This window comes from Marinifaba aquimaris (genome assembly GCF_013328345.1).
Lineage (GTDB): Bacteria > Pseudomonadota > Gammaproteobacteria > Enterobacterales > Alteromonadaceae > Marinifaba > Marinifaba aquimaris.
The window spans coordinates 1-57671 of sequence record NZ_JABULX010000018.1; the positions used below are offsets into that span (position 1 = coordinate 1).

At 39.9% G+C, this 57671-nt stretch carries 51 protein-coding genes and 5 tRNA genes (1 of these 56 running past the window's edge); 37 read left to right on the forward strand and 19 right to left on the reverse strand.

What is annotated here, in order from left to right; translation table 11 throughout:
• Nucleotides 1–117: 117 nt before the first annotated feature.
• Nucleotides 118–660, reverse strand: coding sequence for a GNAT family N-acetyltransferase (locus tag HR060_RS11905; RefSeq protein ID WP_217434920.1), 543 nt, complete (start codon nucleotides 658–660; stop codon nucleotides 118–120).
• Between the two features lie 97 nt (nucleotides 661–757).
• On the opposite strand from HR060_RS11905, the gene HR060_RS11910 reads away from it, so the two are divergent.
• Nucleotides 758–1576: a hypothetical protein gene (locus tag HR060_RS11910; RefSeq protein ID WP_174200526.1), complete on the forward strand. Its 819-nt coding sequence runs from the start codon at nucleotides 758–760 to the stop codon at nucleotides 1574–1576.
• Nucleotides 1577–1632: 56 nt separating this feature from the next.
• Here the strand turns inward: HR060_RS11910 and HR060_RS11915 are convergent, their stop codons facing one another.
• The 5 genes from HR060_RS11915 to HR060_RS11935 form a co-directional block, all read right to left on the reverse strand.
• Complete coding sequence (locus HR060_RS11915) at nucleotides 1633–1926, reverse strand: hypothetical protein (RefSeq protein ID WP_174200527.1); 294 nt, start codon at nucleotides 1924–1926, stop codon at nucleotides 1633–1635.
• A gap of 77 nt (nucleotides 1927–2003) precedes the next feature.
• The gene (locus HR060_RS11920) at nucleotides 2004–2297 is read right to left on the reverse strand and encodes a hypothetical protein (protein ID WP_174200527.1); all 294 of its coding nucleotides are present in this window, start codon (nucleotides 2295–2297) and stop codon (nucleotides 2004–2006) included.
• A gap of 77 nt (nucleotides 2298–2374) precedes the next feature.
• A complete protein-coding gene (locus HR060_RS11925; RefSeq protein ID WP_174200527.1) occupies nucleotides 2375–2668 on the reverse strand; it encodes a hypothetical protein in 294 nt (97 codons plus the stop codon).
• An 86-nt stretch (nucleotides 2669–2754) separates the two neighbouring features.
• A complete protein-coding gene (locus HR060_RS11930) occupies nucleotides 2755–3069 on the reverse strand; it encodes a hypothetical protein (protein WP_174200528.1) in 315 nt (104 codons plus the stop codon).
• Nucleotides 3070–3111: 42 nt separating this feature from the next.
• Complete coding sequence (locus HR060_RS11935; protein ID WP_174200529.1) at nucleotides 3112–3399, reverse strand: hypothetical protein; 288 nt, start codon at nucleotides 3397–3399, stop codon at nucleotides 3112–3114.
• Between the two features lie 238 nt (nucleotides 3400–3637).
• Between HR060_RS11935 and pdxH the strand changes: the two genes are divergently transcribed.
• The 4 genes from pdxH to HR060_RS19770 all read left to right on the forward strand — a co-directional run bounded on the left by pdxH (nucleotide 3638) and on the right by HR060_RS19770 (nucleotide 8214).
• Nucleotides 3638–4279, forward strand: coding sequence for a pyridoxamine 5'-phosphate oxidase (gene pdxH, locus HR060_RS11940; protein ID WP_174200530.1), 642 nt, complete (start codon nucleotides 3638–3640; stop codon nucleotides 4277–4279).
• 80 nt (nucleotides 4280–4359) lie between these two features.
• Nucleotides 4360–5370, forward strand: coding sequence for an extracellular solute-binding protein (locus HR060_RS11945; RefSeq protein ID WP_174200531.1), 1011 nt, complete (start codon nucleotides 4360–4362; stop codon nucleotides 5368–5370).
• A gap of 184 nt (nucleotides 5371–5554) precedes the next feature.
• Entirely contained in the window at nucleotides 5555–7177 is a 1623-nt protein-coding gene (locus HR060_RS11950; RefSeq protein ID WP_174200596.1) for an ABC transporter permease, read from the forward strand.
• Nucleotides 7174–8214 carry an ATP-binding cassette domain-containing protein gene (locus HR060_RS19770; RefSeq protein ID WP_174200532.1) on the forward strand — a complete coding sequence of 347 codons (1041 nt, stop codon included), beginning with the start codon at nucleotides 7174–7176 and terminating at the stop codon, nucleotides 8212–8214. Before HR060_RS11950 ends, HR060_RS19770 begins: the two co-directional genes overlap by 4 nt.
• Nucleotides 8215–8270: 56 nt before the next feature.
• On the opposite strand, the gene HR060_RS11960 is transcribed toward HR060_RS19770, so the two are convergent.
• The 6 genes from HR060_RS11960 to HR060_RS11985 all read right to left on the reverse strand — a co-directional run bounded on the left by HR060_RS11960 (nucleotide 8271) and on the right by HR060_RS11985 (nucleotide 14604).
• The gene (locus tag HR060_RS11960) at nucleotides 8271–9137 is read right to left on the reverse strand and encodes a polysaccharide deacetylase family protein (RefSeq protein ID WP_174200533.1); all 867 of its coding nucleotides are present in this window, start codon (nucleotides 9135–9137) and stop codon (nucleotides 8271–8273) included.
• Nucleotides 9138–9185: 48 nt separating this feature from the next.
• Nucleotides 9186–11444, reverse strand: coding sequence for a molybdopterin cofactor-binding domain-containing protein (locus HR060_RS11965; RefSeq protein WP_174200534.1), 2259 nt, complete (start codon nucleotides 11442–11444; stop codon nucleotides 9186–9188).
• A 9-nt stretch (nucleotides 11445–11453) separates the two neighbouring features.
• On the reverse strand, nucleotides 11454–11918 hold the full coding sequence (locus HR060_RS11970; protein ID WP_174200535.1) for a (2Fe-2S)-binding protein: 465 nt from the start codon (nucleotides 11916–11918) through the stop codon (nucleotides 11454–11456).
• Nucleotides 11912–12541 (reverse strand): nucleotidyltransferase family protein, encoded by a 630-nt coding sequence (locus HR060_RS11975; protein WP_174200536.1) that lies wholly within the window; start codon nucleotides 12539–12541, stop codon nucleotides 11912–11914. Before HR060_RS11975 ends, HR060_RS11970 begins: the two co-directional genes overlap by 7 nt.
• 3 nt (nucleotides 12542–12544) lie before the next feature.
• Nucleotides 12545–13654 carry an XdhC family protein gene (locus HR060_RS11980; RefSeq protein ID WP_174200537.1) on the reverse strand — a complete coding sequence of 370 codons (1110 nt, stop codon included), beginning with the start codon at nucleotides 13652–13654 and terminating at the stop codon, nucleotides 12545–12547.
• 164 nt (nucleotides 13655–13818) lie between these two features.
• Entirely contained in the window at nucleotides 13819–14604 is a 786-nt protein-coding gene (locus tag HR060_RS11985) for a M48 family metallopeptidase (RefSeq protein WP_174200538.1), read from the reverse strand.
• Between the two features lie 266 nt (nucleotides 14605–14870).
• Between HR060_RS11985 and dnaK the strand changes: the two genes are divergently transcribed.
• From dnaK to HR060_RS12050, 13 genes are all read left to right on the forward strand, one after another.
• A complete protein-coding gene (dnaK, locus tag HR060_RS11990) occupies nucleotides 14871–16799 on the forward strand; it encodes a molecular chaperone DnaK (RefSeq protein WP_174200539.1) in 1929 nt (642 codons plus the stop codon).
• 202 nt (nucleotides 16800–17001) lie between these two features.
• Nucleotides 17002–18141 carry a molecular chaperone DnaJ gene (gene dnaJ, locus HR060_RS11995; protein ID WP_174200540.1) on the forward strand — a complete coding sequence of 380 codons (1140 nt, stop codon included), beginning with the start codon at nucleotides 17002–17004 and terminating at the stop codon, nucleotides 18139–18141.
• A gap of 240 nt (nucleotides 18142–18381) precedes the next feature.
• Entirely contained in the window at nucleotides 18382–18861 is a 480-nt protein-coding gene (locus HR060_RS12000; protein ID WP_174200541.1) for a DUF3015 domain-containing protein, read from the forward strand.
• Nucleotides 18862–18939: 78 nt separating this feature from the next.
• Nucleotides 18940–20769, forward strand: a complete 1830-nt coding sequence (locus HR060_RS12005) for an Lnb N-terminal periplasmic domain-containing protein (protein WP_174200542.1) — start codon at nucleotides 18940–18942, stop codon at nucleotides 20767–20769.
• A gap of 52 nt (nucleotides 20770–20821) precedes the next feature.
• Nucleotides 20822–21625, forward strand: a complete 804-nt coding sequence (locus HR060_RS12010) for an alpha/beta hydrolase (protein ID WP_174200543.1) — start codon at nucleotides 20822–20824, stop codon at nucleotides 21623–21625.
• A 300-nt stretch (nucleotides 21626–21925) separates the two neighbouring features.
• Nucleotides 21926–22018, forward strand: a tRNA-Ser gene (locus HR060_RS12015).
• Nucleotides 22019–22040: 22 nt separating this feature from the next.
• Nucleotides 22041–22117 (forward strand) — tRNA-Arg (locus HR060_RS12020).
• Between the two features lie 29 nt (nucleotides 22118–22146).
• Nucleotides 22147–22223, forward strand: a tRNA-Arg gene (locus HR060_RS12025).
• Between the two features lie 29 nt (nucleotides 22224–22252).
• Nucleotides 22253–22329, forward strand: a tRNA-Arg gene (locus HR060_RS12030).
• Between the two features lie 29 nt (nucleotides 22330–22358).
• Nucleotides 22359–22435: transfer RNA gene (locus HR060_RS12035), tRNA-Arg, on the forward strand.
• Between the two features lie 331 nt (nucleotides 22436–22766).
• Nucleotides 22767–23018, forward strand: a complete 252-nt coding sequence (locus tag HR060_RS12040) for an OadG family protein (RefSeq protein WP_174200544.1) — start codon at nucleotides 22767–22769, stop codon at nucleotides 23016–23018.
• 16 nt (nucleotides 23019–23034) lie between these two features.
• On the forward strand, nucleotides 23035–24816 hold the full coding sequence (gene oadA, locus HR060_RS12045) for a sodium-extruding oxaloacetate decarboxylase subunit alpha (protein WP_174200545.1): 1782 nt from the start codon (nucleotides 23035–23037) through the stop codon (nucleotides 24814–24816).
• Between the two features lie 10 nt (nucleotides 24817–24826).
• Nucleotides 24827–25960, forward strand: coding sequence for a sodium ion-translocating decarboxylase subunit beta (locus HR060_RS12050; RefSeq protein WP_174200546.1), 1134 nt, complete (start codon nucleotides 24827–24829; stop codon nucleotides 25958–25960).
• Nucleotides 25961–26260: 300 nt separating this feature from the next.
• Here HR060_RS12050 and HR060_RS12055 read toward each other — a convergent pair whose 3' ends face one another.
• The 4 genes from HR060_RS12055 to HR060_RS19775 all read right to left on the reverse strand — a co-directional run bounded on the left by HR060_RS12055 (nucleotide 26261) and on the right by HR060_RS19775 (nucleotide 29888).
• Entirely contained in the window at nucleotides 26261–27604 is a 1344-nt protein-coding gene (locus HR060_RS12055; protein WP_174200547.1) for an AmpG family muropeptide MFS transporter, read from the reverse strand.
• Between the two features lie 85 nt (nucleotides 27605–27689).
• Entirely contained in the window at nucleotides 27690–28013 is a 324-nt protein-coding gene (locus HR060_RS12060) for a hypothetical protein (RefSeq protein ID WP_174200548.1), read from the reverse strand.
• 78 nt (nucleotides 28014–28091) lie between these two features.
• Complete coding sequence (locus tag HR060_RS12065; protein WP_174200549.1) at nucleotides 28092–28697, reverse strand: peptidylprolyl isomerase; 606 nt, start codon at nucleotides 28695–28697, stop codon at nucleotides 28092–28094.
• A gap of 9 nt (nucleotides 28698–28706) precedes the next feature.
• A complete protein-coding gene (locus tag HR060_RS19775) occupies nucleotides 28707–29888 on the reverse strand; it encodes a methyltransferase (protein WP_174200550.1) in 1182 nt (393 codons plus the stop codon).
• 97 nt (nucleotides 29889–29985) lie between these two features.
• On the opposite strand from HR060_RS19775, the gene HR060_RS12075 reads away from it, so the two are divergent.
• The 15 genes from HR060_RS12075 (at nucleotide 29986) to HR060_RS12145 (ending at nucleotide 47930) form a co-directional block, all read left to right on the forward strand.
• Nucleotides 29986–30633 carry an alpha-ketoglutarate-dependent dioxygenase AlkB family protein gene (locus HR060_RS12075; protein WP_174200551.1) on the forward strand — a complete coding sequence of 216 codons (648 nt, stop codon included), beginning with the start codon at nucleotides 29986–29988 and terminating at the stop codon, nucleotides 30631–30633.
• Between the two features lie 36 nt (nucleotides 30634–30669).
• Nucleotides 30670–30984: a BolA family protein gene (locus tag HR060_RS12080; protein WP_174200597.1), complete on the forward strand. Its 315-nt coding sequence runs from the start codon at nucleotides 30670–30672 to the stop codon at nucleotides 30982–30984.
• Nucleotides 30985–31194: 210 nt separating this feature from the next.
• Entirely contained in the window at nucleotides 31195–31731 is a 537-nt protein-coding gene (locus HR060_RS12085; RefSeq protein WP_174200552.1) for a TRAP transporter small permease subunit, read from the forward strand.
• 1 nt (nucleotide 31732) lies between these two features.
• Complete coding sequence (locus HR060_RS12090) at nucleotides 31733–33106, forward strand: TRAP transporter large permease (RefSeq protein WP_174200553.1); 1374 nt, start codon at nucleotides 31733–31735, stop codon at nucleotides 33104–33106.
• A gap of 23 nt (nucleotides 33107–33129) precedes the next feature.
• Nucleotides 33130–33834 (forward strand): PilZ domain-containing protein, encoded by a 705-nt coding sequence (locus HR060_RS12095; protein WP_174200554.1) that lies wholly within the window; start codon nucleotides 33130–33132, stop codon nucleotides 33832–33834.
• 12 nt (nucleotides 33835–33846) lie between these two features.
• Nucleotides 33847–34944, forward strand: coding sequence for a TRAP transporter substrate-binding protein DctP (locus tag HR060_RS12100; RefSeq protein ID WP_174200555.1), 1098 nt, complete (start codon nucleotides 33847–33849; stop codon nucleotides 34942–34944).
• Between the two features lie 116 nt (nucleotides 34945–35060).
• Nucleotides 35061–36248, forward strand: coding sequence for an enoyl-ACP reductase FabV (fabV, locus tag HR060_RS12105; RefSeq protein ID WP_174200556.1), 1188 nt, complete (start codon nucleotides 35061–35063; stop codon nucleotides 36246–36248).
• A 344-nt stretch (nucleotides 36249–36592) separates the two neighbouring features.
• Nucleotides 36593–37930: a Na(+)-translocating NADH-quinone reductase subunit A gene (locus HR060_RS12110; RefSeq protein ID WP_174200557.1), complete on the forward strand. Its 1338-nt coding sequence runs from the start codon at nucleotides 36593–36595 to the stop codon at nucleotides 37928–37930.
• Between the two features lie 2 nt (nucleotides 37931–37932).
• Nucleotides 37933–39132, forward strand: coding sequence for an NADH:ubiquinone reductase (Na(+)-transporting) subunit B (locus HR060_RS12115; protein ID WP_174200558.1), 1200 nt, complete (start codon nucleotides 37933–37935; stop codon nucleotides 39130–39132).
• Complete coding sequence (locus tag HR060_RS12120; RefSeq protein ID WP_217434921.1) at nucleotides 39119–39892, forward strand: Na(+)-translocating NADH-quinone reductase subunit C; 774 nt, start codon at nucleotides 39119–39121, stop codon at nucleotides 39890–39892. Before HR060_RS12115 ends, HR060_RS12120 begins: the two co-directional genes overlap by 14 nt.
• Complete coding sequence (locus HR060_RS12125; RefSeq protein ID WP_174200560.1) at nucleotides 39892–40518, forward strand: NADH:ubiquinone reductase (Na(+)-transporting) subunit D; 627 nt, start codon at nucleotides 39892–39894, stop codon at nucleotides 40516–40518. Before HR060_RS12120 ends, HR060_RS12125 begins: the two co-directional genes overlap by 1 nt.
• 4 nt (nucleotides 40519–40522) lie before the next feature.
• A complete protein-coding gene (gene nqrE / locus HR060_RS12130; protein WP_174200561.1) occupies nucleotides 40523–41146 on the forward strand; it encodes an NADH:ubiquinone reductase (Na(+)-transporting) subunit E in 624 nt (207 codons plus the stop codon).
• Between the two features lie 58 nt (nucleotides 41147–41204).
• Nucleotides 41205–42428 carry an NADH:ubiquinone reductase (Na(+)-transporting) subunit F gene (gene nqrF / locus HR060_RS12135; protein ID WP_174200562.1) on the forward strand — a complete coding sequence of 408 codons (1224 nt, stop codon included), beginning with the start codon at nucleotides 41205–41207 and terminating at the stop codon, nucleotides 42426–42428.
• Between the two features lie 130 nt (nucleotides 42429–42558).
• Nucleotides 42559–46608, forward strand: coding sequence for a hybrid sensor histidine kinase/response regulator transcription factor (locus HR060_RS12140; RefSeq protein WP_174200563.1), 4050 nt, complete (start codon nucleotides 42559–42561; stop codon nucleotides 46606–46608).
• Nucleotides 46609–46772: 164 nt separating this feature from the next.
• Entirely contained in the window at nucleotides 46773–47930 is a 1158-nt protein-coding gene (locus HR060_RS12145; protein ID WP_174200564.1) for a CsgG/HfaB family protein, read from the forward strand.
• Nucleotides 47931–47973: 43 nt separating this feature from the next.
• On the opposite strand, the gene HR060_RS12150 is transcribed toward HR060_RS12145, so the two are convergent.
• Nucleotides 47974–48483 carry a DUF3087 family protein gene (locus tag HR060_RS12150; RefSeq protein WP_174200565.1) on the reverse strand — a complete coding sequence of 170 codons (510 nt, stop codon included), beginning with the start codon at nucleotides 48481–48483 and terminating at the stop codon, nucleotides 47974–47976.
• Nucleotides 48484–48785: 302 nt separating this feature from the next.
• Here HR060_RS12150 and HR060_RS12155 point away from each other — a divergent pair, with 302 nt between their 5' ends.
• Genes HR060_RS12155 through HR060_RS12170 form a run of 4 tightly spaced genes read left to right on the forward strand, consistent with a single transcriptional unit; the run spans nucleotide 48786 to nucleotide 53399 of the window.
• Complete coding sequence (locus HR060_RS12155; RefSeq protein ID WP_174200566.1) at nucleotides 48786–49709, forward strand: ABC transporter ATP-binding protein; 924 nt, start codon at nucleotides 48786–48788, stop codon at nucleotides 49707–49709.
• A 4-nt stretch (nucleotides 49710–49713) separates the two neighbouring features.
• Nucleotides 49714–50448 carry an ABC transporter permease subunit gene (locus tag HR060_RS12160; protein WP_174200567.1) on the forward strand — a complete coding sequence of 245 codons (735 nt, stop codon included), beginning with the start codon at nucleotides 49714–49716 and terminating at the stop codon, nucleotides 50446–50448.
• Between the two features lie 15 nt (nucleotides 50449–50463).
• Entirely contained in the window at nucleotides 50464–52305 is a 1842-nt protein-coding gene (locus tag HR060_RS12165) for a Gldg family protein (RefSeq protein WP_174200568.1), read from the forward strand.
• 35 nt (nucleotides 52306–52340) lie between these two features.
• Nucleotides 52341–53399, forward strand: a complete 1059-nt coding sequence (locus tag HR060_RS12170) for a DUF4340 domain-containing protein (protein WP_174200569.1) — start codon at nucleotides 52341–52343, stop codon at nucleotides 53397–53399.
• Nucleotides 53400–53788: 389 nt separating this feature from the next.
• On the opposite strand, the gene HR060_RS12175 is transcribed toward HR060_RS12170, so the two are convergent.
• Together HR060_RS12175 and prsT are read right to left on the reverse strand one after the other, a co-directional pair.
• On the reverse strand, nucleotides 53789–54877 hold the full coding sequence (locus HR060_RS12175; protein WP_174200570.1) for a collagen-binding domain-containing protein: 1089 nt from the start codon (nucleotides 54875–54877) through the stop codon (nucleotides 53789–53791).
• Nucleotides 54878–55021: 144 nt separating this feature from the next.
• A protein-coding gene (gene prsT / locus HR060_RS12180) for an XrtA/PEP-CTERM system TPR-repeat protein PrsT (RefSeq protein WP_174200571.1) crosses the window boundary here: on the reverse strand, nucleotides 55022–57671 show its 3' portion. 104 nt of this gene lie beyond the right edge of the window; the window shows 2650 of its 2754 coding nt (coding positions 105–2754); the start codon falls outside the window, past its right edge; the stop codon is at nucleotides 55022–55024.

The window sequence follows — 57671 nt, forward strand, 5'->3', positions numbered from 1 at the left end:
GAGCCAGAGCCAGAGCCAGAGCCAGAGCCAGAGCCAGAGCCAGAGCCAGAGCCAGAGCCAGAGCCAGAGCCAGAGCCGAAAAAGTAAAGCTATCGAAAACCGCCGAAAGGCGGTTTTTTATTTGCAGCTATCGTTTAATTTGGCCGTTAAAACATGATCTTGCCATTGCCCTGCTATTTGCAAGTAGCGCTTTGCATAACCCTCTTTCTCAAAACCAAGTTTGGTTAATAGCCTTTCACTGGCTAGATTATCTGGCAAATAATTAGCCATAATGCGGTTTAATCCGATAGTTTGAAAAATATATTGGCAACACACTTCAAGTGCTTCTGTCATTAAACCTTGATTTTGTTGGTTTTTAGCAATTGAGTAACCCAAGTAACACGCTTGAAAAGGACCTTTTACTACCCCGGTGAAGCTGCAAATACCTATTACACTTTGTGTTTGTTTACTGAACAGAATAAATTGAAACCCCTGCTCAGATTTAAAATTTTTTTCACTTTCTTTGGCCATTTTATTGAAGTTATCTAGGCTGAAATAATTTGCTGGCCGAGTGGGTTCAAAAGGCGCTAAGTACGTCCAATTATCAAGGTAGTATTGCAATAATGCTTTGGCATTGTCTGATCTAAAAGAGGTAATTAAGAGTCTTGGTGATTCGAGCATCTTGATAAATTGTTTTAAGGCGGTAAAAAAATACTGTTAATCAATCATTAGGCGTTTATGATAAATCAAAACACGTTCTCATCAAATGGATACGATAGTGGCGATGACCCTGATACCTGAGCCCATTAGCACATCTTTGGTTAAAGCAAATAAGCGACTAAAAAAGCTTAATATTCTCGCTACGCTGTTGCTTATCTCAACGTGCTTATTTTGTTATTTGGCCTACTCGGCGCTCTACGCTGTCAATGCCGCTAAAGAGAATCGCTATCAATCTTACCTTTTATCTGAGCAGCTTAGGCTGAGCTCCGATCAACTCACTTTAATGGCGCGTGCTTATACCGTCACTGGGGATGATAAGTATCTCGATTTTTTTAATCAGATATTAGCAATTAGAGATGGCAAGCAGGCAAGGCCTGAACATTATCAGTGGGTTTATTGGGATTTACTGATGCCTAAATCAGGCAAACCTCCCTTTGCTGATGGTCAGGCCGAGTCGTTAAATTCCTTGATGAAAAAAGCAGGCTTTACTGAATTGGAGTTTGAGCAATTAGCCAAAGCAAAGAATGAATCTGACGCGCTTGCCAAAATTGAGCAACACGCATTTAGAGCAATTGAACAGGCATTTAACAGTGTCGATAATGACTTTCATCAGCAGCATATCTCGACGATATCGAGTTTATACAGTGAAGATTATTTGATTGCCAAAGCCAAGATCATGACTCACATTAATGTGTTTTATCAGCTGCAAGCACAACGGGCTGAGCAAACGATTGCTCTTTTAACTTGGCGTCATCATTTGATGACTGCTATGACTGGCATTTGCGCAGTGCTAGTGATGTTGTGTTTGTTGGGGAGTTATCGAATACGCAGTAAGACTTATCAGTCACTTATTCAGCATGTTGAAAGAGCAGAATAAAAAAAGCCGCATTGATAAAAAATATCAATACGGCTGCTCTTTGGAGAAGAGTTAAATTAAGCTTTTTTAGCTAAGTCACGTGCTTTACCAGGCTGTAAACAAGCCGTTAAAGGATTTTGGTTAAAGCGTTTAACTGTTGCTTCTTTTGCAGGTGTAGAGAACTCAACACCATTCTTTTCAACCGTTACTGAACAAGACACTAATTTGCCTTTAGCTGTGCTGTTTACTAGTACTTTGTCGAATTTGGCAAAGAACTTATCGTAAGTTGCACTTTGGATAGTGATATCTAACGTGTTTGCAAAAGTTGATGAAGAAGCGATTAATGCGATAGCTGCGAATAAAGTTTTCATAATAAATTTGTCCTGTACTACTTAATTAGGCTTTGGCCTAAATCTCAAAACGATAAAGGGGAAATGTAAGGTTTAGATTAAGCTTTTTTAGCTAAATCACGCGCTTTACCAGGCTGTAAACATGCCGTTAAAGGGTTTTGGTTAAAGCGTTTAACTGTTGCTTCTTTAGCAGGTGTAGAGAACTCAACACCATTCTTTTCAACCGTTACCGAGCAAGACACTAATTTGCCTTTAGCTGTGCTGTTTACTAATACTTTGTCGAATTTGGCAAAGAATTTATCGTAAGTTGCACTTTGGATAGTGATATCTAACGTGTTTGCAAAAGTTGATGAAGAAGCGATTAATGCGATAGCTGCGAATAAAGTTTTCATAATAAATTTGTCCTGTACTACTTAATTAGGCTTTGGCCTAAATCTCAAAACGATAAAGGGGAAATGTAAGGTTTAGATTAAGCTTTTTTAGCTAAATCACGCGCTTTACCAGGCTGTAAACATGCCGTTAAAGGGTTTTGGTTAAAGCGTTTAACTGTTGCTTCTTTAGCAGGTGTAGAGAACTCAACACCATTCTTTTCAACCGTTACCGAGCAAGACACTAATTTGCCTTTAGCTGTGCTGTTTACTAATACTTTGTCGAATTTGGCAAAGAATTTATCGTAAGTTGCACTTTGGATAGTGATATCTAACGTGTTTGCAAAAGTTGATGAAGAAGCGATTAATGCGATAGCTGCGAATAAAGTTTTCATAATAAATTTGTCCTGTACTACATAAGTTAGGCTGCGGCCTAAATCTCAAAACTAAATAGGGTGTAAACGTTATTTTATAAGGATGTTTAAGCTTGCTTAACTAAGCCTTTAGCGCTAGATGGCTTTAAACATGCTGTTAAAGGGTCTTGGTTGAAACGCTTAATTGTTGCTTCTTTAGCGGCAGTTTCAAATTTAATACCGTTTTTGATAACGGTGACTGAACACGCTACTTTTTTACCTTCTACTTGGCTGTTTACATAAACAGTGTCAAATTTTTCAAAAAATGCGTCATAAGTTGCACTTTTGATCGTTACGTCAATAAGTTGGTTTTCAACATTTTGAACGTTTGCCATTGCTGTTGAAGAGGCTAGTAATGTGATAGCTGTTAATAATGTTTTCATAATAAAGTCCTAAAAATTAAAAAGTCTGAATCTGGTGTTGAGTTAGTTTTTACTCGCAAATGCCGTTTCGATGGGATGGCATTCAGAGTTAACTCGCTCAATTGATTTTCGCGCCTTCTTTAATTCGTGCGCTTGATTATGAATTTGATACCAGCGACAAATAGATTGACGATTCATTTTTTTGATCGTCTCCATTTGTTCTGGCGTAACGTGACTTAGTGTATTCAAGTAAGCTTGGCTTGCTTGGTCTAAGTGACGTAGTTTTTGCATATTGACTGCGAAAACGTCGCTGCTCAATAAAGTGGCTAAAATAAAGAATACTGCTTTCATTTCTCTATCTCTAAATTAAGGTTTATAGAGTGTTTGGTCTCTCTCACTCTTTAAGTTGTGTAAATAATACATTGTTTTGTAATTTAATCACGTTTTTTTTGCGTTTTAGTTGTAAATAAATGTGAAAAAGATGGCTTTTGTGAAATAAAATTACAGAATTGAAGGTGAAAAACTTGGTTTTATTACCGTTTTTTAACGTTATAATTATGATTAAATTTATATTTTTCAGGGGTTTAGCATGGATCTAAAAGATATCAGACGGGAATATTCGAAAATGGGCTTGGATGAAAGTCAATTAGATCAAAATCCGATCAAACAATTTGATCTTTGGTTGACGCAAGCCAGTGAGACGGATTTATTCACTGATCCTACTGCTATGACAGTGGCTACCGTTGATAAAAATGGCATGCCTAGCATGCGCACTGTGTTACTCAAAGGCTATGATGAGAAAGGTTTTGTCTTTTATACCAACTATGGCTCTCGTAAAGCACAAGAAATAGCAGGTAATAATCAAGTGTGTTTGCAATTTGCGTGGCTGCCTTTAGAAAGACAAGTCATTATTTATGGCAATGCAAAGAAGCTTTCTGCTACAGAATCGGCTAGTTATTTCAATTCTCGCCCTGAAGGTAGCCAAATTGCAGCTTATGCTTCGAAACAAAGCATGGCTGTTGAGTCGAGAAAAATGCTAGAGCATGCATTTGAGCAAATGAAGAATAAATTCAAACAAGGCAAATTACCTGTGCCAGACTTTTGGGGGGGATATTGCATTGAGCCTGTTGCTATTGAATTTTGGCAAGGAAGGGAATCAAGACTTCACGATAGATTCATGTATAAGTTACAAGATGACGGCCAATGGCAAGTTGAACGCCTACAACCTTAGTTTTTATTAATAACCGCTACTAGAGCTTTTTACTCAGCTTTGATAGCATAATGATAATTGTTATCATTTAATGGCAGATTATGAAAAAAATACTTACTTCATTAGCAGCAGGTGTCACCTTACTAACGGGCTTTGCTGCTCAGGCCCAAGAATCCGTTAATATTTATTCTTTTCGTCAAGCTTTTTTAATCGAACCTATCTTAGTTGAGTTCACAAAAGAAACGGGTATTAAAACCAATATTGTTTTTGCTAAAAAAGGATTAGTTGAACGCCTTAAACGAGAGGGGAAGCACAGCCCTGCTGATGTGGTTCTGACTTCAAACTTTGGCGCGTTATTAAAGCTAGAAAAAGCTGAACTGACTCAAACAATCGACAGTGAAACGATTAACAATAATGTGCCAGCCTTATACCGCGACCCAGAAGGGCAGTGGGTTGCATTGACTAAACGCGTGCGCAATATCTACACAGCAAAATCATTAGCTGATGGTGATAGTATCCGTTATGAAGATTTAGCCTCACCGAAGTTTAAAGGTCAAATTTGTACACGTAGTGGCAAGCATCCTTACAACTTAGGTTTAGTCTCTTCAATGATTGCGTATCACGGTGAAGCTGAAACTAAAAAATGGTTAGAGGGTGTTAAAGCTAATTTAGCTCGTCGTCCTCAAGGTAATGACCGTGCACAAGTTAAAGCCATTAAAGAAGGCTTATGTAAGGTATCTTTAGGTAATAGCTACTACTTAGGTAAGATGGTGCAAGATCCTAAACAAAAAGCTTGGGCCGATGCGGTAAATATTCAATTCCCTAACCAAGCTGATCGCGGTTCACATATCAATGTCAGTGGTGCCACTATTACGCCTCATGCGCCAAACAAAGATAATGCATTAAAGCTAATTGAATTTTTAACTAGTGATAAAGCGCAACAAATGTATGCGGCAGTAAATATGGAATACCCTGTAAAAGAAGGTGTGCCATTATCTGAATTAGTCTCTTCTTGGGGCGAATTCAAATCTGAAGATAAATCAATTGCTGAGATCAGCCAGTATCGTCAAGCTGCGTTAAAGCTAATTGATGAAGTTAAATTTGATCTTTAATTTATCCTGATTAAACAGAATTAACACTGTTTTTTGAGTTGCTTAAGTTATACTAAGCCCGGAACTGATCTGGGCTTTTTTATGCCTCTATATTTAAGGATTGAACTTGTCACTGACATCCTCTTCTCCTGCAATTAAAAATGGACTGCCACTGAGTCGTCATTTAAAAGCCATATGGCAGCGCATGAGCTGGCCCATGTTTTCAGCTTGGCTAATTGCCTTTATCTTTGTTATGCCCGTTTTGGCGTTAGTCTTTAGTGCTCTACAACCAGACGAAGCTATATTCTCTCACTTATTTGATACTGTTTTATTCGATTACATCTATAACACTTTTATACTCGTGGTATTGGTGTCTCTGTTTAGCTTAGCTTTTGGGGTTCCCAGTGCATGGCTAATGGCCATGTGTGATTTTAAGTTTAAACGTTTCTTTTCTTGGGCTCTGATTTTACCTCTTGCCATGCCAGCCTATGTTGTTGCCTACATATATACCGATTTATTTGATTATGCAGGGCCAATACAAATCAGTTTGCGTGATTGGTTTGGTTGGCAAAGCCCCAATGATTACTGGTTTTTTGATATTCGAAGTTTAGGCGGCGCTGCGGTTGTTTTAGCTTTGGTGTTATTCCCTTACGTTTATTTATTAATGCGCTCTGCCTTTGCCAATATCAGCAAGGAACAATTGCAGGCCAGTCGTATATTAGGTGATAGCGCTTGGCGCAGCTTTTTAAGAATCCAATTACCGCAAAGTCGAGGTTTGATGATAGCGGCATTGGCCTTGGTTGGTATGGAGACTCTGGCTGATTTTGCAACCGTGCATTATTTTGCGGTTAATACTTTAACGACGGCTGTATATGACACCTGGTTAGGATATTACTCTTTACCCGCTGCGGCTAAAATATCAGTATTTATGCTGGTTTTTGTTTTTGTTCTGCTAGGAATGGAAAAATACCAAAGACGCAAACAGGCAGTGTATTCACGTTCTGATACTTTCAGTGATAACAAACCAATTGCATTAACTGGTAAACGTGCGTGGCTTGCCATTGGCTATTGTTCGTTGCTTTTTATTGCTGGCTTCTTACTGCCGTTTGCCATATTAATTGAATATGCGTTTAGTTACTTTGATGAGGCGTGGAACGACTCTTTTATCACTTATAGCTGGCACACTTTATTAATGGCACTGGGCGTTGCTGTGATATGTGTCATTATTTCGTGTTATGTCAATTTAACTGCTAGAGCGCAATCTCACTGTCAATCTCATCAGATCCCTGGGCATTTATTGAGTCTGGGCTACGCATTACCAGGTACGGTATTGGCAATTGCGGTATTAATTCCTATGAGTTTTATTGAACACCAAATTAATGACTATTTTGCCCTTTGGTTTGATTGGCAACCCGGACTCTTTTTATCGGGCACAGTCACTGTCATTATTTTTGCTTACTGTGTGCGCTTTATTGCTATTTGTATCGGCGCAACACGTGAAGGTCTTGCTAAAATTTCTCCTAATCTAGATGCGGCGAGTCTTTCTATGGGGGTAGGGCCGAAGCGAACGGCTATGAAGATCCATTTACCTTTGCTCACTAAGGTTATGCTAACATCGGGTTTGCTGGTTTTTATCGAAGCAATGAAAGAGCTGCCAGCCGCTCTGCTATTACGCCCCTTTGGATTTGAAACTTTGGCGACCTATGTTTATCAATACGTCAGTGATGAGATGCTAGAACAAGCCTCATTAGCCGCCATCGTTATTGTTTTAGTTGGTTTAATACCGCTTATATTTGTTAATCGCAACATGGAGTCAAGAAAAGCGTGAGTCGAGTATTAGAAGTTGATGACATTCATGTTAACTATGGTCAACAGAGTGTTTTATCGGGTGTCTCTTTTGATGTCGAACAAGGCGAGATCCTTTGCCTGCTTGGCCCGAGTGGTTGTGGTAAAACAACAATATTAAAGTCGATTGCAGGGTTGTTACCTATCTCTTCTGGTTCAATCGATATTAAACAAAATCGCGTCAGCAATGGTGCCGTAATGGTACCACCCGAAAAACGCAATTTAGGCATGCTATTCCAAGATTATGCCTTATTTCCTCATTTAACGGTCGCCGATAATATTACTTATGGACTGGCAAAAGCTGATAAAGCGACTAAGTTGTCACGTCTAAAAGAACTGCTCGACTTAGTTCACTTAGCGGGTAATGAGCACAAATATCCTCATCAGTTATCTGGCGGACAACAACAAAGGGTGGCACTTGCAAGAGCGCTTGCGTATCGTCCTGATATTCTTTTACTCGATGAGCCGTTTTCTAACATCGATCACAAAGTAAAATACGAGTTAATTGAGCAAGTACGAGACATCATCAAAAAAGCCAATGTAGCAGCCATTTTTGTTTCTCACTCAAAAGAAGAAGCTTTTGCATTTGCCGACAAGGTCGCTGTGGTTAATCAAGGGTTGATAGAGCAAGTGGATCAACCTCATGTACTTTATCAACTACCACAAACCCAATTTGTTGGTCACTTTATGGGTAAACTCAATTGTTTCGCCGTGGCCCATTTATCCGCTGCGTTAAAAGCGGCTATCTTTGTATCAGAGCAAGAAGAACAACGCATTGACTTTATCGGTTTTCGACCTGAGCATATTGTCATCGCTGAATCTTGCGCTAATTTAGCGGCTGATAATTACGTCACTGCGAAAGTAGAACAAAAACGTTTTTCTGGCACGCACTCGTTGTTATTAGTGTCGTTAGCTGATTGGGATGAGTTAATCTTTATGTTGGCCCCATTTGATCAAAATGTGGCTGTTGGCGATGAAATCAATATACGCTTCGTCAAACAAAAAGCCATTCAGTTTTAATAGAAAAAAGCCCTAACAGTGTTAGGGCTTTTTTATTTGCTCACTTTACTTGTTGGTTATTTCAATAACTCTTCAACCGTCACAAATTCATAGCCATGAGCATGGTAGTGTTCAATAATTGCCGGTAAGGCGTTTACCGTATTACTTCTATCGCCACCATCATCATGCATCAATACGATGGCACCTGGGTGCATATGATGGTTGACGATATCGACAATATCTTGTTGCTTAATAAAACGTGTGTTCCAGTCTCGGCTATCGATGGACCAGTTAACCACCGTCAAGCCTTGCTCATTTAAAAACTCAATTTGCTCGTCACTGATATCACCATAGCTTGGGCGAAATACACTCGGGGTGGTGCCCGTCACCTTTTTAATTGCCTCATTGGTCACCGAAACACTATTTTGCCAAAATTCTTTGGCATCTCGTTGACCATTTCTTTGATGTTCCCACGTGTGGTTCTCTATAGGGTAACCCTTATCGGCAATGACTTTAGCAATCTCAGGGCTTTGTAAAACCCGAGAGCCTGTCCAGAAAAAGGTTGCGGGTATGTCATATTTTTCCAATTGTTTGACGATAGCTAAACTGTATTGCGAAGGGCCATCATCAAAGGTTAAAGCAATTTTCTTTTCGTGGTTTTTACCTTCAATCACCATACCACCAGGGTAAGTGTTAGCTTGCCTGGCGAGCTCATCTTCTGGTATTTGATCAAAACCAAACACTTCAGATAACCACAAATGACGATATTGGGTGTAAACCTGTGACGCCTGTTTAGGCGTCTCGGGGGCAACATCACTGACATCATTTAGCTGATAAAATTTGGGTTTTGCCTCTAGATACAGGGCCGTGTAACCGGCACCAAAAGTAATCGCAAATAAAAGTGCGATCACAAGTAGTGGATACACAATAAATTTTTTAATCATAACTGTCCTATGTATAACTATACATTTCCTTTAACTAACCCTCTGCACTTAAGCAATGTTTAATTGCCCTTTGACGGGTAAGTCGCGAATGCGTTTACCGCACGCAGCAAAAATAGCATTGGTGATACTGGCACTAACAGGAGGTACGCCAGGTTCACCAACCCCTGCTGGCGGTGCGTCACTTTCAACAATATGAATATCCATTTGTGGTGACTGGTTCATTCGCACTAATTCATAATCATGGAAATTTGATTGTTCAATTTTTCCATCTTTAGCTGTCAGCTTCGACAGCAGCGCAATACTCATACCGAAGATCATCGACCCTTCCATTTGGGCTTCAACTCTATCGATATTTGAAATAATGCCGCAATCGGCGACACACCACATTTTTTGCACTTTAACGGTATCGTTTTTTACTTCGACTTGTGTCACCACGGCGATATAGCTCAAGAAGCTGCGATGTACTGATAGCCCTAAACCTTGGCCTTTAGGCAACTTGCGCCCCCAACCAGCGCGTTCAGTAACGAGTTCTACAACGTTTTTGAAACGTTTGGTCTCAATCGGGTATTTTTTAATATCGGACCAATAATTGCCGTATTTATAGCCCCCTTGATTGACATCGACCAGCCTGTCATCTGCGTATAAATCGAGCCACATTTGTTTAGGATCTTGCCCAACTTGATGGGCCATTTCATCGACAAAACTACCGACACCAAATCCGTGTTGAATATTTCCTACTGAGCGCACCCAGCCAATTCTTAAATGGTGTGGGGCTTCACAGACTTCACATTGCAAGTTTTCGATAGCAAAAGGCACATCAGCAAAACCAAGTTGTGTTTCCCAAGTTTGAGGTTCTTTAGCAACGCCATCAAATGTTGAGCCGATTGTCGGAAAGCTGGTGCGTGCTAACCAGGCTTTAACTTGTTTTTTATCGTCAAAGGCTGCTTGATAGTGCTGAGCGCTTATAGCGTGGACATAGTCAAATTGAATATCTTCTTCTCTAGACCAAATCACTTTTACTGGGCGCTTGGCCGCTTTGGCAAGTAATGCTGCTTCTGCAACAAAATCCGGTTTAGATTTACGACCAAAAGCACCGCCTAAAAGTGTGGTGTTGACGGTGACTTTGTCTTTTTCTATCCCCAAACGCGCTGCAACGACATCTCGTGTTCTTTGCGGAGCTTGCACACAAGCCCAAACTTCACAGGTGCCATCGGCGCGATACTCAGCCGTTGCAGCTGGTGGCTCCATAGGTGCATGGGCGAGATAAGGCACAGTATAAGTTGCATTGACTTGGTTTTTGTATTGGCTAAATGCTTTGTTAACATCGCCTGTTGTTCTGTGTACTTTACCTTGTTGCTGAACCATCGCCTTTCTTTGCTGTAAATATTCAGCTGAGTGGTGATTTTTGTTATCGGTTAACTGCCATTCTATTTCTAGTAGTTTTTGCGCTTTTTGTGCGGCATAGGTGTTGGTGGCTAATACAGCAATGCCCTCTAATGGGTTAAAAGCCGGTGCGCCATCTGTGCCATCTATTTTGATGACATCAACCACGCCTTTTACCGCTTTGGCTTTATCTGCGTTAAATTGTTTTACCTTTGCGCCTAAAACGGGCGCGCGTTCAATGGTAGCAATAACCATATTAGGGCGATTAACATCTTGGCCAAATTCCGTTGTACCCGCCAATACATCTGGTAAATCTACAGAGGTTAACGGTTTACCTATGTATTTAAAGTCGGCTTTATTTTTTAGTTTAAGCGCTTCAACTTTTGGTGGTGTTATCCTAGCTGCTGTCTCGGCTAAATCTCCATAGCTCAAGGTTTTACCAGATTGGTGTTTAACGAGGTGATCTTGTGCTTTGACTTCAGAAACGGGTACTTTCCAAGTTTCTGCTGCCGCTTGTTCCAGCATTTGCTTCGCTGAAGCCCCCATTTGCCTTAATGTGTCGTAAAAATCGCGAACCGAGCTCGAGCCATCTGTGTTTTGATTACCGTATTCATTATTTGCTAAACCTTGGACAACGTTAACTTTTTGCCAGTCTGCTTCTAATTCATCGGCCACTATTTGTGGTAAACACGTTCTTACGCCTTGCCCCATTTCTGAACGGTGGCAAATAATGTCGATACTGTTATCGGTATTAATCGTGACAAATAAATTTAGCTTGTACTGCATTTCCTGCGTCATTGCAAATACTGGCATTGAAGATGGCATTACCCCTCCTAATACCAGCGCACCTGAGGTAACACCGAGACCTTTTAAAAATGAGCGACGAGAGACGTTTTCAATCTGATTATTAATTTTGATATCCATAATATGCTCCTAGGCCTTCGCTGCTGTTTTTATTGCTTGTTTGATACGAGGGTAGGTGCCACAACGACAAAGGTTACCTGTCATGGCATTATCTATATCTTGGTCTGATGGTGATTGATTCTCTTTTAGTAGCGCTACTGCAGCCATAATTTGGCCTGATTGACAGTAGCCACATTGTGGCACGTTTTCATTGATCCAGGCCTGTTTTATTGCCTTTGCGCTTGGCGCAATTAACAAGTTATCTTCGATGCCTTCAATAGTGGTAATTTGCTGGCCAATTGCAGCGGATACAGGAATCGAGCAAGCTCGGGTTGGGCTGCCATTAAAATGTACGGTGCAGGCTCCGCATAAGCCTTTTCCGCAGCCGTATTTGGTGCCTGTCATCGCTAAAACATCGCGGATAACCCAGAGCAAAGGTGTATCAGGTTCAACATCAACTTGATAATTTTGGTTGTTAATATTTACCGTTAACATAGTTGTGGCCTTAGTTTTTCTAATTGTGCTTGAGTGTCGATATCCCATGAAGCATTGGGGATAGAGACGTTAGTTTTATTTATTGTTTTTTTTATGATGGAGCGAGCACCTTTATCGGCTTTAAGCTGACAAAGCTGGTTAAAAGTATTGCGCGGAAAAATAGCCGGTACACCTTCTGTGTTTTGATATTGGCTACAAGTGATTTTTTCAGGTGTACACTGAGATTGCGTTATTAATTGTGCTAAGTCGTCTTGGTCAATCAATAGCTGATCGAGCAAGGTGATCATAATGTGTGAAGGTTGTTCTTTTGAAAGAACGTGTTTTACTGCATCTTGAATACTGTGGCCTAAGCCGAATTGCCAGTCGCGGCAGGTCATGATTGATAAAAACTGATCGCATTTTATGCTATCTAGCAATGCTTGTTGAATCTGCTCTGCATGGGCGCCTAATGATAAATAGGTAGGTATAGACAGTGACAACAGCTTACTCATTTGATAGTTGATAACTAAGCCATTGCCATTTTGAAGCTCAGCTAATTGCTTTGGGCTGCCAAAGCGCTGGCTCGCGCCTGCTGCCATAACAATATTTACCAGCTTAAAATGATTGATAGATGGCGCTGACATGCTTTATCCCGTCTGTTTATCGCAATCGGCAAGAGACACGTTCAAGTTTTGGCCGTCTGCCTGATAAAGCTCGCAATGAATTTGTGCCAAAATAGAAAGTGCAATTGACTCTGGTAATTCGCCACCAATATTTAAACCAATTGGTCCGATGACTTGATTGATAAATTGCTCAAATTTCACCGACAATAGCAATGGGCTTGGGCCTTGGTTTATTTTTGATTGTTGTTCAGCGTACTTTTTAAAAGCTAATGAAGTGACTTTTTCTTTTCGGTGAACCGGGCCTAGCAGCCCTGTATATACAGGCGATAGCTGAGCAATATCAACCAAGGCTTGGCTGTCAAACTCTACATTGTGTCCCATCACTATCGCGGCATTTATCGCAGAGCCATTTACTAGATTCGGCAGCGGTGCCTTATCACGAATAATTCGACAATTTGTAAAATACTCAGCGCGCGCGTAACTACTTCTGTGATCAACAACTGTCACATTCCAGCCTAGATTTAATGCCATTTTAGCAAGTGGTCTGGCGTCAATACCGCCCCCAAAAATAGCAATGTGTGGCTTAGCTTGCGTCTTTAATAATAAATATTTGTCTGCGAAACGATTGTTTTTACTAGGAGCTGTCGTTAATGGAGCTTTAATGTTTTGACTGATGTAACTAAGTGCTTGGCTGCAATTTTCAAAGGTGTAGTTATTGTCTTTACCATCAATCGATAAGCAGTAATAGGCATCTTGGCTTTGATAGAGTTGGTTAAATAGTTGTGTTAAGGCTTGGAAATTCGATGATTTAGAAATGGGCTGTAATAAAATATCGACTCTACCGCCACAACCTATGCCTAAGTGCCAACCGAGTTCATCTTCTTGTTGCATGTCATAAACAACGGTTTTGGCTTGGCCGGTTTGCATGACTTGTTTGGCATGTAGGAGTAAATCACCTTCTAAGCAGCCACCACTGAGTAAACCGTGGTATTGACCTAGGCTGTTGATAAACATCATGGCACCCGTTTTTCGATAGGAGGAGCCTTGAGTATTAACGATTGTCCCTAACACCCAATCAAAATCTGTTTTTTGCTGGTACCATATAGCCAGCAAGTCAACCAGTTGATTTGACATAATATTTTTAAATTTTATCCGTGGTTATTAAACACTAGTCAATTGAAAAGTGAATGCAAATAGTTGAGATGAAATTGAACAATATTGCGATATAAATGCAATAAAAAAGGGCTTCAAAATTGAAGCCCTTGTTGTATTGATTCGTGAGTAAAACAAATAGTTATTTAAATTTTACAACTCGGTCTAGGCATTTGCGCCACTACACCTTGGCTTTGATATTTTTTGATGTGTTTGGCTAAGTTGTTGATACGTGTTTGTGGAGCAGGGTGAGTGGATAGAAGCTCCATCGGACGTTTACCATCGCTTAACTTGGCCATGTTTTGCCATAGTGCCATCGATTGGTCTGCTTGATAACCCGCTTCAATTAAGTATTTTAAGCCTAAAACATCCGCTTCCGATTCATGTAAACGACTATAAGGTAATAGTGCACCATATTGTGCGCCTAAACCTAGGCCCGCCATAATTGCCCCTTGATATGGGCTATCTTTTGAAGCTACGGCAGCACCAGCCATCAGTGCGTTGGCCGCCGTCGATTGAGATACGCGCTCTGCGCCGTGGTTAGCAATGACGTGACCGACCTCGTGACCGATAATTGCCGCGAGTTGATCAGAGTTTTCAGTGACGTTTAAAATGCCGGTATATACGCCGATTTTCCTACCTGGGAGGGCAAAAGCATTGACTTGCTCTGAATCAAAAACGACAATCTCCCAGTTATCTTGCCATTTTGCAGGCAGTACCTGAAGAATCGGCTTCGCCACGCATTGTACATATTGATTTAACTTTTTATCGGTAGAGACTTTTTCTTTACCTTTCATGTCTTCAAAGCTTTGAGCACCCATCTTTGTCATTGCGTTGGCATCGACAATGATCAATTGGTTTCGCCCTGTTGGCGATTTTGCACACGCAGTTAAAAGGGCGGTTGCTGCTAATAAAATAGCTAGTTTCTTCATCGTTATTCTCGCATCCGGTCAGGTCTATCACCATTTTACGCCATGTCTTTGCACATAAAAATGAAAATATCCTTATATTTATTCAGTTTATTTACTTGAAAAGCTAAAAACCGATCACATATAGCAATTAACGCTTTCATAGCAGTTGCGAAACTAGCGCAACAAAAATGAAAAAAATTAACAATAGGGCATTGAAAGCACAAAACATGCCCTTATTTAGTTACTAACAAACAAATTATCCATTTACATTTGCGGAGATTCTTCAAATGGGCAAAATCATCGGTATTGATTTAGGTACAACAAATTCATGTGTTGCTGTGTTAGACGGCGACTCAGCTAAAGTAATCGAGAACGCAGAAGGCGATCGCACAACTCCTTCAATCATCGCTTATTCTCAAGAAGGCGAAACGTTAGTTGGTCAACCTGCAAAACGTCAGGCTATCACTAACCCAGAAAACACATTATTCGCGATTAAGCGTTTAATTGGTCGTCGTTTTAAAGACGAAGAAGTTCAGCGCGACAGAGACATCATGCCATTTGCTATCGTTGGTGCAGATAATGGCGATGCTTGGGTTGAAGCTAAAGGCGAAAAAATGGCGCCACCACAAGTTTCAGCTGAAGTATTAAAGAAAATGAAGAAAACGGCTGAAGACTTCTTAGGTGAAGAAGTTACTGAAGCGGTAATCACGGTTCCTGCATACTTTAACGATTCACAACGTCAAGCAACTAAAGATGCTGGTCGTATCGCTGGTCTTGAAGTTAAGCGTATTATCAACGAGCCAACAGCTGCTGCCCTTGCTTACGGTATGGACAAAAAGCAAGGCGATAACGTTATTGCGGTATACGACTTAGGTGGTGGTACTTTCGATATCTCTATCATCGAAATTGATGAAGTAGATGGCGAGCACTCATTTGAAGTATTAGCGACTAATGGTGACACGCACTTAGGTGGTGAAGATTTCGATAACCGTTTAATCAACTACTTAGTAGATGAGTTCAAAAACGAGCAAGGCTTTGACCTTAAAAACGATCCATTAGCGATGCAGCGTTTAAAAGAAGCGGCTGAAAAAGCTAAGTGTGAATTATCATCTGCGCAACAAACAGATGTTAACTTACCTTACATCACTGCTGATGCTTCAGGTCCTAAGCACTTAAACATCAAAGTAACACGCGCTAAGTTAGAGTCGCTAGTTGAAGATTTAGTACAACAATCTTTAGAGCCATTGAAAAAAGCATTAGCCGATGCTGACCTGTCTGTAAGTGACGTTAACGACGTTATCTTAGTTGGTGGTCAAACGCGTATGCCTATGGTTCAAAAAGCGGTTACTGATTTCTTCGGTAAAGAGCCTCGTAAAGATGTTAACCCTGACGAAGCAGTTGCAGTAGGTGCAGCGGTTCAAGGTGGCGTATTAGCGGGTGATGTAACAGACGTACTATTACTAGACGTTACACCATTATCACTTGGTATCGAAACTATGGGTGGCGTGATGACGGCACTTATCGAGAAGAACACAACGATTCCTACTAAGAAATCACAAGTATTCTCAACGGCTGAAGATAACCAAGCAGCAGTAACAGTTCACGTAATCCAAGGTGAGCGTAAGCAAGCAAGTGCAAATAAATCACTTGGTCAGTTCAACTTAGAAGGTATTCGTCCTGCACAACGCGGTATACCACAAATTGAAGTAACATTCGATATTGATGCTGACGGTATCTTACACGTATCTGCAAAAGACAAAGATACGGGTACAGAGCAGAAGATCACAATCAAAGCATCATCTGGTTTAAGTGATGACGAGATTGAATCAATGGTACGTGAAGCTGAAGCAAATGCTGATGCTGATGCGAAATTTGAAGAATTAGTTCAAGCGCGTAACCAAGCTGACGGTTTAGTTCACGCTACTAAGAAGCAAGTTGAAGAAGCGGGTGAAGAGTTAGCTGCTAACGATAAAGAAGCGATTGAAAAAGCATCTTCAGAGTTAGAAGAAGCAATTAAAGGCGATGACAAAGCTGCAATCGAAGCTAAGTCTCAAGCGTTAATTGAAGCATCTGCTAAGTTAATGGAAATTGCACAAGCGAAAGCACAAGCTCAAGGCGGCGCAGAAGCAGGTGCAGAACAAGCTCAACCAGAACAGCCAGTAGATGGTGACGTTGTTGATGCTGAGTTCGAAGAAGTTAAAGACGACAAAAAGTAAGTTGTTTTCACTTCATGGATAATCAAGCCAATTTAGCTTGAGAATAAACGGGCGTCTAGTACGCCCGTTTTGCCTAACACAAAAAGCTTTTAGCCTTATATTCAATGCGAATCTAACGCCAAGAGTTTTCACAAATTATGATTCCTCAAGGAATTGACCTGTTTTGGCCAAAGGCCAGTAATATCGAGTAGAAGTAAATATCATGTCGAAACGCGATTTTTATGAAGTGCTAGGAGTTCAGAAAGGAGCTTCAGAGCGAGATATCAAAAAAGCTTACAAACGCTTAGCGATGAAGTATCACCCTGACCGCACAAAAGGTGACAAAGATCTAGAAGCTAAATTCAAAGAAATTACCGAAGCTTATGAAGTCTTAACCGATGAAAATATGCGTGCTCGTTACGACCAGTATGGTCATGCTGGTGTTGATCCGCAGCAAGGTGGATTTGGCGGCGGTGGCGGAGGCCAGGGCTTTGACGATATTTTTGGCGATGTATTCGGTGACATCTTCGGTGGTGGCGGCCGTCGCGGAGGTGGTCAATCACGTGCTCAACGCGGTGCAGACTTACGTTACAACTTAGATATCTCTTTAGAAGAAGCGGTTAAAGGTAAATCCGTAGAAATCAAAGTGCCAACTTGGGTATCTTGTGAACCATGTGATGGTACGGGTGCGAAAAAAGGCACACAGCCGAAAACGTGTCCAACTTGTCACGGTTCGGGTCAAGTACAAATGCGCCAAGGTTTCTTTGCGGTTCAACAAACGTGTCCAACTTGTCACGGTAAGGGCAAGATCATTGCAGACCCTTGTACTTCGTGTAGTGGTCAAGGCCGTGTTCAAAAGACTAAGACGTTATCAGTTAAAGTACCAGCAGGTGTTGATACCGGTGACCGTATTCGATTAGCCGGTGAAGGTGAAGCGGGCCAAAACGGTGCACCAGCGGGCGATTTATACGTTCAAATTAATGTGCGTGAACACGCAATCTTTGAACGAGATGGTACAAATTTATATTGTGAAGTACCGATTAGTTTCAGCACAGCAGCACTTGGTGGTGAGATTGAAGTACCAACTTTAGATGGCAAAGTTAAGTTAAAGATCCCTACAGAAACACAAACGGGTCGTATGTTCCGTATGCGTGGTAAAGGGGTAACTTCAGTACACGGTGGCGGTGTGGGTGACTTAATTTGTAAGGTGGTGATTGAAACACCAGTTAACCTAAATGAAGAACAAAAAGAGTTATTGCGTCAATTTGACCAGACCTGTGAGCAAGGTAAAGACAAGCATAGACCAAAAGAGAAAGGTTTCTTTGATGGTGTTAAACGCTTCTTTGACGACCTAACTAGTTAAGTTGCGCTGCAATCATAAAAATTGAATAAAAGCCAAGTTTAATACTTGGCTTTTTTGTATCTGTAACCGACTTTTTTATAAATCGATACACCTAGGTTATAGCCCTTGTTTTTATTTGGTTTTTACTGTCTTTTTGGCTAGTTTATATGCAATGGATATGTTAGCCTACGCGGCATTCATTTTAGTGAATAATCTATTCGTTTAAGTGAATACTTATCAAAATTTTTTAAGGAAAAAAAAATGAAAAAGCTTCTAATCGCTTCTACTTTATTCGCATCTTCTTCAGCTATGGCCGTTGCGCCAGGTGGTCCTAACTGTGGTTGGGGTAACATGATTTTTGAAGGTCAAGCAGGTGCAGGTAGCCACATCGTTGCTTTAACTACTAACGGTTCTTCTGGTAACGCTTCTTTCGGTATGACTTTTGGTACAAATGGTTGTTCTACTGAAGGTAAATTAACATACGGCGGCAAAGAAATGATCGACGTAAGTTTAATTATGGATGAGTTCAGCGAAGACGTTGCTCGTGGTGAAGGTGAAGCATTAACTGCTGTAGCTGTATCTTTAGGTGTTGATGCGCAAGATCGTGCATTATTCGCTGAAACGTTACACAACAACTTCGACGCTATCTTCCCATCAGAAGAAGCAACAACTGAGCACGTAGTAAGCACTATGTTCGTTGTTTTAAAAGAAGAAAAATCTTTAGCTAAGTACGTATCTTAATACCGTTTATCTTTGCTAATACAGGGCTGTTTTTACAGCCCTTTTTGATATCTAATTTTCGATAATAGAAGCCTCCTCATGCGATCTGCATTGCTTTTCTTGCTTACTTTTTGTTGTTTCCACTCTTTTGCATTTTCCACTTCGACTGATTTAAAACAACTAGCTCAAGACCCTAAATGGGCTGCTATGTTGCATTACAGTGCTGCTGAACCTGGTGAGCAGGCGATGAGCTTTGTTGATGATGACGATTTTTTCTTAGCGCCAAATGGCGTCTCTGATTTGTACGCAGAACTACAAGCAAGTATTAAACAACTGATTGCTAAACCTGAACTTCAGTGTTTATTTCCCGGTCGCACCTTGTGGCTAAGTCAAGTTGTTAATGGCTTTAAAGATACGCTCCCTTCAATTGATTGTCCCGAATATCAAGATTGGCGTAAGCGAGTAAACACTGACTCAGTTGTTCTTGTATTTGCGTCAAGTCAATTAAATAGCCCATCATCTATGTATGGCCATACTTTTTTCCGTTTTGACCCTCCGAATGTAAAAGCTGAGTCAACGTATTTGTCTTACGCCCTTAATTTTGGTGCTAACTTACCTGCCGATGCTGGTGGTATCGGTTATGCAATCAAAGGGCTAACAGGTGGTTACCCAGGCTATTTTGCTGCTAACCCATACTTTGAAAAAATTAAAGAATATACCCGAACTGAAAATCGCGATATGTGGGAATACAAACTCGATTTATCTGACAGTGAGATCGATCTATTGATGGCTCATGTTTGGGAAATGCGAGATATTAATTTTGATTATTTCTTCTTTGATGAAAATTGCTCGTTTAGGCTACTTGAACTGATTGATGTTGTGCAAAGTGAAACTGATTTATCGGCACAGTTTCCGGGAACGGCGACACCTATTGATACAGTGAGGGCATTTGAAGCGGCTAATTTAATTAAAGAAACCAATTATCGCCCTTCAGTGATGACCCAGCTAGAGTTTCAATTAGCTCAGTTAAACGAAGAGCAAAGAGCACTGACGCATTTGTTAGCGTACGATTTATCAATTATGGATAGCGAGCGATTTAAGCAGCAAGACAAGGCATCTCAACAGTTAGTCATCGATAGTGCCTATCGTTACCTGAGGTACAAAAGCATCGGCAATTTCGACGATAAGTCGATTAATAAAAGAAGCTTTAAATTACTCAAGAGTATTAATAAAACCCAGTTTAAAAAAGTTGCAAAGGCGCCTGCGCCAAAAAGTCCAGAAAAAGGACATAAAACCGGTTTAATGGCTTTAAGTGCAGGGGATTCGGCCGGTAAAGCATTTGTCGATATGACTTATCGCACAACATACCACGATTTACTCGATCCTATTTTAGGTTATCCCGATGGCATGTCTTTAAATATGGGCAAGCTAGTTGTGAGGGCAATTGGGGATGACATTAAGTTACAGCAAGCTGAATTGTTAGATATCACCTCTTTATCTGCCCGTAATTTGTTTTTGTCGCCTTTGTCTTGGCAAACTAATGTAGGATTAGAAAGGCAATGGACCAAGGGCAAGGATACCTTGGTAGCTCAAGGGCGAGCTGGTGTTGGGGTAACTTATGAGCTCATCGCAAACTCTCAACTTTTTGCCATGGTCACAGCAAGACTTGAATACAACGATAAACTTAAAAATGAATTATCTATCGCGCCGGGATGGCAAGCAGGTTATAGACAAGTCTTCGAGTTTGGAAATCTTTTAATCGAAAGTAAAAAACACTTCGTACTCGATGATTTTTCTCGGTTTGAAACCAAACTGGCACAAAGTTTTGATTTAAAAGAGCAGGGGGCTTTAATCATTGAATGGCAATACAATAAGGTCGATGATGAATCATTTAACGAAGCCTCATTACAGTATAGATACTATTTTTAAGGCTCTATTTATATTTCTAATCCTTACAACTAGCCTGACTAGTTGTAGTAACATGTTGTTCTTCCCTTCTAAAGAAATGCGAGATAGTCCTTTAATACTCGCATTTGAACCTAAAGATATTTGGTTGACGTCACCTGATGGAGTAAAGCTTCATGCTTGGTGGCTTGATGCAGACATCGGCAATCCCGCGAATCAGGTAATAAAAGGAACTGTCTATTATCTTCATGGTAATGCTGAAAATATTTCCACGCATGTACGTAATGTTTTGTGGATGACAAAAGCGGGTTATCAAGTGTTATTACTTGATTATCGCGGATACGGTCTATCAGCAGGTATACCAGAAATAAACGGTCTACTCGCTGATGTTGAAACGGGCTTTCGCTACTTGCAATCACAGCCAAATGTTATGAATAAACCCATTATCTGGTTTGGCCAAAGTTTAGGGGCTGCTATCAGTAGTGCTGTTGTCAGTCTTAATGCGTCGTTTCAACCAAAAATTGATGTACTCATGTTAGATTCGAGTTTTACTCGTTATCGAGATATTGCTGAGGATGTAGCAAAGCGTCATTGGATAACTTATCCCATTGCCGGGATTGCTCGGGCTAATATGCCAAAATCAATTGACCCCATCGAGCATTTAAAGACGATACAGGGCATTCCTATTCTCATCATGCACAGCAAAGACGATAGGGTGATAACTTATGATCATGCTGAACAATTATTTTCAGTGCTTTCAGAGCCTAAATCACTTTTTACCTATCACGGTCCTCATATTTCAGCTTTTAGTAATGTCAAAAATCAAGAAATCATTTTGGGCTACCTAGATAAAACGTTAAATCTGACGACTAAAGACTGATATTTTCACTTTCTAAAACGAGCTTTTGGCTTTTTTTCATTTTTTTGTCATTTTTTACCTGCAAATTTATTAAGTAATTGAGTGATATTGCGCGCAAAAACATAAAAAGCATGTGAAATAAAAATATGTAGCTATGCTTTATTAGATGGTGAGAGAATTTAGCTTGTTGAAAATAACCAGTTTTTGTTCTTTTTTTGAATGTTTTGCTGTTTGTTTGAGCAAACAAACAAATTATCAAAAAAATTAAACAAAAGTGTTTGACACAAGTTCAAAAATCCTTATCATGCGCCCCACGAAAACGGTGAGATGGCCGAGAGGCTGAAGGCGCTCCCCTGCTAAGGGAGTATAGGGTTTGTAGCCCTATCGAGGGTTCGAATCCCTCTCTCACCGCCATTAGTAAAATTGTGCAAGATGCGCGCGTGTAGCTCAGCTGGATAGAGTACCTGGCTACGAACCAGTAGGTCGGAGGTTCGAATCCTTCCACGCGCGCCATTTTCTTCACAATGTGCTTTTTACAGAGCGCGCGTGTAGCTCAGCTGGATAGAGTACCTGGCTACGAACCAGTAGGTCGGAGGTTCGAATCCTTCCACGCGCGCCATTTTCTTCACAATGTGCTTTTTACAGAGCGCGCGTGTAGCTCAGCTGGATAGAGTACCTGGCTACGAACCAGTAGGTCGGAGGTTCGAATCCTTCCACGCGCGCCATTTTCTTCACAATGTGCTTTTTACAGAGCGCGCGTGTAGCTCAGCTGGATAGAGTACCTGGCTACGAACCAGTAGGTCGGAGGTTCGAATCCTTCCACGCGCGCCATTTCTCTTTACTCTGCTAGGTAAAGATACCTGCTTTGCTTTTCAATGAAACAACTTTGCACTTATTGTTCTGATATCTATAAGAATTATTTGATCAGAACTAAAAAAGGTTACTGTTGGCAGTTCTTACACTGCTCATCTTTTAATAACTAATTCAGATTGACTAAAACCGTATTTAGGGTTTGAACCGAGTTTTGTACTTGTGTTTCATTTGCTCACTACCTGATCTGCATTCTAGATCCGTTGCAAATGTTCCACCTCTGATATTGCTCGTTCATCCAATCCCCACTAGGTCTTAGTAAAATCTGTATTTATCTATGTGAAATGATGGTATGGAAAAAATAAATGATTTGTTGCTAGAGGCTGCAAACCTACTTGGTGTAGGTATGGTAGTCGTTTTTCTATTTTTAGGTTTATTGATTTTTTGCATCAAAGGGATGTCGAAACTCTTTGCTGGTGAAATAGAAGCACCAAAAACGCCTCGTCCAACTCGCGCTACGGGTGGTAACACTCAAGTGAGAAGTGCACAAATAACGGCGGCAATTTCTGCTGCAATTCACCAGCACCGTCAAAATAATAAATAAGTAGGAGAAAACAAAGATGTCAAAGCCATTAGCTTTAACTGAGCTTGTTTTACGAGACGCCCACCAATCACTGTTAGCGACACGTTTACGTATCGAAGACATGTTACCCATTGCTGAAAAAATTGATAAGTTAGGCTACTGGTCAGTAGAAAGCTGGGGTGGTGCCACTTTTGATGCATGTATTCGTTATCTAGGTGAAGATCCTTGGGAACGTATTCGTCTACTTAAAAAAGCAATGCCAAATACGAAGCAGCAAATGCTACTTCGCGGCCAAAATTTATTAGGCTACCGTCACTACGCGGACGATGTAGTTGCTAAGTTTGTTGAACGTGCGCACACTAACGGTGTCGATGTATTTCGTATCTTCGATGCGATGAATGATGTTCGCAACTTACAAACTGCGGTTAAGTCTGCAATTGATGTAGGTGCTCACGCTCAAGGCACTTTATCTTATACAGTTAGCCCTGTTCATACATTAGATAACTGGTTAGATTTAGCTCGCCAAATTGAAGACTTAGGTGTTCACTCTATCTTTATCAAAGACATGGCTGGCTTACTTAACCCTTATGTCGTTGAAGAGCTTGTTACGCGTTTAAAAGAAACGGTTTCTGTGCCAATTGCGATGCAATGTCACGCGACTACAGGTTTAAGTACAGCGACATACATGAAAGCGGTCGACGCAGGTATCGATATGTTAGATACAGCCGTATCAAGCATGAGTATGACTTATGGTCACACTGCAACAGAAACTATGGTTTCTATTGTAGAAGGTACAGACCGCGATACGGGTATCGATTTAGCTGAAATGGAAGAAGTTGCAGCATACTTCCGCGATGTTCGCAAAAAGTACGCACAATTTGAAGGTGAGTTGAAAGGCGTTGATGCACGTATCTTAACTGCACAAGTACCTGGTGGCATGTTAACAAACATGGAAAACCAATTACGTGAGCAAGGTGCTTCGGATAAATTAGACGAAGTATTAAAAGAAATTCCACGCGTTCGTGAAGATTTAGGCTTTATTCCTCTAGTAACACCAACTTCTCAAATTGTTGGTACTCAGGCGGTATTAAACGTATTAACGGGTGAACGTTACAAGTCAATCACTAAAGAAACAGCGGGTGTTTTAAAAGGTGAATACGGTGCAACTGCAGCACCAGTAAATACTGAATTACAACAACGCGTATTAGATGGGGCTGAAGCCATTACTTGTCGTCCAGCAGATTTATTAGAACCAGAGCTTGATAAATTAACGACTGAATTAGACGGTTTAGCTTCAGAAAAAGGCTTATCTTTAGCTGACCAAAAAGTAGATGATGTATTAACGTATGCATTATTCCCACAAATTGGTCTTAAGTTCTTAGAAAATCGCAATAACCCTGATGCATTTGAACCTGCACCAACAGGTGATGTACCAGCTGAAGCAAAAGCTGCACCGAGCGCACCAGCTGCTGGTGAACCCGCTTCTTACGACGTGCACGTTGATGGTAAGTTATTCCACGTTGACGTTGCGCCAAGTGGCACTATTCGCAATATCACACCAGCTGCAGCTGATGAGTCTGTTCCGCAAAAAGCGTCTGTACAAGGCGGCGAAACATTAAATGCACCATTAGCAGGTAATATCTTTAAAGTCATGGTTAAGCCAGGCGAGCAAGTTTCTGCTGGTGATGTTGTAATCATCATGGAAGCGATGAAGATGGAAACTGAAGTGCGTGCAGCCAAAGATGGTGAAGTAGTTGAATTACACGTGAAAGAGGGTGATTCAGTTGGCGCAGGTGACCCAGTGCTTTCTTTAGCATAAGAGGTTATCAATGGAAGGTTTATTAACACTTTGGAATTCAACGGGTCTGGCTAATTTTGAAATTGGCCAACTCGTTATGATGGCCGTTGGTTTTGGCTTACTGTACTTAGCAATTGCTAAGAAATTTGAGCCTTTATTACTTGTTCCAATCGGCTTTGGTGCGCTTTTAACTAACATTCCTGTGGCTGGTTTAGCCGAAGCAGGTGGTATGTTGCACTATGTATACTACATAGGTATTGATACTGGGGTATTCCCACTATTAATCTTTATGGGTGTTGGTGCAATGACGGACTTCAGCGCCTTAATTGCTAACCCTAAAATGTTACTTTTAGGTGCAGCAGCTCAGTTTGGTATCTTCGCAACTTTATTAGGTGCGATCTTACTGAATTTAGTTCCAGGCTTTGAATTTTCACTAGCCGACGCTTCTGCTATTGCAATCATCGGTGGTGCAGATGGCCCGACGGCTATTTTCTTAGCATCTAAGTTAGCGCCTCATTTACTCGGTGCGATTGCTGTTGCCGCTTATTCATACATGGCGCTTGTTCCTATCATTCAGCCGCCAATCATGAAAGCATTAACAACAGAAGAAGAGCGTAATATTAAGATGGAACAATTACGTCCAGTATCGCAACGTGAAAAGATTATTTTCCCGTTAATGGTATTGTTCGCTACTATCTTGTTCTTACCATCAGCTTCACCACTAGTTGGTTGTTTCTGTTTAGGTAACTTAATGCGTGAATGTGGTGTAGTTGATCGTTTAAGCAAAACTGCTCAAAACGAACTTATTAACATCGTGACTATCTTCTTAGGTTTAGCGGTTGGTTCTAAGCTGAACTCTCAAGATTTCTTAACGGTTGAGACATTAGGTATTTTAGCATTAGGTGCAGTTGCATTTGGTGTAGGTACTGCAGCGGGTGTATTAATGGCTAAATTAATGAGCCGTTTATCTGGTGGTTCGATTAACCCATTAGTAGGCGCGGCAGGTGTATCCGCTGTACCAATGGCAGCACGTGTAGTTAACAAGGTTGGTTTAGAGTCTAACCCGCATAACTTCTTATTGATGCATGCTATGGGGCCAAATGTAGCCGGTGTACTTGGGTCTGCAGTTGCAGCTGGTATTTTACTTGCCCTCGTTGGCGGCTAATGCAAAAAAGAATTTAACTTCTCCAAAGTTAAATCTAAAAAGGCGTTATTGCATAGCAATAACGTCTTTTTTGTATATTGAATAAGGCATTAGATACCCATCTATTTGTATTAGATAGACATTAAGACCAGTCTGAATTTGTTGCCCACAGCATAAAAATAAAGAAACCGATCACAACCGCATTTATTGCGAAGATTATTTTAAAACCTTTCATGCCTTGAGAAACGGTCCAACCATTTGCCTTGAGATACCAAAACCAAAGGCCAAAGGTGATAATAGGTAAGAGGATAAATAATCGTATCATTCTGAGTGTTTAACCTTTAAAAACTGATGCTTAGCATTTAGTTTAGCTAAAACAGCTACCAATATTAAAGCTGGTAAGCCAATTAAAGCGCAACCAATAAAAAACCAAGTATAATCGAATGCTTCTACAAAGAAGCCTGAGAAACCAGCCACAAACTTAGGTAGCAGTAACATAGTTGAGCTAAAGACTGCATATTGCGTTGCTGAAAAATCTTTATTAGTAAGCATTGATAAAAAAGCAATAAAGGCTGCTGTTGCAATACCACCACTTAAATTATCAACGGAAATGACAATGGTAAGCCATGTCAAATCAGGGCCTGTTTTTGATAAAACAACAAATATCAGGTTGGTCGAAGCCGTCAATAAAGCACCTACGAACAAGGTGAATAACGTGCCTTTTTGACTGACTAATATTCCGCCGATTGCAGCTCCTACCAAGGTCATAATGACACCAAATACTTTGGCTATGGCTGCAACTTCGCCTTTGGTAAAACCTATATCTACATAAAATGGGTTCGCCATGATGCCCATAACCACATCTGTCATTCGATAGATGGCGATTAACATTAATAGTAGTAATGCATGTTTACCATAACGAATGAAAAAATCGGTTATTGGTTCAACAAAAGCTTTCTTCATCCAAATTAAAAAATTTAACAAAGCATTGTTGTGGTAACTGACTTTTCCAGGTTTGTGTTTCTTTATTTTAGGTTCTTTGCCAAATACGGCTACTAATAGGCCAGGGATCATCAACAGTGACATAACTTGATATGTTTGGCTCCAGCTCTGTCTGATGTAACCAGTATCATCACCAGAAAAATAAGCGGCTAATGCTAATGCGCCCGCTCCTGATACAATCATTGCTATACGGTAGCCTGCTAAATAACTGGCGGCCATAGCGGCTTGAAGCTCTTCGGGAGCGGTATCAATGCGATAAGCATCAATAACAATATCTTGCGTAGCTGAACTGAAAGACAAGACCAAAGCAAAAAAGACCAAGGTCCAGATCCCTTGTAAAGGATCACTAGAAGCCATTCCTATTAGTCCTACGAGTATGCCAATCTGAGAAACTAGCATCCAAGACTTTCTTCTACCTAATAGGCGAGAAAGAATGGGGAGCTTTAGATTATCAACCAGCGGAGCCCATACCCATTTCACTGCGTAGGCTAGAGCAACCCAGCTTAGCATGCCGATTTCACTGCGGTTGATATCGGCCTCTGTTAACCAAAAAGATAAAGTTGAAAAAACCAGTAGTAGGGGAATACCTGCAGAAAAACCTAAGATGAGTAAAGTAAGTACTCTCGGTTCTAGGTATATGGAAAGTGATTTGAGCCAGTTCAAAGCTGATGCGTCATCCGATAACGTTATAAAGTGATAAAGGGTAACGCGAAAAGTTAACTACGGCTAGGCTTGATACTAAAAACAACTAAGGGCGAATACCTACGCAATCGACAGGGAAACACCCCTCGCCATCTAAAAATTCAACACACAGTGTTAACTCATCTCTAAGGTATTGATCTTTGAGAAGTTGTTTTTCTGACCAATAACTCAATAAATGCATCAAATGCCAAAAGACACGTTCGTATTTTGAGTAAGGTTCATTTTGCGTGACTTTTACTTGCTGCCACTCTTCTAACGTGTCCCAGAGAAACAGGTGCAACTCAGAATAGGGCAGTGTTTGATGAGTAAACGCAGTGACATAGAAACTAATCTGTCTGCGTTTTAATTCAATAAATTGACTCACTTTCATTTGCAATACCACTTAGCAAAGCCCCCTTACTAAGCTCAAGCCCTATACTCGAACACTAGTAATAATTATAGCCTTGATTTAGAGAGGTGGTAGTAATGTAATACGTTTTATTACAACTTGTTGCACAGGCACGTTTGGTTGATTTAACTCTTTGTTAAAATCGGTTGGTAATTCTTCCAACTTTTCAAGCACTTCAAAGTTTTCTTCAATCTCCCCAAACACGGTGTAACCCCAGTTTTTACCCGGGTCTAAGTGTTTATTATCACCCAAGTTGAAGTAAAACTGTCGAGTTGCTGAGTGTGGGTCATTCATTCTTGCCATTGCAAGGGAGCCATAAGAATTTTTAAGGCCATTACCACTTTCATTGTGAATCGGTTCGTGAACGGGTAAACCTTCATAGTTTTTGTCGTATCCGCCTGCTTGAGCAACAAAACCAGGAATCAGTCGATGAAAAATAGTGCCTTCATATTCGCCTTCAACCACTAATGTTAAGAAACGATTGACGGTTAGAGGAGCTTTTCTACGGTCTAACTCAACAGTAAAATCGCCAAGTGACGTTTCAAATTTGACCCTCGGGTAAAGGATATTTTCCTGCAAGTCTTTTTTACTGGCGGCAATGGCTAAGCTCGTCATGCAAAATAGTAAAACTGATAATATAAATAACGTTAACCCATTTGGTTTCATAACTAATCCTTAATTTTTAACGGTGCTTAACACCACAAATTTACTGTTGCTGGCAATTTGCTGACAATGATTAAATAACTTGTTCAGCTTGATGTGATAGCCTAGGTGCCTGTTACCGACAATACGTAACTCGCCACCTTTTTTCAAAATTCGCTTTGCATCTTTAAACATTTGCCAAGCAATATGGTCGGTGATAGTTTTTTGCTGATGGAACGGTGGGTTGCAAATAACAATATCAACAGACTCCGGTTCAAATTCGCTCAGGCAATCGTTTTGCTTAAATGCTAAAGAGGGTACTGTTAGCGCATTTTTTTCAAAATTATAGCTCGCTGATTCAACGGCCATTTGAGATTCATCAACCAGTGTTAAATGGCTAATGTCTGGATTGTGCTTGGCAAGTACCAATGATAAAACGCCATTACCACAAGCAAGGTCCACTACTTTTTTATTCTCGGCATTGGGTAAATGTTCAATGAAAAAAGCTGCACCAATATCAAGTTTCCCTCGAGCAAATACATTAGGTGCATTATATAAACTGATCCCCAATGATTTAGTATCTGTTGCTTGCCAATAATTAAACTGAGAGTAAGGTTTTGCAACTGGTTTTGACAGGGTAATAGTGCGGCTTTTCTTCCAAGCTAAACTGATATCTACTACTTCAAAATATCGACTAAAGAGTTTTTTAACCGATGCATTGATATCATTGGCCTTAGCCGAAAAAACAATGTCGATAGCTTTTGTAACTTGGTTTAACTGCTTCAGGATAAACTCTAAAAAGGCTAAGTTTTTTGGAAGCTTGGCGATAATTAACGAATCAGAGATTTCATCCGGATTGAGTTTTGGTAAAAATGTAACCGCTTTACTATCCAATTGGTTCACTTGACAGTTCTGGATACTTGCAAGCGCTGATACTTTTGAATCGGTATAGCTACTTAGTTTGTGGTTGGCGGCCAGAAGGCTGGTGGTTAACGCACCAAATCCATCATTGATAATGGATATTTTTATTTGTTTTGTAAGGTACACTTTAATGGTATTGAGTAATAATGCATCTGCCGTATCCCATGCTTGTAGCGGCGAATCATCTGCCTGTTTAGGGTAGCGCCACAAAGTTAATGTGCGGGTGTCTTCTTGGGTCGAACTGTTCTCATTATTTATTGATAATGGTGTTTCAAATGAAGTAGGGGTTTGCACGGGGTTCAAATACTCTTGTACAGCCAAAAACGGCTCAGTTTATCAATTTTTTTAATTTATATGTACTTTAGTCGTTATCAAAGCGTATTTTCTTGTTATGCAGATAGATTTATTCGAATCAAACCAAAGTAATCAAAACGAAGGCAATACGGCTTTAGCTATGCCTGATGCTAAGGTGTTTTATCTACCTATTGCTTTTTCGCAGGCCCAAAGTGACCAATATTACCATCAGCTGTATGAACTTAATTGGCAACAAGTATCGATTGAAGTTTATGGTAAGTCTGTACTCACACCAAGACTGCAATCTTTTTATGGTGATGAAGGTTTGAGCTATACCTATTCGAATACACTTTTTAAAGCTTTACCTTGGCAAGCCCCTTTATTGAATATCAAGCGGCAAGTCGAAAAGCTATCACGTGACATTTTAGGTTATGAGCCTATTTACAATGCGGTACTGGGGAATTTATACCGCAACGGGCAAGACAATATGGGATGGCATGCCGATGATGAAACCGAGCTTGGCAAAGAGTGTGTTATTGCATCGCTGAGTTTTGGTGCCACGCGAGATTTTAAATTCAAGCATAAAAGCACTGGTGAACAACTCAATTTAGCGCTTACTCATGGTAGTTTGCTACTGATGGCAGGCACTACTCAGACTTTCTGGTATCATGCTTTACCAAAACGTATGAAGGTTAACTCACCTCGATTTAACTTAACTTTTAGACAAATCATCAACGCTAGGTAGTTTAAGAAAGTTAGCTAGTGATAAAAGAGGCGCATGATGAAGATACAAACGCAAATTACCGATAAGTTAACCAGTACATTCACACCTGATGTTTTGGATGTGATCAATGAAAGCCATATGCATTCTGGTCCTGCAATGGAGTCGCATTTTAAAGTGGTCATTGTCAGTGATGCGTTTAATGGTAAACGCTTAATTGGTCGCCACCGTTTGGTCAATGAATGTTTAGCAAAAGAGCTCGCAGAGGACATTCATGCATTGGCAATGCATACTTACACCCCAGAAGAGTGGGTAGAGCGCAAAGACTCAGTGCCGCTTTCTCCTAATTGTTTAGGTGGCAGTAAAAAAGCTTAATCTACCTACAAAATACCTTAGTTGAGAAGCACTAGTGGTGCTTCTCACTTATCTCTATCTCCCTATACATGCTAAAAATTACTTTAAGTGAAAGGATTTAGCATTCATAAACTTGAGTTAGTGAGGCATTTTAGGTTAAATGCTGCATAACTATTCGCTTAGCTTAGTTTTTAGCCATTAACCTCTAAAAAATATAATAAAAATAACAATATGATTGCTTTACTTGAAAACATTTCCTGTCGTATCGATGGTTTCTCTGAACTATTGGGGCGAACGATGGCTTGGTTAACACTTTTAATGGTGTTAATGATGACCACTGTCGTCGTGCTGAGATACGGTTTTGATATCGGTTTAATTGCAATGCAGGAGGCGGTTATCTACCTTCATGCTTGTATTTTCTTGCTCGGCGCTGGATACACGCTAAAACATGATGAACATGTACGTGTAGATGTGTTTTATCGAAAGTTTAATGTTAAAAAACAAGCTTTGGTCAATCTATTAGGGCACCTTTTTTTACTGATGCCAGTGGTGATATTCATCTGTTTTATGAGCTGGTCGTACGTAGCGGCAGCTTGGCGAATTATGGAGAAATCCGTTGAAGCAGGAGGCCTTCCTTTTGTTTATCTTCTTAAATCTTTAATGATTGCTTTTACCGTCACTCTGTTTTTACAAGGGCTATCGCAAACATTCAAATCACTATGTGTATTGGTTAATGATGCAAAAGAACAAGCAGTAGGAGGAAAATAAGATGGAATACTTATCTCTGGTACTGTTTGTTGTTATTTGTTTAGTGTTGATGTCTGGTTACCCAGTTGCGATTGCACTTGGTGGCACATCGCTATTATTTGCAGGTGTAGCGAGCTTATTTGGTGCATTTGATGCAAGCTTTTTAAACGCTTTACCTAGCCGCTTATTCGGCATTATGAACAACCAAACCTTGTTAGCTGTGCCACTGTTTATTTTCATGGGGATCACTCTTGAAAAATCACGTATAGCTGAAGATTTATTATTGGCTATGGCGCAGCTATTTGGCCGAGTTAGAGCGGGTCTTGCCATTAGTGTGGTGTTAGTGGGGGCATTGTTAGCCGCGAGTACAGGTATTGTGGGGGCAACAGTCGTGACAATGGGGCTATTGTCACTTCCTGCAATGCTTAAGCAAAAATACCACCCATCGGTTGCTACCGGCGCTATTTGTGCAACGGGTACATTAGGTCAAATTATACCGCCCTCTATCGCATTAGTACTGCTGGGTGATGTTTTATCGAGTGCTTATCAGCAAGCGCAAATTAACATGGGAATATTCTCACCTGAGAGTGTATCGGTAGGTGATTTATTTGTAGGGGCAATTATTCCGGGGTTGATTTTAGTGGGCTTGTATATGTTATACATCCTTGCGATTGCTTTTGTTAAACCTGACTGGATCCCTAAAGTCGAAATTGATGATGAGAACAAGCTCGATTTAATTGCTCTGATTAAGAGCTTATTCCCGCCTTTATTATTGATTGTTTTGGTACTTGGGTCTATTTTATTCGGTTTTGCTACTCCGACAGAAGCCGCCGGCGTCGGTGCTTTTGGCGCTATGATTTTAGCCATTATTCGAGGTGCATTTAATAAAGCCCAAATTCAGCAAATTACTCAGTCAACCGTAAGAGTGACCGCTATGGTGTTCTTGATTTTAATCGGCGCCTCTATTTTCTCTTTAGTATTTAGAGGCTTTGGTGGTGAGGAACTCATTCACTCTATTTTTAGTAATATGCCTGGTGGTGTGTTTGGAGCAACCTTGGTTGTGATGCTGGTGATTTTCTTATTAGGCTTTATTCTTGATTTTATAGAAATCACTTTTGTTGTAGTGCCCATTGTTGGCCCTGTATTGCTTGCTATGGGGGTCGATCCAATTTGGTTGGGTATAATGATTGCAATTAACTTACAGACTTCATTTTTAACCCCGCCATTTGGCTTTGCTCTGTTCTACTTACGCGGCGTTGCAGATAAAGTGGTGACAACTGCGCAAATTTACAAAGGTGTGATACCTTTTATTTTAATCCAAGTGGTTGTTCTTGTTTTATTATCAATTTGGCCAGAGTTAGCCACAGAACTGCCTAAAAGAGTGTACTCAGACTAATTGAAAAGGACTCAATTAATTCGATGAAAAGGCTTTTAGAATTAAAACCATCTACCCCAGTAGAAATACACTTCATCAATTTAGTTCACAAAGCCGTTACCTTGCGAACGGAGTATGTTGGGTGCATATACAAAAAAAGTATCTTACTTAAAATGCCAAGGTTAACCCAAGAGCACGATCAGATGGCTATGAAAAAAGGAACGGCTGTCACGGTAAGATGCATTTTAGACCCGACTAAGTTAGATTTTATTATCTTTAAAGTGCCTATTAAGGCGGTTACACATATAGCACCGAAAGAGCCGTTGCTTATTTTAGAGTTTCCCGCTCAAGTTGATGCTAAACAGCTTCGTTCTCAAGCAAGGATCCCTACAGATTTTATAGGTCAACTTGATGATCAGCATAATAAGTTCTCAGCCTTAATTAAAGACTGGTCGACGGAGGGATGTAAGTGTGAAGTCCAGTTTGAATCGGAAAGTAAAAACGAAGAGAGTGATTTTTCAGCACTCGCAGAGCGTTTACAGGGATCTGATGTAAAGCTTAGCTTGCAGCTTGATAATTTAGCAGGCAAACTTTACCAGTTTGAAGCTGAGGTGCGCAGTTCAGTTGCTAAAGAAAAAATACATTTAGGCCTTAAATTTCCAGAGCAGGCTTTAACTAAAGCAAGAGAGATCTACTCTCTGCTGCTGATGGAACAGCAAGGTATCGAAATAAATTCAGAATCACTATAAAAAGGAGTACATGTGAAAAAACTTTCCACGCTAATTTTAGCTATTTCTACTTTATTACTTACCGCATGTGGAAGTGAACAAACCTCATCGCAAGCGCAAGCTGAACAGAAAACTTATAACTGGAAGTTAGTTACGACTTGGCCGAAAAACTTTCCTGGCTTAGGCACAGGGCCTGAAAAGTTTGCCGAATACGTTGGGCAAATGTCTAATGGTCGTTTGAATGTAAAAGTTTATGGTGCCGGTGAATTAGTGCCTGCCATGGAAGTATTCGATGCTGTGCGCTCAGGTACCGCTGAAATGGGTCATGGCGGTGCATACTACTGGAAAGGCAAAATGCCTGCTTCACCTTTTTTCTGTAGTATTCCTTTTGGCATGAATGCACAAGAAATGAATAGTTGGATCCACTATGGTGGTGGCCTTGAATTATGGACTGAGTTATACGAACCTATGGGCGTTGTACCTATGGCTGGTGGTAATACTGGGGTGCAAATGGCAGGTTGGTTCAATAAAGAAATCAATTCTTTAGATGATTTAAAAGGCCTTAAAATGCGTATTCCTGGTCTTGCTGGCGATGTGTTAGAGCGCGCAGGTGGTGTGCCAGTAAATTTACCGGGTGGAGAGCTATTCACTGCACTTCAAACTGGCGCAATTGATGCAACTGAATGGGTTGGTCCATACAACGACTTAGCTTTTGGTTTACACAAAGCCGCTAAATACTATTATATTTCAGGTTGGCATGAGCCTGGTTCAATGCTTGAGTTCATTATTAACAAAAATGCCTTAGCAAGTTTACCAAAAGATTTACAAGCTATCGTCAAAGCGGCTGCTCGAGCTGTTAATACTGACATGCTAGATGAGTATACGGCGAGAAATCACGCTTCTTTACAATCGCTGTTAAATGAACACGGCGTGGAAGTGAGAAGTTTACCGCAAGATGTTGTCACAGAACTCAGAGTCTTGAGTAAACAAGTGATTGATGAACTCGTTGAAAAAGACCCGTTTGCGAAAAAAGTAAATGACTCTTACCAGCAGTTTTATCAACAAGCACGTGAGTATCACAACCTCAGTGAATTTGAATACTACAAAAATCGCCAGCTTGAACAGAACTAATTAATTTATATGGGCGACTTGTAATTTAAAATAGCTCCCCCATATCTAAAAACAATCCGAGCCCAGTTAACACTGGGCTTGTCACTATATAAATCAAATAAAATAGGGTAAATAATATGGTTATCCAGCCAAAAGTACGTGGTTTTATCTGTACTAATGCTCACCCAGTTGGATGTGAAGCATCAGTTAACCGTCAGATTGAGTACGTAAAGTCAAAAGGTCAATTAGATAATGGTCCTAAAAATGTACTCGTTATCGGTTCATCAACTGGCTATGGTTTAGCATCACGTATCACAGCTGCTTTTGGTAATAACGCAAGTACTCTAGGTGTTTTCTTTGAAAAGCCTGCCACGGAAAAGAAAACGGGCTCAGCGGGTTGGTACAACACTGCTGCATTCCAAAAAGCTGCAGATGCTGCTGGCCTTTATGCCAAGAATATCAATGGTGATGCGTTTTCACATGAAATTAAGCAAAAAGCGATTGATTTAATTAAGCAAGACTTAGGTAAAGTTGATCTCGTGGTATACAGCCTTGCGTCTCCTCGCCGTACTGATCCAGATACGGGGGAGGTTTATTCTTCAACATTAAAGCCTATCGGCGAGTCTATTACGACTAAGAACTTGAACACATCCAAACGTGTCATCGATGAAGTAACTGTTGAAGCGGCAAGCGAAGCTGAAATTCAAGGCACTATCGATGTAATGGGTGGCCAAGATTGGGAGCTTTGGATCAAGGCTTTAAAAGAAGCAGATGTTTTAGCTGATAATTTCAAAACGACTGCTTATACCTATATCGGTAAAAAATTAACTTGGCCAATCTATGGTCATGCAACAATTGGTAAAGCAAAAGAAGATTTAGATCGCGCTGCAACTGAAATCAAAACTTTAACTCAAGATATTTCTGGTGAAGCATATGTAACTTCATTAAATGCAGTTGTGACTCAAGCAAGTTCTGCTATTCCTATTATGCCTCTATATATATCTGCTTTATTTAAAGTGATGAAAGAGCAGGGCACTTATGAAGGTGTTATCGAACAAATTGCAGGTTTATTCTGGGAAAACTTATATGGCGAAAACCCTCGTTTTGATGAAGCGGGCCGTTTAAGTCAAAACTACAAAGAACTAGAAGACAAAGTACAAGATGAAGTTCAAAAGCTTTGGGATGCAGTTCAAACCGACACCATTGATGAGTTAACTGACTATGTAAGTTATCATCAAGAGTTCTTACGTTTGTTCGGTTTCGATTTTGAAGAAGTCGATTATGACGCTGATGTAAGTCCTCTTGTGGATGTAACAGTTGAATAATTGAACATTAATTCTTTATTTTAAAATTAAAAAGCGAGGCAATGCCTCGCTTTTTATTTTTGTGGACAATTATTTATTGTTAAATTTGTTGCTTAATTAAACTTGATGGTCGAAATATCATCAGTTAATGGAAAGTTGAAAGAAAATTACTAAAATTCAATAGCGAGCAATTAGCAAATTGTGTTAAAATCCGCAGGTTAATTATGTAAGAAATCCCTTACACAATTGAATGAAAAATTTTTAAATACGTACCAAAGTGAATAATAAAAACAAAGATATGGTGCGTAGATGTAGAAGTAGTTTTATTTTTTTCGTTTTAACATTAAAACATTAAGTGCAAACCTATGATAACTATCAAGAAAGGCTTGGACCTTCCTATTTCGGGAGCTCCAGAACAAGCAATATCTGACGGCAATGCCGTCACTAAAGTTGCTGTCCTTGGTGAAGAGTACATCGGCATGCGCCCTACTATGCGTGTTCGCGTTGGCGACACTGTTAAGAAAGGGCAGGTTCTTTTTGAAGATAAAAAGAACCCTGGCGTTGTATTTACTGCCCCAGCCGCTGGTGAAGTTACAGAGATTAATCGTGGTGCAAAACGCGTATTGCAATCTGTAGTGATCACTAAAAACGGTCAAGAGCAAGAAACTTTCGCTAAATACTCTGTAGGCGAATTATCTTCTTTAGGTCGTGAAAAAGCGCAAGAAAACCTGGTTAATTCAGGTTTATGGACTGCATTCCGTACTCGTCCATTCAGTAAGATCCCTGCTTTAGACTCTAAAGCAAACTCGATCTTTGTAACTGCAATCGACACAAACCCATTAGCGGCTGATCCTGCTGTTGTTATCGCAACACATCAAGATGCGTTCGTTAACGGCTTAACTGTCTTAACACAGTTAACTGAAGGTAAAGTTTTCCTTTGTAAGGCTCCTGCGAGCTCTGTACCTTCAACTAACGGTGTTGAAACACATGAGTTTGGTGGTAAGCACCCTGCTGGTTTAGCAGGAACGCATATTCACCATCTTGATCCTGTTAGTGCAGAGAAGTCTGTTTGGTCTATCAACTATCAAGACGTTATCGCTATCGGTCAATTATTCACTTCTGGTGAATTAAATAACGAGCGTATCGTTTCTATTGCAGGTCCAGCAGCTGTTAAGCCTCGTTTAGTTAAAACTGAACTGGGTGCTAGCATCGATGAGTTAGTAGCGGGTGAAGCTACTGAAGGTGAATTACGTGCTATCTCTGGCTCTGTATTCATCGGTACTAATGCTCACGGTGTTCACGCTTATCTTGGTCGTTATCACGTTCAGGTTTCTTTGATTCTTGAAGGTCGTGAGAAGCAGTTTATTGGTTATATGATGCCAGGTGCAGAGAAATTCTCTGTTACTCGTGCTTACTTAAGCCATTTATTCCCAAGTAAGTTATTTAACATGACTTCAACTACTAATGGTAGTTCTCGTGCAATGGTTCCAATCGGAAACTACGAGCGTGTTATGCCATTAGACATCTTACCGACAATGTTATTACGTGACTTATGTGCTCGTGATACAGATGGTGCGCAGCAACTTGGTGCGCTTGAGCTAGACGAAGAAGATTTAGCACTTTGTACGTTTGTTTGCCCTGGCAAATACGACTACGGTCAAATCCTTCGTGAATGCCTAACCACAATTGAGAAGGAAGGTTAGACATGAGCTTATTAAAGTTTATTGAAAAAATTGAACCGCAATTTGAAAAAGGCGGTAAACACGAAAAGTGGTTTGCTTTATACGAAGCAATCGCTACGGGTTTATTTACTCCTGGTTATGTAACTAAGGGTAAAACACACGTTCGTGACAGCATCGACTTAAAACGTATCATGATCACTGTATGGATGGCTGTATTCCCTGCAATGTTCTTCGGTATGTACAACGTTGGTTTACAAGCTGCTGAAGGCTTAGCTGCTGGCTACGCTTTAGCTGATACTTGGCAGGTTGCTATCTTCCATGCTTTAGGTGGTCAATTAACACCTGAATCAGGTTGGTTTAGCATGATGCTTTACGGTGCATGTTTCTTCTTACCTATCTATGCTACTACGTTTATCGTCGGTGGTTTCTGGGAAGTACTTTTTGCTGCCGTTCGTAAACACGAAGTTAACGAAGGTTTCTTCGTAACATCAATTCTTTTCGCATTAATTCTTCCTGCAACTATTCCGTTATGGCAAGTTGCGTTAGGTATCACATTCGGTGTGGTTATTGCTAAAGAAGTATTTGGTGGTACAGGTAAGAACTTCTTAAACCCTGCTTTAGCGGGCCGTGCTTTCTTATTCTTCGCTTACCCTGCAGAAATCTCAGGTGACACAGTTTGGGTTGCTTTAGATGGTTACTCAGGTGCGACTGCATTAAGTGCTGCTAACCAAGGTTTAGTTGACTACACAATGAATGCTGATTGGTGGAATGCGTTCTGGGGCTTCATCCCTGGTTCTGTTGGTGAAGTATCAACAGCTGCTATTTTACTAGGTGGTGCTTGGATCCTTTATAAAGGTATCGCATCTTGGCGTGTTGTTGTCGGTGTGTTCGGCGGTATGGTTGCAACCTCATTACTGTTCAATGCAATTGGTAGTGATACAAATGCAATGTTTGCAATGCCTTGGCATTGGCACTTTGTTATCGGTGGTTTTGCTTTCGGTATGATGTTCATGGCGACTGACCCGGTAACTATGTCTTACACAAACAAAGCTAAATTCGCTTTCGGTGCTTTAGTGGGCGTCATGGTGGTGTTAGTTCGTGTAGTTAACCCTGCTTTCCCTGAAGGTATGATGTTAGCTATCTTATTCGCTAACTTATTTGCGCCATTGTTCGACTACTTTGTTGTTCAGTCAAACGTGAAACGGAGACTTGCTCGTGGCTAGTAAAGAAACTTTTGGCAAAACGGTTGGTTTCGTTGTTGCCGTATGTTTAGTGTGCGCGGCATTGGTATCTGTTTCCGCTGTACAATTAAAACCATTACAAATAGCTAACAAGAAACTTGATAAGCAAACTAAAATCTTAGAAACAGCTGGTCTTTTAGAGACTGCTGGTAAAGATATTGACGGTACTTACAAGCAATTTGTTGAAGCTAAACTTATCGACTTAAGCACTGGTCAGTTCATCGAAGGTGATGCTGAAGGGTTTGACGAGCGTCGTGATGCTCGTGACCCTTCTAAGAGTGTTGTTCCTGCTGATGATATCGCTGGTCTTTCACGCCGTGCAAACAACGCAGTTGTTTATATTGTTCGTGATGGTGCAGGTGCGGTAGATACAATTATCTTACCTATCGTTGGTGCTGGTCTTTGGGACTTAATGTTCGGTTATGTTGGTTTAGAGTCTGACCTTAACACAGTTAAGAGTCTTGTTTATTCAGACCACAAAGAAACTCCGGGCTTAGGTGCTGAAATTCTTAACCCTAAATGGAAAGCTCTATGGCCTGGTAAGAAGTTATTCGATGACCAAAATAACATTGCAGTTACTATCGTAAAAGGTGGTGCTAAAGAAGGTGATGTTCACGGTGTTGATGGCTTATCTGGTGCTACATTAACGAGCCAAGGTGTTGAGCGTACATTACATTTCTGGTTAGGTAATGAAGGCTATGGCCCATTCATCACTAACTACCGCGCTGGAGGTCTTAACTAATGAGCGATGCTAGCATGAAAAAAGTTGTCGCGAATCCAATCGTAGACAACAACCCAATTGCACTTCAAGTACTTGGTATTTGTTCTGCATTAGCGGTAACAAGTTCAATGGCGAATGCTTTAGTTATGACTATTGCGGTAGTTATAGTAACAGCGTTCTCTAACTTGTTTATCTCTATTATTCGTAACCATATTCCAGGTTCTGTACGTATCATCGTACAAATGGCGATTATCGCATCTTTAGTAATCGTGGTAGACCAAGTGTTAAAAGCTTTCTCTTACCAATTGTCTAAAGAGCTTTCTGTATTCGTTGGCCTTATCATTACAAACTGTATTGTAATGGGTCGTGCAGAAGCGTTTGCGATGAAAGAAAAGCCTGTAGTGAGCTTCTTTGATGGTATCGGTAACGGTTTAGGTTACGGCCTAATCCTTATGTTGGTTGCATTCTTCCGTGAATTATTAGGTTTTGGTACATTATTCGGTATCGAAATTTTACCTTTAGTTCAAAACGGTGGTTGGTACCAAGCGAATGGTTTATTAGTATTACCATTCTCGTCATTCTTCATTATTGGTTTAATTATTTGGGCAATTCGCCAAATCAAACCAGATCAAGTAGAGAAGGGCTAATCTAATGGAACATTATTTAAGCTTATTTATTAAGACGATATTCATTGAGAACATCGCATTAAGCTTCTTCTTAGGTATGTGTACATTCCTTGCCGTATCTAAGAAAGTAAGCACAGCTATGGGTCTTGGTGTAGCTGTAGTAGTGGTACTTGGTATCGCTGTACCTGTTAACCAAATCATCTATCAATCTATCTTAGCACCGGGTGCATTAGATGGCGTGTTAGGTATTACTGATCCAGCTGAATCAGTTGATTTAAGTTTCTTATCTTTCATTACCTTTATCGGTGTAATCGCTGCATTGGTACAGATTTTAGAAATGACCTTAGATAAGTACTTCCCACCTTTATACAACGCATTAGGGATCTTCTTACCTCTAATCACTGTAAACTGTGCGATTTTCGGTGCCGTATCATTCATGGTAGCGAAGAACTTAACGCTAAGTGAATCAGTGGTTTACGGTATCGGTTCAGGTATTGGTTGGGCACTAGCTATCGTATTGTTAGCTGGTCTTCGTGAGAAAATGAAATACTCAGACGTGCCAGATGGCTTAAAAGGTTTAGGTATTACATTTATTACTACTGGATTGATGGCTTTCGGCTTTCTATCTTTTGGTGGTATCTCACTTTAAGGTTAAACGTGATGGCGATGACCTCGCCATCTGTTGATAAGTATTAGAGGAAAAGTCGATGGAAATTATTCTCGGCGTATCTATGTTTACCGCGATAGTACTTGTTTTAGTTTTAGTCATTTTAGCGGCTAAATCTAAATTGGTATCTACTGGTGATATCACTATCTCGATAAACGGTGATCCAGAAAAAGCAGTTACTGCCGCAGCCGGTGGTAAATTATTAGGCGTATTAGCTGATAAAGGTATCTTCATCCCATCTGCGTGTGGTGGTGGTGGTACATGTGGTCAGTGTCGTGTACACGTTCATTCAGGTGGTGGTGATATCTTACCAACTGAAGAAAGCCATATTACTAAGCGTGAAGCTAAAGAAGGCTGTCGCCTTTCATGTCAGGTTGCTGTTAAGCAAGACATGGATATTGAATTAGAAGAAGAAATCTTCGGTGTTCAACAGTGGGAATGTTCAGTTATCTCTAACGATAACAAAGCGACATTCATCAAAGAGCTTAAGCTTGCTATTCCTGATGGCGAATCTGTACCTTTCCGTGCAGGTGGTTACATTCAGATCGAAGCACCAGCTCACCATGTTAAGTATAAAGACTTCGATATTCCTGAAGAATATCGTGGTGACTGGGAGCGTTTTGGCTTCTTTGATATCGAATCAAAAGTTGACGAAGATACATTACGTGCATACTCGATGGCTAACTATCCTGAAGAGGAAGGTATCATTATGCTTAACGTACGTATCGCGACGCCGCCGCCAAACAACCTTTCATTACCAGCTGGTAAAATGTCTTCATTCATTTGGAGCTTAAAAGAAGGTGATAAAGTAACGATTTCTGGTCCATTTGGTGAGTTCTTCGCTAAAGAGACTGATAACGAAATGGTATTTATCGGTGGTGGTGCTGGTATGGCACCAATGCGTTCACACATTTTCGATCAGCTTAAGCGTCTTAACTCTAAGCGTAAGATCTCTTTCTGGTACGGTGCACGTTCATTACGTGAAATGTTCTATGAAGATGACTTTAACGGCTTAGCAGCTGAAAACGACAACTTCAATTGGCATGTTGCCCTATCTGATCCACAACCAGAAGATAACTGGGAAGGTCTGACAGGCTTCATTCATAACGTTCTTTATGAAAACTACTTACGTGATCATGAAGCACCAGAAGATTGTGAATACTACATGTGTGGTCCACCTATGATGAACGCAGCCGTAATTGGTATGCTTAAAGACTTAGGTGTAGAAGACGAAAACATCTTATTAGATGACTTCGGTGGTTAAATTAAGCCTTTACTGACTACTAAAAAAGCCGCGCTGAAATCGCGGCTTTTTTGATCGTGTAAACGCATGGCTACAAAAGCATTAAATTGATAATATGAGCACTAATCAGGGATGACATTATTAATGAACAATGCGTTGTAGTTTACTGTTATTAATCAGTTTATTTTTCTTTTCTCAGCAAGTCAGTGCACAAATTCAACACTATTTTGAATCATATTCAATAGAGCAAGGCTTATCACAAACGTCTGCCACTTGTTTTGTGGAGGATAATCAAGGCTTCCTTTGGATAGGTACCCAAGGAGGTTTAAATCGGTTTGACGGCTATGAAATTACAGTATTTAAAAACAATAGTAGCGAGCATGCTATTTCAGGTAATTGGATCACCAGTTGTATAAAAGACAATCTAGGACGATTATTTTTTTCAACTGCAAATAACGGCATTAGTCTCTACCTACCAGAATCACAATCTTTTTCTCATTTCCTGACCGCAGAGTTATTGGGTGATGAAGACGCTTCACAATCTGCTATTTGGGCACTTAACTTTGTAAATGAGCGCTTAATTGCTGCAAGTGCTTCTGGGGCACTTTTTGTATTTAATTATCAAACTGAACAATTTGAAAAACTAAAAATTACTACAGGGCACAAGGTCAATAGGATTATTTTAGCTAATGCTAATCAAGTTTTACTTGCGACGGATAAAGGCTTGTATCAAGTTTCTGAAGACCTGCAAAGTATCCAATTTGTTGATGAAACAGAAGGTTTAAGTATTTCTGATGTAGGTATTGATAAGTATAGTGACAACCTATTATTAGCAACGAGAAAGGGCTTATACACATTATCTGATCATACCCTCGACAGGTTCGAGTTACTCAAAGATGAATCCACGACTTGGTTTACGCAAATATTCACCGATGATCAGGAAAACCGATTCTTTTCTACATATGGTAAAGGCTATTATAAGCTTGATACGGAAGGTAAGCTTGTACTGATTCAGTCAGATAACACCGCCGTAAATAGCCTGAGTAATAACTACTTATTTGGTATTTATCAAGATAGTCAGCGAAACCTTTGGGTTGGCACTGATGGTGGGGGAGTCAATTTACTTAAAGCTAAACGCAGCCTATTGCCTCACTACAAGCAAAGGACAAAGAGTGAGGCTACTTTGTCTCATAACTTTATTCGTACATTAAAGTTTGATGTCGATGGTGGTCTTTGGCTAGGCACACGTAAAGGGTTAAATTACACTCGTGATAATCTTGTTTTCGAGCAGTTTTTAGCTGATGGGCAGCCAGGTTCATTATTAAACGATCATATATTTAGTTTACTGCAAGCGTCAGACAAAAAAATTTGGGTGGGTACTTACGGCGAAGGTTTAGCCCTATTTAACCCAGATACTCGACATTTTCAGCATTTTTCCAATAGAGAAGGCAATGTAAATTTTTCAGCAGATCGTATTTATGCGATAGCAGAAGCAAAAGATAATACGCTTTGGTTAGGGACTAACAAAGGTTTAACCCGATTTAACCCTAAAACGATGAAAACGAGCATTTTCCAAGCTAATAGCAGTGAAGCAAGCCTTAGCCAAAATACTGTATTTAGTTTATTAGTTGACGATGAAAACCTTTGGGTAGGTACACGTGGCGGTTTAAATTTTTTCAATCAGCAAACCGGTCAATTTACGGTTATCAATAATCGGACTGATCCTCAAATCACTGACAATATGGTGATTTCACTACTCAAAGAAAATAACGAAACCCTCTGGATTGGGACGATGCAAGGGCTTAATCGTTTAGATTTAACCACTAATCAGATTATCCAATTTACAGAACAAGATGGCTTGCCTAATGACAATATTTTCGCTTTGGAAGTGGATCAACAAGGTTATATTTGGGCTAGTACCAATAAAGGTTTAGTAAAAATTGATCCAGAATCATTTTCCATGCAAGGCTTTGGTTTATCCGATGGTATACAAGCAAATCAATTTTTATTAGGTGCATCGAGTAAAAATAGGCAAGGTAGAATTACATTTGCTGGGGTTAATGGCTACAACATCTTTGAACCTGAAATACTGATAAATTCAGGTTTTGAACAACTTGAACAATCTCATCCGGTGATCACTGACTTTTCCGTTTTCAATAAAAGTCAGATTAACCTGACATCCAATACCTATTTTGATGGTGCAATTGATAAAGCAAATTTACTGAAACTCGGCTACAAAGATAGACTGTTTAGTTTGAAGTTTTCGTTTTTAAACTTCTCTGATAGTGAAAAAATCACTTATCTTTATAGGTTAAAAGGATTTGATGACCAGTGGCTTAGTGCTGATAGTAGTCGCTACGCAACGTTTAGTAATATTCCTGCTGGCCAATATCAATTTGAAGTTAAAGCTTTATTAAATGGTTTAGTTTCTGAAACAAAAGTACTCGCAGTCACGATTGATAGTGCACCTTGGGCAACGCCATGGGCGTACTTGTTGTATTTTGGTTTTACGGCGTCTCTTTTTATTTTTATCTTAAGGCTTTATCTAAAAAAGAAAAACGCTGAAAAGGCATCAGAAATAGCTAATGAAATGGTGTTGGCAAAGCAAACGCTGCTCGATAATGTATCACACGAGTTTAAAACGCCATTAACACTTATTCTCTCGCCCTTACAGTTAGTTAAAAAACAATTGCAATCCGCTGAGCAATTAAAAACACTTCACACCATAGAGCGCAATGCTGTTCGATTACTCAATATGGTTGAGCAAATGCTCGAGCTTGCAAAATATCAGCAGCAATTACCCACTGAGAAGGTTTACCAGGCTGGTTCCCCTATTTTAAAATTCATTGCTCAGTCATTCGAACCTTTGGCACGGCAAAAAAATATTGAATTCAGTTTTGAAAATTCAAAAGATATTGCTGTGTTATTACCTAAAGATAGTCTCGAAACTATTCTAGTTAACTTACTTTCAAATGCTTTTAAATATACGGAAAGTGGAGGGAAGGTAACACTATCTACATTCGTTAAGTTAGTACCTAATTCAGAGCATAATCAGCTTGAACTGGTTGTTCAAGATAATGGTGAGGGCATCTCTAAAGAGGCTCAGGCAACCATTTTTGAGCGTTTTTCTCGTGATAGCCGTTTAAATTATAAAGTATCTGGTACGGGGTTAGGGTTAAATTTAGTTAAAGAGATTGTAGAAAATCATCAAGGTGTTATCGAGCTTGAATCTGAACACGGTCAAGGCACACGGGTTGTCGTTAGCTTACCCTGCTACGAGTTAGACAAAGTCGAAAGTGAATTAACCGGATATGAAATATCCAAACCCGATTGGGGGCAAAAGGCAGGTTTTGATTTACCGGAGCCTGTTACTGATGAAAAAACTCAAAAGCTGCTTCCATCAGATAAAAAGCATTTACTTATTATTGATGATAACCCTGATATACGGAATCATTTATCGGACTTATTAAATACTCAGTACCACATAAATCTAGCTTGTGATGGCGAAGAGGGGGTTGAACTTGCATTAACAACAAGCCCTGACTGTATTATTTGTGATGTGATGATGCCAAAACTAGATGGTTACCAGCTCGTGAGTCAGCTTAGGGCAGATATTTTAACAAGTCATATTCCTATTTTAATGCTATCAGCAAAAAGTGATTTAGATAGTCAGTTAAAAGGTCTAACGCTACTCGCTGATGATTATTTAACTAAACCTTTCCAACCTCAAGAGTTATCTCTGAGGTTAGAGCGCCTGCTGAGTATTCGAAGTTTGATTGCCAAGCAAATTCAGCAGCAAATGATTGGTTTTCGCAATAATACCACTAGAAAGCTCGAGGTGACTGGTGGTCATAATGATGTTTTAAATATTAAAGACCAACAATTTATTGAGCATTTAAACCGCTTAATTGAGCAACACCACGGCAATGCCGTTTATAATATTGAGCAATTGGCCAATGATATGTGCTTGAGTGTTCGAGCTTTACAGTTGAAAACAAAGGCACTGCTAGCGGTCACACCTAACGAGTATTTACGTCAATACAGACTTGAGCAGGCTAAGTACTTAATTACTCACTCTAAACTCAATATCGGAGAAATAGCCGATAGAACGGGTTTTAGCTCTGCAAATTATTTTGCTCGCTGTTTTAGAGCCATGAATAACTGCACCGCTGCTCAATATCGAGAGCAGTACAGTGAATAAATCAATTTTTCGCAAATGTGATACTAAGCTTTCGTATCTGTACTAACGATTGATCCCTCCTTTTCTGTATATTTTTACTCCATTAAGCCCGTGCACTTATAACAAAGCGCTGTGGAATAGCACATAAGCGGGTTGGTAATTTAAACATAGATAAAGGAGCTATCATGAAAGTGATAAAATCTAAGTTAGCCTTATTAGCACTCGCAACGACGTCTTTGATTGCGTGTTCAAGCACGTCAACAACTGTGACATCTGAACCAGCCGAGAAAAATATCAATCAGGTACAGCAAGAAGATGCAAATGGCTTAAAAGCAAGAGTTGCCGTTGCTCGCTTTACTGACAAATCTAATAACCGTCATTGGTGGAGTAAAGAGATCGGTGATGGCATGGCAGATCAATTAACAACGGCTTTAGTACAAACCAATCGCTTTATTGTTTTAGAACGCGCTAATCTTGATGTCGTTCTTGCGGAGCAAGATCTCGCTGTTGCTGGTCGTGTCAGTTCATCAACTGCGGCTGCTTATGGTGAAATTGAGGGAGCCGAAATTGTAGTGCTTGCCTCTGTGACAGAATTCTCTGATGACAACTCTGGTGCTCGTGTTGGAGGAAGTGGCTTTTTAGGCGACATGGTTCAATCCGTATCTGCTGGTTTTAAAGGCACGCATATGGCAATTGATTTACGCTTAGTTGATACTCGTACTTCACGCATTTTATCGGTTGCAAGTGTTGAAGGAGGCAGTAAAGATTTTAACTTATCTGCTGCTGCTTATAATTTTGGGGGCTCTTTAGTCGGTTCAAATATCAGTGGGTGGTCTAATACGCCTAAAGAAAAAGCATTAAGGGAAGTGATCAGTAAAGCTGTCGAACATATGCTCAAGCAAATACCTGATACATACTACCGTTACACGCCTGATAATCAATTAGCTGCTGGGGCAACGCCGCCTCCCGCACTTAAAAAGTCAGTTTCAGTTGCACCTAAAAAAGCACCACCAGTCAATACGAATCGTCCTTTAACACAATATGAGCGCCATGATGTTGCCATGGCTCAAGGTCAATTATATTGTTTAGGGTATCTCGATGATGACCAGGAAGATGGTCACTATACGCCTGAAACCATTGCCGCAATTGAGCGTTTTCAGGGCCATAATGAATTAACTGTTACTGGTCGCGTTGATGATATTACACTCAGATCGCTAAATGACACTAACTGTATGGGGAAAAGTATTGCAAAAGGCTTTGAATCCTTAGGACAGATTTTTGGCGGGGCAAGTCGTGAGATGCACCAAGAAAATAAAGCGAAATTGGAACAAACTAACAAGTAACATTGCAAAAGCGAGTCGTTAAAAGACTCGCTTTTTTCTTTGACTATTTGTATTGCTCTAATAGCGTTTTATCAAATTGCTCCACCTGAATGTCTAAATTTAAATCTGCTATTTTCTCTTCTAACACCGATAACTTTCTATTTAGCTCGCTCATTGTGATGGTATTGTCATCCAACTGATAAACTTGCATCGAGCCTTTATAGCTAAATAGCGTGATTAACAAAGCATCTCTTTCATTGTTATCAGCTGCTTGTTGAATTTTAGTGTTCTGACGAGTGATAAGGTTAAGTACTTGCTTTAAATCCCATACGTATTTGATTTCGGTTAAGTAATCGTGGTGCTGATATTTTTTCAATATTTGAACAATGATAATAACCGCTGCCGCTACGCCCGCTAAATTATGCCAAAAATGAGTGCCTTCTCTATCTGTAAATAAATAGATAGCAGTAGTGGATATACCCAGAGATAAGGCGGTTAAAAGGATAATACAGCCGATAATGACTCGGTTTAAATGTTTGCGATAACGCGCTTTGTTGATTTGCTTTAACTGCACTACAAGCTCTCTATATTGAACAATGGAGCCATATTATAAAGGTATCTAGTTCAACTGAAAAATCGTACATGGCTAAAAAGTGTGCATTTAAACGAGAAATTAGCACTAAGGCTTGAAATTTTGCCACGAGATCATATTTTATTGGACGAATTATCGGCTGTAGTGCCGAAATAACTTGAGTTTTAGCGCGATTAACGGCAATCTCTTGAAGTGAAATTTAACACTTTATTTACATTATGCTGGTTGAACGAGCATTTCTCACAAAAAGAGCTAATTGTAATTAGTCAGGAGCATTTGAAGATATGATCCAGATAACCAATCTAACTAAACAGTTCGGTGATTTCACCGCTGTTGATAACCTTTCTTTCGACATCAAACCAGGTGATATTGTTGGTTTCTTAGGGCCAAACGGTGCCGGCAAATCGACCACAATGAAGATGATCACCGGTTTTCTAGAACCCAGTGCAGGTGAAATCAAAGTCAATGGCTTCAACATAGATAGCCATGCACTAGATGCTAAAAAAACGATCGGCTATTTACCTGAAGGGGCACCTGCATACGGTGATATGACCCCTGCACAATTTTTATCTTTTATCGCTGATGTTCGTGGTTTAACAGGAAGTGAAAAAACTCAGCGTATCAAAGATGTGATCGCAAGTGTCGAATTAGAGTCTGTTTTAGATAGACCGATTGATAATTTATCTAAGGGTTTTAAACGCCGCGTCGGTTTAGCACAGGCGATTATTCACGACCCTAAAGTCCTCATCTTAGATGAACCAACTGATGGTTTAGACCCGAATCAAAAACACCAAGTGCGCAAGCTTATTGAAAATTTATCAAAAGATAAGCTAGTGATAATTTCTACACATATCCTTGAAGAGGTTACCGCTGTTTGTAATCGAGCTGTGATTATTGCAGGCGGTAAAAAGTTATTTGATGGCACGCCGCTCGAATTAGAAGCGCAGTCAAAGTATCACCAATCAATTACTTTAAAGTTTACTGAAGGTAAGCCTGATACATCTGTTTTAAACGCACTGAGTGAAGTCAAAGAAGTTTTGGAATCTGAGGACGATAACGCCGTTACGCTGATTCCCCAAAATGATGCTGAAAGTTTGTTTGCAGTGTTATTCGCCAAATCTCAATCAGAAAGTTGGCCTGTTGCAGCTATGTTTGCTGAAAGAGGTCGTTTAGATGATGTATTCCGTTCATTAACGGCGCAGGTATAACGTTATGGATATGATTAAAATTTTATTTAAGCGTGAGTTTTCAAGCTTTTTCGCCACTCCTGTTGCTTATGTTTTTATTGGCATATTTTTAGTACTTAGTGGCGTGTTTACTTTTTACTTCGGCAATTTATATGAGCGAGGTCAAGCTGATTTAGCTCCATTTTTTAACTTCCACCCTTGGTTGTATCTATTTTTAGTGCCAGCAATGGCAATGAGAACTTGGTCTGAAGAGCGTAAATCAGGCTCAATCGAGTTATTAATGACCCTACCGATTACACCTTTACAGGCGATGTTAGGTAAATTCTTGGCTGCATGGGCAGTGCTTGCTTTAGCTTTAGCGCTAACTTTCCCATTGTGGATCACAGTAAATTATCTCGGTGCGCCTGATAATGGTGTAATTATCGCTTCCTACTTGGGATCATGGTTAATGGCTGGTGCCTTTTTAGCTATCGGTATGTGTATGTCGGCAATGACTAAATCACAGGTTATTGCATTTATCTTGTCTGTGGTGGTTTGCTTTATTTTTGTATTAATTGGCACACCTATGGTACTGAATGCACTTAAAGGCATTGTACCTGCCGTTATTCTTGATGCTGTAGCATCACTTTCGTTTGTTAGTCACTTCCAAACGTTAGTTAAAGGTGTGATTTCACTACAAGATGTACTTTATTTCGTTATTGCTATCGCTGTTTGGCTTCAAGCAGGTTTAGTGTTAATTCAACAGAAAAAAGCTGATTAGACTGAGGATAACAACATGAAAAAACTTCAATCTACTGCTGGCTTAGGTGCCTTAGCGCTCATTTTTCTTGGCTTAGTGTTAATTAATAATTTAATTTTCGACAAGGCGAGAATCGATTTAACAGAAAACAATATTTATTCGATTTCATCGGGCTCCAAAGCAATTGTCGATAAAATTGATGAACAAGTTAATTTGTATTACTTCTTTTCAGATAAAACATCTGAAGGGATCCCAAATATCCGTAACTATGCTAACCGTGTTCAGAATTTATTAGAGGAATACGCTCTAGCGAGTAATGGTAAAATTAAACTACATATTATTGACCCTGAACCTTTCTCTGAAGCTGAAGACAGAGCGGCAAGCTTTGGTCTTACTGCAGTAACAGTAGGCGCGGCTGGCGATAGTTTATACTTTGGTTTAGGTGCAACAAACTCTGTTGATACCGAGGTAGCCATTCCATTTTTTGACCCTGCCAAAGAAGAATTCCTAGAATATGACATCAGTCAGTTAATTTATAAGTTAAGTGATACTGATAAAGTTAACGTTGGTATTATCAGCAGCTTGCCTTATATGGGCGATGCAATGGCTGCGCCGATGACGCGTAACCCCAATGCACAACCAGCGTGGGTTTTCTACGACCAGTTATCGCAAATGTATGAAGTTGAAGATATTGGTGAACAAGCTACGGCATTACCTGATAATTTAGATGTTTTAATTCTTGCTCATCCAAAAAACTTATCTGAATCAATGGCTTTAGCGATTGACCAATACGTGATGAAAGGCGGCAACCTAATTGTATTTGCAGATCCTCATGCTGAGTTTGCTACTGCATCTGCTCAAGGTAATGTGGGCAAAAGCAGCAGTGACTTTGCAGGATTACTGAAAGGTTGGGGTATCAAATTTGATGCTAACCAAGTTGTATTAGATGCTGCTACTTCATTAGAAATTCGCCTTCCAACTGGTGGTACGGGTAAACACTACGGTTACCTTGGCTTAACAACCGATAACATTGATAAATCTGACGTTGCCGTTTCTTCATTAAATTTACTTAATGGTGCTTCTTTTGGTTTCTTCGAAAAAGCTGAAGGTGCAAGTTTCGATTTTTACCCACTTATCCATTCCAGCACTCATACAGGTTTAATTGATGCAGATACTTATGGGGTATTGCACGACCCTAGAATGTTAGGTCGTCAATTTAAACCAACAGAAGTTCAATATACATTAGCGGCTAGAGTATCTGGTCAAGTGCAATCTGCCTTTAAAGACCAGTCTGTCGAATTAGTTGATGGTCAAGTTTTAGTAACTGAAAACCTTAAAACTAACATCATTCTTGTTGCGGATACTGACGTATTAGCAGATAGCTTATGGGTTCAGAAACAGAACTTCTTTGGCCAGACAATTCTTAACCCATTTGCAAATAACGGTGACTTCTTGGCTAACAGCATTGAAAACTTAGCGGGTAGTTCAGATCTGATCAGTATTCGTGCTCGTGGTAAATTCTCTCGTCCATTTGATGTGGTGCAAGATATCACTGCTCAAGCAGAAGAGCGTTTTAGAGAACAAGAGCAAATGCTACAAAAGCGTTTAGAAGATACTGAAAAACAACTACAAGAGTTAAGTAATCAAAATAATGGCGAGTTAGTACTTAATGACGAGCAAAGACAAGCACTTGAAGATTTCCAAGCGCAAAAGCTCGAAATTCGCAAAGAGTTACGCGAAGTACGCCACCAACTTGATAAAGATATCGATGCTTTGGGTAGTAAATTAAAGTTCATCAATATTGCACTTATTCCTTTACTGTTAACTTTATTATTAGCTTTTATCAGCCGAAAGTTATTGGCTAAACGCGATTTTTAATCGGCAAGCTAGTTTAAATAAAAGAGAATAGAATAATGTTAAGTAATAAACCTTTAATCTTTGCCGTAGCTGGCACTGCATTAATAGCTGTTGGTCTGGGGTTAAACCAAGGTCAACAAGCTGATAGTTCAATTGATAAACGCGCTATGTTGCCCGCTATTCAGGCCGATTCAAGCACGCTTAATCACATTAAAGTGGTTGAAGCGGTTGATGAACTAATTGTTGAAGCTAAAAAACAAAATGATCAATGGGTCATTGCAAGCTTAGATAACTATCCTGCTGATGTAACTAAAATTCGTAAATTCATTAATGAATTGGTTGAAGCTGAAATTGTGGAAGATAAAACCAGTAATCCAGCTAAACATCATCATTTAAAACTAACGCCTGTTTCTGGCGAAAAAGTTGATAGTGAGAGTAGTGCAGTTTTAGTGGAAGTCGCTACGGCAAAAGAACAAGCAGCAGTGTTGTTAGGTGGTTATCCTAAAAATGATAACGGTCGCTATGCGAGACTTAACGACAGTGATCAAACTTGGCAAGTAAATAAGAAAATTTATGCTCCAGGCGAGCCGACAAGTTGGATTGAAAAGAAGATCTTTGAAAACTTCACCATTGCTGATATCCAAGCTGTACGCAGAGTCACTGAAAAAGATGGATTTAGTTTTAACAAGCTAAACCCGGGTGCTGACTATGTATTATTGACTGAGTTAACGGGTGGCCAAACAGCGAAAGATCCTGGCGTGATGGGTTCATATGCAAGTGCAATTGCTGGTATTCGTATGCAGCTTCCAGCTAAGCGCGATACACAGCTTTGGCAGCAAAATACGCAGAATATACAAGTTGGCCTTTTTAATGGGGTAAAAGTCGATCTGACCTTTGCTGAGCAAAAAGTTGATGATGCTAGCCAGCCTTGGTTAAGTATTTCTGCTCAAGCAATCAGTACTGATGAAGCAGCAACGACACTAGCCGATAAAATTAACCAGAGACATCAAAACTGGCAGTACAATGTCACAGAATATATCTATGATAGTATTTTGAAAGATTTAACTGATCTTGTTGATACGCCTAGTGATACAGAAGTCGTCGAAGTTAATTAAGCACGTCAATATATTACGACTCAAAAAGCCGCCTAATTCACCTGGCGGCTTTTTTGTATCTAACCCTTGTAGACTTATTTTATATACCCATTAACTTTACTGTGTTTAGTAAGCGGTCAAACTGCCATCTGTAATCATTACCATTGCTCTCAGTAAGGCATTTGGTATTTAGAGTTTAGTTAACGTGGTAGCCCTGTCTTGTCACTGCTTGCAGTTAAGCCGAAAAACCTAAGTTGTGAAAGTGGGTAATAGACTTAACCGTTACTCACAATTGGCTATTTAAAGAGAAAATGAATGAACTAAAAGCAGTGGGTAGGGGATAAGTGTTAGTACAAATAAAAAAGCCTCACATAGTGAGGCTTTTATCGTATTTATGGGGGCTAAGTGACTTAAGCAAATACAGTGTTAGTATTTGGAGTCGCTTTGAATCTGAATTTGTTTTTAGCTACAACTAAACCTAAAGCTACAAAGAATGCCCAGAACGCAGACGGTGCTGGAACCGGTGTAGTGATCACTGGTGTGAACGGGTTGTAGTTGATTTGCATGTTACCTTCCCAAGAGTTAGCAATGACTTGTCCCCAAATTACTGAACTATTAGCCGAGATATTTGAAGTCGGTGCCAAGATAGTACCGTATAAATCTGTTTGAAGATTTAGGTCGAGGTTGATAACACTTGCATCATAAAAGTTATAAATAACTTGAACTGGTGGTTTACCGTTTGCTTCGCCCTTTCTGAAGTACTCACTTAAAGGATCATTTGCGTCATTTAAGAAGATGTTTGATTGGGTAAAGTTAACCACACCGTTTTCGCCACGGATGTTAAATACTAAAGTAGCAGGGTCTTGCATATCAGTTGTATCGACATACCAGTCTGTACGCTTGCTACCCCATTGGTTTTCAAACATGTCTTGAGTAACGTCAAAAACGTATACACCGTCGTCATTTGTTTGGTTAGGGTCAGCTTTAAAATCTAATTTCCAATCTTCTTGGCTAGCATTCCAATCATGTTTAGTATCAGTGATCGCGTTTGTGCTTTCTGATAATGTTTTTGAAACGTTTTGTAAGTGAGCAAAAGCGTTATCAAAATCAATATATTGTGGATCTTGAATTTGATTTGCTACACCAATTGGAGAGCCATTTACAGAACCACCGTAAACAAGATCGCCATATTCTGGGTTAGGAAGTGTTGATGTGTTGTAAATGTTTAAGAAACCATTGCCTGTTTTCTCAACATTACCGCCTACAACTAGTGCAGGGCCATCACCCATATTAAAGTCCTTGATTTTGGTACCAACATCGTAACCACCATCAACGATAAAGTCACCACCAACGGCGATGCGCCCTTCTGTATCTGAAGATGTTACTTTGAAATCACCACGAACAAATGCGTTGTAATCACCTGCAACGCCAAGATCAATATTGGCAGCTAGTGAAGAGCAACTTAACAGTAAACCTGTGAATAATGTAAAAATACGCACTGTACAATTTCCGTTTAGTTTTCGATAAGGGTTAAAATTCGCTCATATAGTAACAAAGTTTGTCATAAATTGACATATTTACAGCCAAATCAATTTAACTTTGTCGCTAAAAATGAGAACCAGTTCTCTAAGTTGTTCTTTTCTCTATAGAGTTTTAATTACTTTTTCTACTTCTTTTCGCAATTCATGCTTATCGTCGAGTAGTTTAGCTTCATCAAATGTCATTTTTGCTGCAGATGAGCGATTTAATTTAGCTAAGGTATAGGCAAGGTGGTACTTAAATGTTGCTTGGTTCGCTTTACGTGCATCCGCTTCCCTTAGGTATTTCAACCCTTGCTCCCACTCTCCTTGTTTAGTCAGCACCCAACCCAAAGTGTCATTGATTTCAGCAATGTTAGGGGCTAGTTCATGGGCTCTAAATGCGAGTTTATAAGCTTCGTCTACATCTTGTTTTATGTAAAGGTTAGCTAAGTTGTTTAAAAAGATAGGGTGTTCATTGATGTAAGGGTAATCACTTAAAACACTAATCGCTAAATCGATTTCATCCATATTTATTGCTAAGGCGCTGAGCTGGCCAATTGTCCATGCATCGTCAGGTACGTGCTTTAACCAATTTTGTAACAAATTCTTTACGTTTTGGGGTTTTTCTAGCTGGCTGTATATTTGAGCCAATAACTGCATATGTTGCCGACTTTGCGTTTTGGCAAATAATTTTTTAAGTTTAGGTTCAGCTTTTGTAAGCTGGTTTTGTTGCAGTAACAAGGTAACTTCAAGCTCTTGCCAGCTAATTTTATCTTTACTCCAAATTCCCTTCTTAATGAGTTGCTCTGCTTTTTTATAGTTTTCTTGGTTTAACGCTAAACGAGCATCAAGATAGCGGGTTTTTACTTTGCCCAGCTGTTTAATTCTGTCGATCGATTTTTTTGCTGCTTCATTATCTTTTAAATCTAATTGGCGCAAAGCGATGTGTTTGAGTTTATCTGCGTCATCATAAACTAAGCCATAAAGTGCTCTTAAGCTTTTCTGGGCTTGATCTAACTGATTTGATTTAGCAAAGAACTCACTTTTTAGGAGTATGTAAGTGTGGTCAAAATAGTTGTCTTGTTCGAGTTGTAAGATAACCGCTTGTGCTGTTTCTAGATCGTTGACCTTCAGTGCTAAATCTAATTTCGCTCTTAAGTTTGCATGATAGTGAGGGTCTTCACTTTCTAGCTCTAACTTTTTAAGCAAGTGCAGGGCTAATGCATAAGATTGTTGAGAGATTGCAAGCTCAGCAAATAGCTCTAAGACTAATTTGTCTTTACCGTGGAGTTTTAAAATTTGGTTATATTGTTGCTGAGCCGTTTTAGCGTCACCTTGTTTTAAGGCGATAGCGGCTAATGCTAAATAAGCCGGTTTGAATTTCTCATCTAACGTTAAGATACCTTCAAAAAAAGTTTTTGCTTGTTCTATTTTACCTAGTTTTAATGATACTTCGCCGGCAAGTTGTAAAACTTCAATTTTATTAGGGTATTCATCAAGAAGCGCTTTTACCGTGTCAAATGCTTGTTTAATTTGGTTGTTTTCAAGCTGTATGTAACCTAGGGTCGTTCTGTTTTGTAATTGGTTATCGGACACTTCTAATAGTGCTGAAGAGGCTTTATCACTCTGTCCAGACTGCAGCAGGCTGCTTAAATACAAGTCTTTCAAGGTTTGGTTATTGGTAAATTTATCTTTAGCCTTTTCAACAAAGGCCAAGTACTCTTTTGCAGGTTTTTCGTATCGATATACGGCTGCCGCTAATATATAAAAATCGACATTTTCCGGAAAGTTCTCTAGTCCTTTTTCAACGTGAATGACCGCTTCAGCAAAGGCTTTATTGCGCAGTGCTATTTCGGCAAGGTACTTTCTTGCTGTTAAGTTTTCACCGTAAAGGTCTATATATTTAATGTATAAGCGGCTCGCTTTTTCGACATCATCAAGCATATAGTTGACGTTAGCGGTCACAAATAAGACGGCTTTGTCTTGTTTCATCTCATCGCTTAGCGAAGATAATTGATGGCGCAAGTTTCTCAATACATGTTTGGCGTCGCGCTCTTGGTTTTGTTCAAATAGCGCAGAGGCTTTAATGATTTGGGCAAACGGATTATAGATATCCTTTTCAAGTACGATTTCACTTTGACTAATGGCTTTATCGAGCTGTCTGTTTTCTAGGTAAGTTGTTGCTAACCCTAAATGTGCTGATTTGTTGTCCGGTTCATTGGCCAATACACCTTGATAGGTTTCAATCGCTTTGTGCAGCTGTTTATTTTGTTTGTACCAGCTTGCTTTTACCAAACGAGCAGGTGAATAACCTGAATCTAATGCTAGAGCGGTTTCAATTTCAACATTAGCTTGTTCTAACTTTGCTAACTTAAGATATAAGTCCGCTTTTTCTGTATGCAGTTGAGCCGTTGCAGGGTGCAGCGCAAGCTCTTTTTGATAAGCGCTTTGTGCCTGTTCGTATTGCAGGCCCGCTTTATAGGCATTCGCTAGGTATAAGTGATAGTTTTGTTCCGTTGATAATTTACGGTATTGCTGTAAAAGCTCGATAACCTCTCTGTGTTTGGATAAGCCTAACTTAACCTGAACAAGTAAGAAGATAACCTGCTTTGAATCGGCATTGAGTGATTTGGCAATAGAGAGTTCTTTTTCTGCCGCTCGTAACTGACCTTGGTAAAATAAAACTTCACCTAGTTTTAATCTGGCAGGTAAATAATCAGGTGTTTCTTGCAGTGTCGTTTTTAATTCAATCTCGGCAGAAGAAAAGTTACCT

Bases quoted from the DNA above. Each gene is read 5' to 3' on its own strand.
- HR060_RS11905 (WP_217434920.1), bottom strand. From the start codon at position 660: ATGCTCGAATCACCAAGACTCTTAATTACCTCTTTTAGATCAGACAAT.
- HR060_RS11915 (WP_174200527.1), bottom strand. From the start codon at position 1,926: ATGAAAACTTTATTCGCAGCTATCGCATTAATCGCTTCTTCATCAACT.
- HR060_RS11920 (WP_174200527.1), bottom strand. From the start codon at position 2,297: ATGAAAACTTTATTCGCAGCTATCGCATTAATCGCTTCTTCATCAACT.
- HR060_RS11925 (WP_174200527.1), bottom strand. From the start codon at position 2,668: ATGAAAACTTTATTCGCAGCTATCGCATTAATCGCTTCTTCATCAACT.
- HR060_RS11930 (WP_174200528.1), bottom strand. From the start codon at position 3,069: ATGAAAACATTATTAACAGCTATCACATTACTAGCCTCTTCAACAGCA.
- HR060_RS11935 (WP_174200529.1), bottom strand. From the start codon at position 3,399: ATGAAAGCAGTATTCTTTATTTTAGCCACTTTATTGAGCAGCGACGTT.
- pdxH (WP_174200530.1), top strand. From the start codon at position 3,638: ATGGATCTAAAAGATATCAGACGGGAATATTCGAAAATGGGCTTGGAT.
- HR060_RS11945 (WP_174200531.1), top strand. From the start codon at position 4,360: ATGAAAAAAATACTTACTTCATTAGCAGCAGGTGTCACCTTACTAACG.
- HR060_RS11950 (WP_174200596.1), top strand. From the start codon at position 5,555: ATGAGCTGGCCCATGTTTTCAGCTTGGCTAATTGCCTTTATCTTTGTT.
- HR060_RS11960 (WP_174200533.1), bottom strand. From the start codon at position 9,137: ATGATTAAAAAATTTATTGTGTATCCACTACTTGTGATCGCACTTTTA.
- HR060_RS11965 (WP_174200534.1), bottom strand. From the start codon at position 11,444: ATGGATATCAAAATTAATAATCAGATTGAAAACGTCTCTCGTCGCTCA.
- HR060_RS11970 (WP_174200535.1), bottom strand. From the start codon at position 11,918: ATGTTAACGGTAAATATTAACAACCAAAATTATCAAGTTGATGTTGAA.
- HR060_RS11975 (WP_174200536.1), bottom strand. From the start codon at position 12,541: ATGTCAGCGCCATCTATCAATCATTTTAAGCTGGTAAATATTGTTATG.
- HR060_RS11980 (WP_174200537.1), bottom strand. From the start codon at position 13,654: ATGTCAAATCAACTGGTTGACTTGCTGGCTATATGGTACCAGCAAAAA.
- HR060_RS11985 (WP_174200538.1), bottom strand. From the start codon at position 14,604: ATGAAGAAACTAGCTATTTTATTAGCAGCAACCGCCCTTTTAACTGCG.
- dnaK (WP_174200539.1), top strand. From the start codon at position 14,871: ATGGGCAAAATCATCGGTATTGATTTAGGTACAACAAATTCATGTGTT.
- dnaJ (WP_174200540.1), top strand. From the start codon at position 17,002: ATGTCGAAACGCGATTTTTATGAAGTGCTAGGAGTTCAGAAAGGAGCT.
- HR060_RS12000 (WP_174200541.1), top strand. From the start codon at position 18,382: ATGAAAAAGCTTCTAATCGCTTCTACTTTATTCGCATCTTCTTCAGCT.
- HR060_RS12005 (WP_174200542.1), top strand. From the start codon at position 18,940: ATGCGATCTGCATTGCTTTTCTTGCTTACTTTTTGTTGTTTCCACTCT.
- HR060_RS12010 (WP_174200543.1), top strand. From the start codon at position 20,822: ATGTTGTTCTTCCCTTCTAAAGAAATGCGAGATAGTCCTTTAATACTC.
- HR060_RS12040 (WP_174200544.1), top strand. From the start codon at position 22,767: ATGGAAAAAATAAATGATTTGTTGCTAGAGGCTGCAAACCTACTTGGT.
- oadA (WP_174200545.1), top strand. From the start codon at position 23,035: ATGTCAAAGCCATTAGCTTTAACTGAGCTTGTTTTACGAGACGCCCAC.
- HR060_RS12050 (WP_174200546.1), top strand. From the start codon at position 24,827: ATGGAAGGTTTATTAACACTTTGGAATTCAACGGGTCTGGCTAATTTT.
- HR060_RS12060 (WP_174200548.1), bottom strand. From the start codon at position 28,013: ATGAAAGTGAGTCAATTTATTGAATTAAAACGCAGACAGATTAGTTTC.
- HR060_RS12065 (WP_174200549.1), bottom strand. From the start codon at position 28,697: ATGAAACCAAATGGGTTAACGTTATTTATATTATCAGTTTTACTATTT.
- HR060_RS12075 (WP_174200551.1), top strand. From the start codon at position 29,986: ATGCAGATAGATTTATTCGAATCAAACCAAAGTAATCAAAACGAAGGC.
- HR060_RS12080 (WP_174200597.1), top strand. From the start codon at position 30,670: ATGAAGATACAAACGCAAATTACCGATAAGTTAACCAGTACATTCACA.
- HR060_RS12085 (WP_174200552.1), top strand. From the start codon at position 31,195: ATGATTGCTTTACTTGAAAACATTTCCTGTCGTATCGATGGTTTCTCT.
- HR060_RS12090 (WP_174200553.1), top strand. From the start codon at position 31,733: ATGGAATACTTATCTCTGGTACTGTTTGTTGTTATTTGTTTAGTGTTG.
- HR060_RS12095 (WP_174200554.1), top strand. From the start codon at position 33,130: ATGAAAAGGCTTTTAGAATTAAAACCATCTACCCCAGTAGAAATACAC.
- fabV (WP_174200556.1), top strand. From the start codon at position 35,061: ATGGTTATCCAGCCAAAAGTACGTGGTTTTATCTGTACTAATGCTCAC.
- HR060_RS12110 (WP_174200557.1), top strand. From the start codon at position 36,593: ATGATAACTATCAAGAAAGGCTTGGACCTTCCTATTTCGGGAGCTCCA.
- HR060_RS12115 (WP_174200558.1), top strand. From the start codon at position 37,933: ATGAGCTTATTAAAGTTTATTGAAAAAATTGAACCGCAATTTGAAAAA.
- HR060_RS12125 (WP_174200560.1), top strand. From the start codon at position 39,892: ATGAGCGATGCTAGCATGAAAAAAGTTGTCGCGAATCCAATCGTAGAC.
- nqrE (WP_174200561.1), top strand. From the start codon at position 40,523: ATGGAACATTATTTAAGCTTATTTATTAAGACGATATTCATTGAGAAC.
- nqrF (WP_174200562.1), top strand. From the start codon at position 41,205: ATGGAAATTATTCTCGGCGTATCTATGTTTACCGCGATAGTACTTGTT.
- HR060_RS12140 (WP_174200563.1), top strand. From the start codon at position 42,559: ATGCGTTGTAGTTTACTGTTATTAATCAGTTTATTTTTCTTTTCTCAG.
- HR060_RS12145 (WP_174200564.1), top strand. From the start codon at position 46,773: ATGAAAGTGATAAAATCTAAGTTAGCCTTATTAGCACTCGCAACGACG.
- HR060_RS12155 (WP_174200566.1), top strand. From the start codon at position 48,786: ATGATCCAGATAACCAATCTAACTAAACAGTTCGGTGATTTCACCGCT.
- HR060_RS12160 (WP_174200567.1), top strand. From the start codon at position 49,714: ATGGATATGATTAAAATTTTATTTAAGCGTGAGTTTTCAAGCTTTTTC.
- HR060_RS12165 (WP_174200568.1), top strand. From the start codon at position 50,464: ATGAAAAAACTTCAATCTACTGCTGGCTTAGGTGCCTTAGCGCTCATT.
- HR060_RS12170 (WP_174200569.1), top strand. From the start codon at position 52,341: ATGTTAAGTAATAAACCTTTAATCTTTGCCGTAGCTGGCACTGCATTA.